This window comes from Colwellia sp. TT2012, assembly GCF_001440345.1.
Classification (GTDB): domain Bacteria; phylum Pseudomonadota; class Gammaproteobacteria; order Enterobacterales; family Alteromonadaceae; genus Colwellia.
Window position 1 is genome coordinate 576712 of record NZ_LJYX01000021.1, and the last position, 57671, is coordinate 634382.

The following is a 57671-nucleotide window of genomic DNA, read 5'->3' on the forward strand; positions in this document are numbered from 1 at the left end:
CTTTAGTTTGAACTTAGCTTTGAATTAAATGCTTTTAGATCAAGGCGCTAGGGATGTAGCATAGTTTTTCTATGTAAATCCCTTGCAACGATGAGCAAGAAGCATTTAAACAAAGCTAAAGTTAAACTCAGTAATAAATTAGATTTTTCCGACTAAGTCTAGTGAAGGCGCTAGAGTATCTGCACCTGGTTGCCATGCTGCTGGACATACTTCACCGTCATGCTCTGCTACATATTGCGCGGCTTTAATTTTTCGAAGTAATTCAACTGCGCTACGGCCTATACCTAGGTCATGTACTTCAGCAATTTTGATTTCACCTTCAGGGTTAATCACAAACGTACCACGAAGTGCTAAACCTTCGGCTTCAATCATGACACCGAAGTTACGAGTAATTGCGCCCGTTGGGTCACCAATCATAGGATATTGGATTTTTTTAATGGTATCTGAAACGTCATGCCATGCTTTATGAGTAAAGTGGGTATCCGTTGATACTGAGTAAACTTCAACACCCATTTTTTGCAATTCTGCGTAGTGGTCTGCCATGTCACCTAATTCGGTAGGACAAACAAAAGTAAAATCAGCCGGGTAGAAGAAAAATACTGACCATTTATCGGCAACATCTTTTTCGCTTAATTCAACAAACTCGCCATTGTGAAAAGCGGTAGCGTTAAAAGGTAGTAATTTAGTATTAATAATTGATTGGTTCATAATGAACTCCCGTTAAGTGTAGTAATTGTGTTGGAAACCTTTGCTCGATAAAGAGTTAAAGCGTTTCCTGAAGACGGGAGAATAATAGCGCCGAGGCTTAAATTAGTATAATCGATAGTATTTATCAGTTTGATAGGTAAAAGCTATCATTAGGTTTGGAGCTTTTTTTTCCTGCTTGGCATCGCGGTGGCGGACGACGTACCTTGGAACCCCTGCGACACCCTACTCAGCAGAACATTCAATCACCACCTAGCGTAAACCACGATTCCTGCCGATTTATCTTCCCTGAACAACGGCAGCCCTCGACGTCAGGATAATATGCTTATATGGACTCCTCATATTGTCCTGATGATGAATAAAGCGCTGTCGGCACATGGATGTGCCATCAGCGCTGGTACGTTGATAACACTTGAGTGAATTGAAGAGTACGTTTGTTAGCAGCGCCGGGGAATTCCAAAGGGCTTAACTTAGGTGCAGTGCGTTTAGCCCCTTTGGGTGCCGTCGCCACCGCGACAAATAATTCAAATTTTCTCTGCCCCCATTTATTCAATGTTCACTAATACCACAAAAGAGACATTAGCTTTTATTGCTAATTGGACAAGTTGGATTAGATTTTGTATCGATAACGCCTGCGTTCAGAGGGGAAAACTCAGAAGGTAGTGGAAATTTATAAGTTGTATTAGCTTATGTTAGCTTTTGATGTCAGTTTCATTGAAAAGTAATTATTCGCAATTTTTTTGAGGTATAACCTGAGTCTATGGCAAACTGTATTCTATACATACTCTCAACATGGTAAGTAATATTTTCTTATGTGTGAGCATTATAATTATGTTGCCTCAATTGTTACCACGCAATTCCGACCTTTCTCTTTAGCTAGATATACAGCATCATCCGCTCGTTTAAACAGTTCATTGAATCCCTCTCCTAGGTGAAGCTCCGCCACACCGATACTAGCTGAGGTTGAAATGTCATTTGGCTTTAAGTTTTCAATTTTCCGTCTCAAGTCTTCCGCTTTTTCTTTCGCTTCAGACAAACTGCAATGATAAAGAATAATAACAAATTCTTCACCTCCGAAGCGTACGGCAGTATCTTCGTTTCGTATTTGGTCGATTAATACCTTGCCCACGGACTTTAAAACACAATCACCAACAGCATGTCCATAATTGTCGTTAATTTTTTTGAAATGGTCTAAATCTATCATAAGCAGAGATACTGATTGATGACGTTTTGCTGCGATTTCAATTCTGTTGAAAGCCACATCTTCTAAATAATTTCTACTGTGTAAACCGGTTAGTGGATCATGGGTTGCGAGAAATTCAAATTCGTCTCTTTTCTTTCTTACTGATAATAATGTAATTAAAATGCCCATTATTATGATCAAAATAAGAATTGCTGTACCTGTAATCCAAACAAAGAATTTGTATTGTTCGTAGAAGCTTTTTGGCTTGTTGATGACTATTCTAGATGTTGGAAGATCTTTCTCAGAAAGTCCAAATTTTTTCATAGCATAGTAGTCAAAAACATTTGCAACAGGAGGCTTCATAATAATATCAAGTTTATTCGCAGGGATGCCAGAAAGGATCTTCAGAGCAAGGGCAGCAGCTTCACTGCCCTGTCCTTTGGCATTAACTACTGTGCCGCCTAACACCCCGTTCTTAATAAAATATTCCCAAGGAGCGTAAACTGGTGCTCTGCTACTTATCGCCAATTTTCGAGTAAACTCATCAACTGGTTCATAATCGATTATATTTTTATTCATAGGGTGCGCAAGAATAAATACCAAGTTATCAGCAGATACTTTTGAAACAGCTTGCATTATCTGTTTTGTGCTTTTATTTAATAGAAATTCTATGCCTACATTATCTTTATACTTAGGGATGATTTTATTCTTAAGTAGCCTATAATTTCTTGCTGGTGTTGTTCGTATATTATTAACTATGAATACCAATTTCCTGGAATTTGGGTGCATGCTCAGAGCCAGTTCAATTGTATTTAATATTTCGACTCTCTCATTAACACCTGTGATATTTTCTACATCTGCAATGTCTTCTAGACTAAAATCATTGTATCCACAAAACACAATCGGTACATCAGGGAATAGTCGATTTCGGTTTTTGATCGCAAAATCAATGGCATTGTTATCCGAGGTAATAACCAGATCGTACTTGAAATTTTGATATTTTATTGCGAGCGATTCAGCCAAAATATCCAAGTGCTCTAATCGGGGGTTGCGCTTTGTATCAAGATATTCAACAAAAATCTCGATGTTTTCCCCTGAGGCATTTAGTTTACGGCGGATTTCATCTTCAATCCTGTCGCTCCAAAGGTAACCTCGATGATAAGAATTCAATAATAGAATCTGTCGTTCCTTACTGTCCTCTTGTAGTTTAGTATCAGCATGTAAAACAAAAGCAAAAACAAAACATCCAGTCATTACCAATATAGATATAATTCTAATTAACATGAATTCACAAATATTTGTTTATTATATGATTATTGAAATGGTTACGTTCCTGAATAATCATTTCGGTTGATTACAACTTAAATTATTGAGTCAATCTACATTAATAGCAAGTATGTTATGAGTTTTATTGGATCGCATTTTGAATAATAGCGCAAAACTCGATAATTTAATGTTTCCCGTTCCTTGGACATAGAAACTAGTATCTAAACTTTTCTATGTAATTTCACGAGGCTGACTTTGCGCGTACTTACTCCATCAATCATGAAGTCGACCTACCGCAATCAGTTAGATTCATATTTCCAAACTTCGATTTCATAAGTTAACGTTATACCATGCATACGTCTAAGTGACATGACAGAAATGATTCATTAGAAAATATATGGCAAAACATTTATTGGTATTGTCGCCTCTGCGCACAAAGTGAACTTAACGGTAGCCTTTAAAAAACAACCGCTAGAAATGAGCCCCTCCGAAATTTGTTCCCAAAAATCCAGGAAGCGTTTAGCTTTAGTCAGTAAAAGGTGCATTTAGCTGATGACACCGCTAAGAGATTCCCTAACGCTGGCGACAATGGCTCTAACACATTGCATGCGCGAATAGTTTGGCCTAATGACCAAAGAGATACCACGTACCGGTACAGGTGCTTGAAATGCCCCATAATGAATAGTGTCACTGGCGACATTGCCTTGCGTAGCCAGCGCGGGTAATAAAGTAATGCCCATGCCACTGGCCACCATATGGCGTAATGTCTCTAAACTGGTCGCTTGAAAGCTATTATCCTCTTTAGCGCCAGCAGCGAAACAATAGCCCATGGCTTGATCTTTAAGACAATGACCATCAGCTAAGGTGAGTATTTTTTCACCTTGTAAGTCGGTCAGTGATAGCGATTTTTTAGTGGCCAGTCGATGATTTTTTGGAGTTGCCAACATCAGTGGCTCATCAAACAATTGGTATGATTCAAACTTTTCCATTTCCGCAAGATAAGGCAAAATTAGCACATCTAATTTACCCTCATCCAATTGCTGCAATAACACCTTGGTTTGATTTTCATGTAAGAAGAAATTGATATTAGGTAAGCTAGTGTTTAGGTCGGCCATAATATGTGGCAATAAATACGGTGCTAATGTCGGGATCAAACCTAGATGTAAATCCCCAGCAAAAGGGTCAAGTAAAGCTTTCGCACAAGACTCAAATTGTCCTGCGGCTTGTAGCACTTTCCGTGCTTCTTGCACTAACTTCTCCCCTGCTGGGGTTAACATAACATTGCGGCGATGACGCTCGACCAGTTGCAAACCTAATTGTTGCTCTAGCTTCATTAACTGACCACTTAAGGTCGGCTGACTAACAAAACAAGCTAGTGCCGCTTTACCAAAGTGTTTGTGTATATCTATGGCAGTTAAATATTCTAAATCGCGCAACTTAATCATAGCTACAACCTATCAATTAATAAGAAATAAAAGTAATAGGCTATGGTAATAGGTTCAGGTAATGAAAGCGAGTTCGCTGAGTAAAAGCTAGCTAAGAGCAAGCCAAAGGCCAACCGTTACCATTAAACTACCGGCAATACGATTCAGCCATTTAATGTTATCACCACGACTTAAGAATATGCGTAAGCTTTTACCACCCGTAGCGTAAGCCATCATGCTGGTAAACTCTGTGACCATGATAACACCTAGCAAGAGCATTAATTGTGGTGCTACATCGCGCTCAACACTAATGAAAGGCGGCAGCAGAGATATCATAAAAGCCCACCCCTTAGGATTGGCAATAGCGGTAACTAAACCTTGAGAAAATAAAGCATAGCGACTGACATCGTTTAGTTCACCGCCACCGACTGACATTTTAGCGGTTGAGCGCCACATATTAATGCCGATATAAGCCAAATAAGCACCACCAAGCCATTTCAACACCTCAAAGACACTAGGGTAGTTGAGCATAATACTGGCCACACCAAGCACGGCAGCAATCGCAACAATAGCGACACCTAGAAGCTCACCAATCATCATCCACATTGTGCGACGAACACCGATACTCATACCTAACGTCATAGCCAGTGTCATGCACATACCCGGCGTTATTGAGACAAAAAAGAATGTGGGAATAAATATCGCAAGCACAGCTAAATCAGGCATTTAATAACCCTTAAAATGGAAAGACAATAAAATTCACCGACACTTTAGCAAAAAAACGTGTCATGACCTTGAAATTAGCGATGAATGAAGCAATAAAAATCTGAAGGCAGGCTAGCGTTATAGAATAATCAGCAGAAGCCTAATAATCATTACTGTGAGGAGCTAATGCACCCCTCCAGTAAAGCTGATTATTGTTTAACGTAACATAGTAAACCAACCCATAAGCATAGGTAGTAAAGGCATGGCAACCATTGCCACAATAACCATTATTATATTGATGGCAGAGGTAGTATCTTTAAAATCTTCTTCGTGGTCTGACATGGTCTAGTATCCTGTACAGCAATTAATCAACTAAAAATAAGGCGCGAATTTTAGCCGATATTTATAATGATAGACAGTAAAACTTGATGCAGATCAAAGAAACAGCCTAGAATTATAATTGAAAGATCAGGGCGATAATAACAAAAATACTATCTAGCCAATAACTTACCGTAAATATGTCAGTACATTCCATGGCTAACGCTCATTTTGGCTAGGCTCACTAATGGTCGATCAATCCTCTTTAAAAATACCGACATAAGTCGCAGTGGTATTTGATTTAGAGGCGCGATACATACCTTTAGTATTAAATGGCAAGCTTATATTGCCTTGGGTATCTATGATGATCACCCCACCCGTACCGCCAATAGGAAAAAGCACGTCATGGATAACTTCTTTACCCGCTTGCTCAATACTCTTGCCTTGATATTGTACTCTGGCGCAAATATCAGCGGCAACGTTATAACGGATAAAGTATTCACCGTGACCCGTAGCTGAAACGGCACAAGAAGCATTATCAGCAAACGTACCCGCACCAATAATCGGTGAATCACCAATGCGGCCATAACGTTTATTGGTCATACCACCAGTAGAAGTACCAGCAGCAATATTGCCATACTTATCAAGCGCTACTGCACCAACGGTACCCACTTTATATTCGGTATCTAGGGCAAAGTGCGCTGCTTGGTAGTCTTTGTTTCCTTTTTGGCCGCGATTTGCCTCTTCAGCCTTTTTCATTTTTGCTTTCGCGCGCTGTAGAGATTTGTATCTGTGCTCAGTATCAAACAGTTTGTTAGCGACTAAGTTTACGCCTTGAGTTTTGGCAAACTCTTCGGCGCCATCACCGCTAAGCATGACATGCACAGATTTTTCCATCACCAAACGTGCTAGGTTGATCGGATTTTCAATATGTTTAACGCCCGCGACAGCACCTGCTTGACGATTTTTTCCATACATAATTGACGCATCCATTTCATGACTTTCATCATGGGTATAAACCGCGCCTTTGCCAGCATTGAAAAAAGGCGAGTTTTCTAGAATATTTATTGCGGCGGTTAACGCATCTAGGCTAGTTCCGCCTTTTTCAAGAATGGCATAACCTGCTTCAACGGATTCTTGCAGCTTTGCTCGATAGGCGGCTTCTTTTTCAGGGCTGAAACGGTCTTTTTCAATAGTGCCGGCACCACCGTGAATGGCAATGGCAAAAGGTGCCTCTTGCGCTAACGTGCTATTAGCAAAAGCAGACAAAAGTAAACAAGTAAATAGCGGTAACGTTTTTTTCATTATTATTCCTCAGTAAGCTCTGCCAGTTAATTTCTAACAGCTAGCTTTGACGGTTAATCATTGCTAAGTAATCTGCATTAAAGTACTCGACTTTACCACTCACTCTCGATAAGTAGCGTCATTTTTCTGTTTAAATGCAGTCAATGACTATGCATTGACTGCATTTAATCGCTAAAGGGTCATGGCCAAAATCTCAGCGGTATCGTTCAGCTAAATCATCATAATACTGGCAATAATATAAGCCACTAGCGTTAACGCGCCAGCAAAAAGCGCATAAGGCATTTGGGTTTTGACATGCTCAAGTAAATCACAGCCTGAAGCGATAGCCGACACACAGGTTGTATCAGAAATAGGCGAGCAGTGATCACCAAAAATACCACCACCTAAAATCGCAGCGATAACCAATGAAGGTGGTAAACCGAGCGCTTGAATTAAGGGTACACCAATAGGAATTAATATAGCAAAAGTGCCCCATGAGGTGCCGGTACTAAAGGAAATAACCGCACCGGCTAAAAACAACATTGGCACCACTAAAACTAAAGGTAAGTACTCACCAACGATACCGGCAATAAAGAACCCTGTGCCTAGTTCTTTTAAACTTGCACCAAGGGTTAAAGACATCAATACTATCGTCACTAAAGGCAATAATTCCCCTATGCCTTTAAAACCTATATCGATTAATTCTTGATGTTGAAAGCGTTTATAAAAACGCAATAAAGAGTAACTCACCGCCAAAGCAAAACAAGTAGCATAAAGCACGGATTTACTACCGCTGCCTTGGGTGATATCGCCATCACCACTCCAATACATAAAAAAGAACATCGCCAAGATCATGCTAAGCAGTGGGACTAACATAAAGCGTGCTTTAGTGGCTGGCACTATACTTTCTTGCAGCATCTCTTTGGAGAGACTTTGTTGTGGTAGCGCTGGTGCAACCGTCGAATAGTGAGCTTGCTCTTGCTTGGTCGACTCTAGCATTGCCGACTCTGCTACTAACTCGCTCGCGTCTGGCGATTTATTGCTTTGCTCATCCGCATTCAAGGCCAACTCTATCTCTTTCATCGGGCCATGTACTTTATCGGTCACAACCGTATAAAGCACCAAAAGCAAAGTAATAATGGCATAGAAATTAAAAGCCACTGAACCCCATAAAATAGAGACCGAAGACTGACCTAGATCATAGTTATTCAATAACGCCAGCACATAGGCGCCCCAACCGTTAAGTAGCACTAAGATACATACGGGTGCACTGGTACTGTCAATAATATAAGCTAAGCGCGCTCGGCTCATTTTAAATTTATCGAATAAATCACGCGATAAAATACCCGCAGTAAGCACACTAAGGTTAGATTCAATAAAAATCACCATGCCAGTAAACATGGTTAAAGCGCCTACTTGTCTTTTACTCTTGGCAATGCCTTTATTGACTAATTTTTCCACGGTGGCGCTAACGCCACCAGAGTCGCGAATATAAGCCAGTAAGGCGCCAATAAGTAGACTAAAAATCAAGATACGGGCATTACCGGCTGAGCTAACGACACTAATAATACGTTCAATAAAACCGATAAAAGCATAAAATATAATATTGCTATGCTGTTGTGATGCTAATAATAACTCAGCGGAAAATACGGCTGCCAGTAAAGCAAGAATGACTTCTTTTTTCCAAATAACAATAATAATAGCCACCAAGGGAGGCAATACTGATAACCATTCCATACCATAAACCTTATATATTTTGGGAAAGAGAAAAACAAGCATTTTGGCATGTATAGCGGCTCTCACACAAGCAGTTGTTCTCTAACCTACTTTATATACCCATGACACTTTAAGATGCGTGTTTCAAGATGCTTGGGGATATGCATAAAGCTGGTATGTTTTAATAATTTATTAGTTAAAGCTTCTTTTTGGTCAGTAATTCCTTCGCATCTGATTTTTCCGCAAAGGTTTGTGCACTGTTAACAGAGGCAAGTAAAAGATCATAAGCCTCACCATCACGACCTAAAGCATAAAGCGTTACCGCTAAATGATACTTAACTTCGGCATTCTCATAATCTTTAGCCAGTGCTTTTCGAAACAAAGCCAAGGCACGATCATAATTGCCTAAACGACTTTCTATCCAAGCTAAAGTATCGATTACTGCGACATTACTTTTAAGGTAACTATAAGCTTGTTCGGCATATTTTTTAGCTTGCTCTTTTTCACCTAACTTAAAAGAAACAATCGCAATATTATTTAATAATATGGGTAGTTGACCAAAATTTGTTAACATTTTTAGATACAGATCAAATGATTTTTGTAACTGTTGACTGTATCGATAACTATCTGCAAGTGAAATATTAACCAGTAAATCATTTGGATTTTTTGCCAACCAATGTGTTAAATAAGGTATTGCTTTTTCAGCTCTATTTGATTTTTTATAAGTATTATATAAACCAATAATTGCCTTTTTTTGCTCTACTAGCGAAATAGAGGCTAAATAGTGCGTTTCTGCCTGAGTAAATAAGCCAAGCTCAAAAAATAACGCGCCTTTTAACATCTCCGACTGACTTTTATTACCCGTTAATTTTTCAATATCATTAATTAATATGTTTGCATAAACTTTATCGTGTTTATTAATGATTAACTCAACGAGTGCAAAATAGGCGTCTAAATACTTATCGTCCGCAATTATCGCTTTTTTGTAATACTGGATTGCTGCACTATTGTTGTTCGCTTGCCGTTGAGCTTTAGCAAGCTTCATATAGACCGGTGCTTTAACATCTGATTTTTTTACTAAGTCAGTTAATACTGATACTACTTGGCCATATTCTCGATTTTTACTGTAAAGGCTAGCAAGTAAATCCAAAGCAATAAGCTCTTTTCGATTTCTTTCAACATGGCGTTTGGTTATTTCAATAGCTTCTTGCAAGTTATTGTTAGAGACCAATGCTGAAGCATATTTATTCACAATATAAAAATTATTCATTTCCATGGCATAGGCTTTTTTCATCCATAACAAGCGATTATCTTGATCTTCAGCAATGTAATAACTATCCGATATCTCAGCCATTATTAGTGTATTTTTCGGAAATTGTTTTAGTTTACTCTGCAAAAACTGTAAGGCATCGGCACTTTTTCCTGCAATGTTATCCATACGCGCTAAATGCACTATGGCGACAATATTACTCTCATCTAATGCTATTGCTTTAATAAAAGCAGATCTAGCCAGCGGTAAGTCGTTATTTAAACCGTATAGAGCACCAATACGTTGATGAAAAAAGCTGTCCTCCGGAAATGCGGCTAACAATTCTTTACTAACCTTTATCGCCTTTTTAATTTGTTTGCTCTGTTGGTATGAGTCAACAAGCAATAGTCTCACTCGTACAGGGTCTATATTTTTATCTTCAATCGATAACAGCACCTTAATTGCCGATTCATAGTTGCCTGACTGCATTTTGCTTCTAGCAATGTTTGTTAAACCTACCGCAGAATCAGGCTTTATTTTCAATACTTTTTCAAAGTAAAATTCAGCTTTATCCGTATTATGTAATTGTAAATAAGCTAAGCCCAGCAATGTCAAAATTCTGATATCATTTGGCCGAGAGAGGTTTGTTTTTACTAATAAATTTCGTGCTGTTCTGGGCTCACCTTGCTGTAAATCTATTGACGCAATCATCAGCACAGAATTTATTTCATGCTCTGAATACTTGAGAAATTTGATAAGATATTTTCGAGCATCGGTTAGGTTACCAAATTGATAATTTGACTGACCTGCTAAATAATAATAGTCAGGTGTATTGCGCATAATATCTTCTGGTACCGCAGATAAAGTAACGATAACTTCAGCGAGTTTGTTATTTCCCGATTGAGTTTCTGTTGAGTTATAACTAGCTAAAATGATCGCTTTTAAATATCCCGCTCTTGGCTCATTGGCTATAATATTGAGAATATAATCGACATGCTCTTCTGCTTCTTTATATGAGTGAGAACTCATCAGCAGCATAGCTTTGGTTAATCTAGCTGACATGTGGCTGTCGTCAATAGCTAAGGCTTTGTCAATAGCCACTAAAGCATCTTTAGTGAAACGCATCTGTTGTAAAACTTTAGCCTTAAATATCCAAGTATTAATGAAAGACTCATTACTTAAAATGGCCTGCTCTATATAATCTAGAGCTAATTTTGGCTTTGAATACCCTAGTGCTATTTGAGCTCGACCTAGCAGTGCTAACTGACTTTCTGGCTTAATTAGCAACGCTTCTTTGAAGGCATATTCTGCCGATCTATATTGTTTTAAACCGATATAAGCTTGCCCCCTAAAAACCTGAAGATCATGCTCAACCAACCCTTGATAAAACCCTGGCTCTGTTGCTTCAATCACCTTATCAAATTGCTTTTGTAATAAATACGCATGTGCATATAAGGTAATTATTTGCTTATTATCTACTTGTTCAGCATTGGTTTTTTCTAAAGCAAATTCAGCAGCAATACCATCACCAAGCTCTAAATAGGAACGAACTAATAATAATCGTGCTGGCATATGATTTTCATCCGCTTGTAGCACATTTCTCAAGTGAATTAAGCTAGTTTTAATATCCTTTTTTTGAAAAGAAATTAATGCTTTTTCATAATTATTATCAATATCTTCAGAGGCAAAAACTAACAGGGTATTGATAACAAGTGTAAGTCCTAAACAGGCTTTCAAAAAAAAATTCATCGTTTCATCCATTGATATACAATATATAGCCAAGTAACTTCAAGATGCTCGCTTCCTGCATCTTGAGGTCGTTTGGCTATAGACACAGTCAAGAATCGTGCATTCTACACGTTAAGATATCCACTGCAACACCCTATTTATTTCTTTACAAGTAAGTGAGTGAGTTTTGCATATTCGAGTAAAAACCATCTCAATTCCAAGTCATAAACCACCTAGTAATACCCTAATATATCAATTTAGTTTTGTAGAGCACTCCGGCCAAGGCTTTGCAAAGAAAGGACAACTAACAGTGAATAAGCTGTCAGTGTTTTTTACATATTTTTAACTTTTTAAATTGTATTACCTAAAATTAAATATTAACCCATTGATATATTGAAATAAATACAAATAGGCACGATAATTGTATATACAACCAAATGTTGTATAACGTATACCGCAATACAGTTACAACTTGGAAGTTAACGTATAGTGTTCACCCATAGTTTTTCTATGCTGCAATAACTATTGGTGCCTAATAATTGAATTATTTATAACCTTGGAAAAGCAATGTCTTTATTATCACAATTAATTAACCCCCTAAGCTTAATTGCCGCAATTACAGCATCCAGTGTTTTTGCTGGCGACATGCCCATTGATAACCACATCGTTTACGATCGTGGTGATACCGTTTATGGCGGTGCTAACTACGAAATAGATAGAATGTTAGTAAATTGGGATAACAATGACCAAATTACTGTGAATATTTATACTAATTTTGGCGCACACAACAATGATCTATCTGAAGCTAGAGGTGGTCGAAGCATTATTTTTGGTGACTTGTTATTGGGCACAACGGGTAGTCAATCAGACTTCAATTACGCTTTTTCATTAGGTGAGTTAACAAGCCAAGCAGAAGCAGATGTTGGTTGGGATAATTATTACGGTAATGTTAAAGTTGCAGACCATGAGCGTTATTTCCGTCACGGCGAAGATACCTCGAATACTTATTCAACAGGTGGCCTTTATGCCATTGATGGTACTCAATCTTCAACACCTGATTATCACCAAGGTGGTGGCGTTGAAGTAGGTCAGGTATTTGGTAATGTTGCTGATCGTAATAACAAAGCAGCAGCAGGCAGCTGGACGGTAAATAACTCATCAACTGAATTTGATATTTTCAGCTTTAGTTTCAATGTGGCCAACATTGATGCTTTCCAAAATGCTGACCAGTTAGCGCTGAGCTGGACTATGTCGTGTTTTAACGATGTGATTACTGCCTTAATAACAAAAACACCCGGTACAAATCCTATACCTGTGCCTACACCAGCGTCTAGCTTATTATTATTACTTGGTCTTGCTTTAATTAGCTTTCGCAAAAAAAGTACTGTCAATAAAGCTGGTTTTTCAGCTTAAAATATAGAATAAACACGGGAAACAAATACCATATACCCCAAGTTATTTCGATATAAAAAACCTGTCACTTAATCAGTGCCAGGTTTTTTATTTTTAGCTATTATTAACCATTAAAAACTATGATTAACTACTCAATAAGATAGCCGTAATTAAACGAGTAATTTCTGCTACTAATAATAACCATCTTCTCTATTGTGTGCTTGTGGATCTTCAATAATATCGCTGATATTGACTTCAAAATTATTATTATTATTACAATCAATCATATAAATGGTATGTGTTGAGCCATCAACCCAAGTAACCGTACCACTGCCTTTTTTACTGCCACATTTCATACCAATATGAATGTCTTTAAATTCCATAAGCCCTCCTCGATGCTAGCTTAGCAAGGTGTGCTGAGTTAGAGTTCACCACCACCAAATAGTTCATTTTTTGACCACTCAACACTTAAGTATAGTGGCGAAATGATGGACTGCTAGTAGATTACCGCCCTATTTTATCGGATAAATAAGTAAATCGAGGCAACTGACTCTATTGTATTAAAAATTTAAGTGAAAATTTAAGTGAAAAAACTAAGTAATAAAAAACTAGTGATTAAAGATTAGCAAATAACTTGCCGACAAGAGATCTCGGCAATGACGAGTAGGATATGGGTTAAGGTAAGAATTCGCTACCCAGAGTACAGCTTGCACTCGCGCCCGTTACCGCTGGCATATTACTGACTAAACCTTGGTCAAAAGCGTAAGCTAACCAAGCAAAAGCCATGGCTTCAAGAACATCGCCATCTAGGTGCAAGGCTTGCATAGTTTGGATGTCAAAATCATACTCTGTTGTATTCAAGCTGCCTTTAAGTGCATGAACAAGGGCGCTGTTATGCACGCCGCCGCCACACAAGTAGACTTTACCCTGCGTAGCCAGTGTCATAATTGCCGCACTAATACTTTGTGCGGTAAAAGCCAATAACGTTGCTTGAATATCCTCAGGACAAAGATGTGCTGTGGTTTTTTCTTTAAAGTCTGTTAATTGCTGTGCCAGCCAATCGAGGTTGAAGTATTCTCGTCCGGTACTTTTAGGGGCTACGGCTTTGATATAATCATCTGCCAACATCTGAGTCAATAGTATTTGATTCACTTGCCCCTTTGTCGCCCAAGCGCCATTTTTATCAAATTTATCATCACTGCTTGCATGATGTTTAAGAAACCAATCATCGAGCAAGGCATTGCCTGGACCCGTATCAAAACCTAATACTGATTTATTAGCGCCTTGCGCTGGCAAAAAAGTGATATTGGCAATGCCACCGATGTTGACGACAAAATTAGCCTCGATTGATTCAGTAAATAACTGTTGATGAAAAATAGGTACTAAGGGCGCGCCTTGACCACCTAAGGCCATATCTTTCCGGCGAAATTGGCCAACAACACGGATCCCCGTCAAGGTTGCCAACGTTTGGCAACAACCTATTTGCAAGGTAAAGGGATTATTACCTGTAGGGCGATGACGAATGGTTTGTCCATGGTTACCAATAGCAATAATATCGCTGCTACTGAGATTTTCTTGTTTAAGCAGTGCGGTAATTGCTTGAGCAAATAAATGTGCTAATTCCACATCAAGATGAAAAGCACGATCTACTTCATTGCTGCCAGGTTGATAAAGTGAGCTGATTTTTTCATTAATAACATTGCTATATTTTTGATAAAAACTGGCAACTAAACGAGCTTGTTGCTTAGGATCATTAAAGTCAACCAAGGCTAAGTCGATGCCATCAGCACTGGTGCCTGACATCAAACCAATATAGTATTTTCCTTGTGCGGTACTTTTTTTGTTAGTCATTTGGCGTTATATCGCTTGCTTGGGTCGAAAGTAATGCGTTTTTAGCTCCCGATAATGCCTCAAGTCTTTCGACCGCCAACAAAGTAAACTTAGCTTTGTATTTTTTGGCAATAGGTCTCGCATCAGGTAGTTTTACTGTACGTGGATTACGATGCACGCCATGAAGTAAAAATTCATAATGTAAATGTGGCCCTGCTGCTAGACCCGTTGCTCCAACATAACCAATCACTTGCCCTTGTTTTACCCGTTGGCCTTTTTTAACCGCTGCCCGTTTATAAAAGTGCAGGTATTTAGTGACTATGCCATTACCATGCTGAATAAAGACATAATAACCATTATACTTACTATAACCCGCGCGGGTTACCTTACCATTACCGGCGGCAACCACTGGTGTACCTTGTTTCGCCGCGTAATCTATACCATTATGTGCTTGCAAGCGCTTTGTTACTGGGTGACGTCGATTACGCTTAAAGCTAGAACTGATGTATTTAAAATTCACTGGCGCGCGTAAGAAAGCTTTACGCATGCTTCTGCCATCAGGGCTGTAATACTCATTATCCGTAAAACGAATCGCTTGAAAGACTTCACCTTGGTTGCTTATCTCTGCCGCTAAAATATTGCCCGTACCAATATATTCGCCTTCAACATACTTCTTTTCATAGGTAATATGAAAACTATCGCCTGCACGTATATCTAGGCCAAAATCTATATCCCAACCAAAAATATTGGCAAAATTAATAATTTGGCTATCACTCAGCCCTGCTGCTACGCCAGCATTCCAAAAACTGGAGTTGATGGTGCCGTAACTAAAGCTTTCCCTTATCTCTACTTTTTTAGTTTCTCGATGTGATTGATAGCTATCGCCCACTAGATTAATAAATAGCGTCTCTATTCTTGAAAGTGGATACTCTAGTGCGGCTAATTGCTGACTTTCATTGCTGGCAATACGTAATTTATCACCAACATTAAGCCTTTTTAATAATTGACTATCTTTACCTTTGGCGGTACTCACCGCATAAGTTGTTTGTGCACTAAAGCCTAGGCGCTTTAATATCAAGGCTAAGGAGTCACCACTACGCACTTGCACCGTTTGCCAGCTTAAAGTGGCAAGCTCTGCTAAAGAGTCTTGTATTTTAACTTTACCTGGTAATTTACTAATCGCTAAGCGGCCATCTTGCTGGGTGCTGTGGGATTTAGCTAAAGACGGCAGTTGCTCTGTTGCGCTATTGTTAGTAGCTTTATTAGTACTGCGCTGTGGTAAAGCGCTTTGTTTAGGTGCTAACCCTGATGGCACTATGTCTTCTGGCAAGGCGAGCTGAATACGTTGTCCCACTGGAATATCTTTGCTATTGCCACTATCATCACTGGACGGGAAAATCAGTAAAAACAGTAAAAAAAGGCTACAACCGATAATAATCCAGCGATGTTGTTTGGGTAGATTTTGGAAGATTTCTAATAATTTTTTTAACAAAGTACGACTCGAAACTTTTATAGAGGAAATTATATAGCCAAGCCACTGCAAACTGCATGATTCAGTTGCAAGTATTTTGGCTATAACTAAATAACAAATTCAGACAATCCAGTGACTATATCAAAACTACAGAAAAAATACCGCTATAACTCACCACAATACATTTTGATTTTTACCACACCACTATCGAACCACCTATCCTAGTTTAACGGTTAATATATTGCGATTTTACTGACAAAATCAGTTATTTTTTGCTAAAAAAGCCATTATAAGGTTTTATCCCATCAGCAAAGTGCAGTAGAATTCGACCATTAAATAAACCTTACCTAGTCAATATAACTACTCACTTACCGAAACAGTGCCGCCTTGTTTTCTGCGCACAGCTCAGTAGTTATCATTTATTAATAAACTAAGTACCTAAAGCCAGTCAGTGGAGACCTAGATGACCGATGTTAATCAAGCATTTGCCGAGATAAAACGCGGCGCAGCAGAAATATTAGTAGAAGAAGAGTTATTAGCAAAACTTAAAACCGGTAAGCCACTTAAAATTAAAGCTGGCTTTGATCCAACCGCACCAGATTTACATCTAGGCCATACGGTGCTCATTAATAAACTGAGAACCTTTCAAGAACTTGGTCATGAAGTTATTTTCTTAATTGGTGACTTCACCGGCATGATTGGCGATCCAACCGGTAAAAATGTTACTCGTAAAGCGCTAACCAAAGAAGATGTTTTAGCCAATGCTGAAACGTATAAAAAGCAAGTATTTAAGATTCTTGACCCAGCAAAAACCACCGTAGTCTTTAACTCTACTTGGATGGATAAATTAGGCGCGGCCGGCATGTTAAAACTTGCCTCTCGTCAAACTGTTGCTCGTATGATGGAACGTGACGACTTTAAAAAGCGCTTTGCTAATGGTCAAGCTATTGCTATTCATGAGTTTATGTACCCGTTAGTACAAGGTTGGGATTCAGTTGCCTTAGAGGCAGACGTTGAACTGGGCGGAACGGATCAAAAGTTTAATTTATTAATGGGTCGTGAATTACAAAAATCTGAAGGCCAGCGGCCACAAACTGTCATCATGATGCCATTGCTTGAAGGGTTAGATGGCGTACAGAAAATGTCTAAATCATTAGGTAACTACATAGGTATTACGGATAGCCCAACCGATATGTTTGGTAAAATCATGTCTATTTCTGATGTGTTAATGTGGCGTTATTACGAGTTACTTAGCTTTAAGCCGTTAGCTGAAATTGAAGGTTATAAAACCGATATCGAAAACGGTAAAAACCCGCGAGATGTAAAAATTGATTTAGCCAAAGAGCTAATTGCGCGTTTTCACGATGAAGATGCGGCACAAGCTGCTCATGATGAATTTATCAATCGTTTTCAAAAAGGCGCTTTGCCTGATGATATGCCTGAACTAACGATCACAGCTAAAAATGGTGAAATCGGCATTGCTAACTTGCTTAAAGAAGCTGGCTTAGTAACCAGTACTTCTGATGCCTTTAGAATGATCAAACAAGGTGCGGCTAAAATTGATAGCGAAAAAGTTACCGAAAGAAGCTTGGTCATTAAAGCGGGCACTACCGCGGTTTATCAAGTGGGTAAACGTAAATTTGCCCGTATAACGGTAAGTTAAGCATTCAATTAAGCGAGTTCCTCGGCCATTGAGCCAGTCCAGAATCTATCAAGCCAGTAACAGGGTTACTGGCTTGATAGATTATAAATAGTGCCAGAACTGCTTTTTGTTATACCGCCGTACTAATCAGCATGAAAATACCTAGCAGAATGCCTGTCTAGGCATAGTTGAAAATTAAGCTTAAACACTAACGTCATCCGTTTGCTATTAGTCATTCCGGTTGTTTTATCGATAATTATAACTTCTCTACGTGATAGCCTTTAGCTTTTAATAACGCTAAGACACTTTTATCGCCCGCTAGATGTGCGACACCTACTAAGACGAATTCTGTCTCGCTGCGGTTAGCATTGCCAGAAAACATGCGTTCAAGTTGTGGCAGCCAGTTTTTATTTCTATCGGTAAGTAAGGTTTTAAGGGTTTTAGCATCAGCTAACATAGGCTCAATCGCTAACTGGTTAAGTTGCTCTTCATCCCCCACTCGCCACGCTTTAAGTAAAGCTAAAAACATCGCTTTGAAGTCTTTCATCTGCTCAAGGTTTGATTTAATGAAACGATCCTCATCACCCACACCCATATTAGCAATCATATTAAGTTGAAAGTCGGCACTTTCCAAATAGGCTATGGATTTTTTATCCGCTATCGCTTTTTTACTGTAGAAGATATCAACACCTTCCCCTGATAACTGTGCCTGTTGTGCTTCTAATAGCGCCAGCATGGTTACCAAAAACCCAGGTTTAAAGTGTTCAAACATAGCTAAATCAACACCCAAAGCTGAAATGTGCTGACTGAGCTTTTGTTGAGTTTTTGCTGAGATAAAGTCACCAATGGTTTTGCCATTGCCATAAGCCATTTTTTGCATCATTTTTAGCTGAAATTCGCTATCGTTCGCATCTGGCAACTTAGTTTCTAAGACTATGCTATCGCTTTGTTTATAGGCTTGAGAAAATTCTGCCGGCAGTGGAAATTCTGACGGTGGTAAAATATGCACTGTTCCACCGATAAAAATATGGTCATTACCTTTGCTAACTTTCCACACGGATGACTCTGCTAAAGCGGTCAACGAGACCAGACTCATTGCGGTAAATAATGTGGCAATGAACAAATGTTTACTTAGGGTTTTAATCATGTGTATATCCTTATTTTTTTACAGAAGAAAATTCTTGCTCGATGTTATAACGGATTGTGATTCAGTCTACCAACATCCTAGGGTGTTTACCCCCATATTAAAGGCAATTTCAGTTGAATACTGTGCCCGTTAACCGCTAAGTAATTTATCGCGAATTAAAGGTTTATCTGTTCAAACCTTAGGCCAATTGTTAGTCTAAGGCTTTTACTACTTACTGTGTTATGACTCTGTGTTTAAAAAATTTATTACCGCTATAGTTTCACCGATAAAGCTAATATTCACCTGTCTATTAGTTGTCAGTCTCTATGGCTGTAACTCTGTGAAAAACTCGGTAATTTATTATAATAACTTCGATTTTTCACAGGTTAAAACTTACAGTTTTTACCGCAGTGGTTCGGTCTTTTTTGATAGTCAAAATTTACCACATGCACAACGTAGTAGCATTGAGCTTGCTATTGAAAAAAGCCTAGACGCACAAGGTTTTCACTATAGCGAACTCGACAGTGCTGACATCATTGTTACCTATCACCTAGTTAAAAAACAGCCAAAAGAATACTTAAACTATAACAAAGCAGTACTGTTTTGTGCCCCTTGTCTTAGGGCCAATGCTTGGCAAAAAAACAATATTGATTGGCGTGTCTATCAAGGCGGTTTAATTATTGATCTAGTGGATCCTAAAAGAAAACGCTCCGTGTGGCGTAGTATTTATCCATTACAATTCAAAGTAAAAGATAATAGTCAAGAGCTCAATGAAAAAGTGATGGCCGCTGTTGATAACATGCTAACGCAATATCCAAGAAAATAAAAAATCAGTCGATACACTATTTTTTTACGGTGAGCTCTATTCAAGGCGAGTTTCCCGCTTTATAATACTCGCCCCTAATAGCATAACTATATTATTTTAATATGAACTTTCCAGATGATGAAACAGGCCAAGTATTAGCCGAAATGCAGCAAGCGGGTATCGACTTGAGCCAATCACATGACGTGGTCTTCTTTCATTTGTTCGAACAAGAAAGCCAAGCACAAGCCATGGCAGATCATATAAAAGAACACCTACCGACCGTAAAGTGCCACTTACACCCGGATGAAAGCCCTAATGTTTGGGATTTAGATTGCACCGTGGTTATGACACCATCACATCAAGCTATTGTTGTACAAGAACAAATTCTTGAAAAAATTGCCACCAATTTATCAGGTTATAACGATGGCTGGGGGATTGAAGCCTAGTTTAGCGCTTCTGCATTCTATTCATGTTTAGCTTCTATTTAAAAAAATACACCATGTATGTCACCATAGCGGCCCAGTCTGTTGCCTTGTCTTTGTGTAAGCGCCATGGCCTAATATTCAACCGATTACGTCGACTTTTTACCACGCTCATTGTACGCAGTGTTGGTGCCCGTGTTAGCCTCATCGGCACTATAGATGCGGATACTGATATTTTAATTGTTAATCATCAAAGCATGTTAGACATCTTCGCCCTGGAAGCAGTCGTGGGCAATGATACACGCTTTATTGGCCGCACCGGTATTATGGACAAATGGCCAGTGTCGCGCATTGTCGATCGGGTTGGCCACATCACCGTTGATCAAAAAGACCGCCGTGCCATTATCAAACTGTTAAAAGACGTAAAAATTTGCCAAGGTAAAAAAGTAATCATCTTTCCCGAAGGGACTCGCTCACAATCAGGTAAAATTGAGCCCTTTGAAGCGGGAGCAAAATTACTGGTTGAAAAGCTTAAGCTTAAAGCGCAGCCCGTTGTTATTAAAAATATTTTAGATGTCTATAACGAGTCCAATAAAACGGCGACTTCAGGCACCATTAAAATAGAAGCTTTACCAGTAATTACCATTACTGGAAATTGGTACGAGCACACTCACCAAGCAATGAATAAAGCTTTTAGCCAGTTAACATAATGGCTTAATTAACTACTCATTATTTTGTTTTTCTCCTATGTCTAGTTGCTAGTAACACTAAAAAATTGTTACTTTTTTTCTTTATCATGGGCTTTTTTCGGTTTTTCAATAATATGAAAAGCCGGTAAAGAAACATGCCAATAAATAGCCGCTAAACGAAGGATAAGTGCCGCGGTTATAGCAGTAATAATAGCATTGCTATCAGACCAATTAAGCCAATGTAAAAAGACAAATAAGCCACCGCCTAAAATCGCCGCTAACGCATAAATTTCTTCTCGTAAAATCATCGGAATGACGTTACATAAAACATCGCGAATCATACCACCAGCGACGCCAGTTATAGTTCCTAAGACGATAGCAACAGGAATCGGCGCACCCAAAAATAGCGCCTTTTGTGTACCAAGCACGGCAAATAAGGCTAAACCCAAGGCATCGGCAATTAATAAAAAACGCTTAGGAATTCGTTTCGGTTGTCTGATAAATACTATGGTCAGTATGGCTGTCGCTAAAATCACATAGAGATAGAAAGGCTTAACTACCCAAAATACCGGTGTTTGCAAAATAACATCTCGAATAGTACCTCCACCTACCGCAGTGACTGAAGCCAGCACTACCACACCAAAAGGGTCGAGTTGGTATCGTCCAGCCATAAGTGCACCGGAAAGGGCAAAAACAATGATGCCAAAAATATCTAAATAATATAAAAGTTCATTCATGAAAATACCAAATTAACTGAAGACTTCGGCTGCCTCTGACTGCTTGCAGCTGATTGTAAATATAACGAGTAACAATAAGCGACTATAAATATCTAAATAATATAAAAGTTCACTCATGAAAATACCAATTTAATTGAAGAGTTAGCTATGCTTGATTACTGGCCATTAATTGCCAGCCTAGCGCTAACAAAACCAGTAAAAATAAGCTGCTATAGTAAGCAAAATTAACTTTTCTGCTCGCTTTAATAAGGTCTTGTGGCTCGGGCTGCTTGGCAAGATCATTAAAAGTAATTTTTCTTGATTTTTCTTCTTGATACATGGCCACGCCACCCAACTTTACCGCCAGTGAATAAGCATGTACGGCAATGATAAAATTATTATTAAGTTGAAAAAAATGGCCACGTGTTAATCGCCAAGATAATAAAGTACCTTGCCCTAAGGAACTCAGTAATATCAATAACGCCATCAAGCGACTAGGTAGCCATTGGATTAGCTGGATAAATAGCTGATGATAAAAACCAAAGTGCTTAAATTGCGCTAACTTAGTATTCCAACAGTAATGCATTTCTAGCATTAACCGATAGCTAAAGGCTGCTAACGGGCCACAAGTAATAAATACCAAGCTAACCACATAAACTTGTTGCAGACTACGTAGCAGCTGCATTTCAATGGCGGCTTTACTCAAACCCACTGGTGAAAGCGGCGCTGTGGTTCTTAATAACCAAGGCTGAAGTATTTGCTTAGCTAAGTAGTTCTGTCTAGCAACCAAAGCTTGGGCTATGGTTTTGTTTATTGGCCCTAGGTTAAGACTGCCTAAAGCGAAATAAAACAGTAAGCCTTGCCACAGATAATCTACCGCGACAAAGTCAGCGAATAGCCATAAAATAAGCGCTATTGGCACCAAGGTGAGCAATAACGCTAACAAACCAGCGATAGTTTGCTGCTGAGTACTATGGTGACTGTTATTGACTTTATTACCTAGCTGTAAGCAATAAAATTGAAATATGCGTAATGGTTCATGGGCAACAAAATGACTTACCGTAAATTTTATCACCAGCACCACCATAAGGATTAACACATGATAGCTAAACGGCATTAACTCGCTAAATACTGTCATTGATTGTCCTTTTTAATCACTCAGTCATGATTCGGTAGTTATTCGCTAATACCATTTTCATTAAGTTTGTGATCTTGTTGTGCTCAGGAGAAATAGTTCAGGACAAGGCGCTCGATTGACCAATAGCGGGCTATTGGGATTGAGAGCAACGTAGTCTTGGGCTATTTAACCCCCCACAAGTGGGCAAGAACTTAGTGAAATTGGTATAATACCCGCTAAGGGCTTAAGCAGGGCCTAGTGTTTTACCTTTAAGCTGCTCCAGCATATTCAACACTAACTGCGAGGAATTTACTGCCGCGGTTGCTAAATATTCGTCAAAGGTATGAGGAGATTCTTTACCGGCAATATCAGAAAGTGAACGGATAATAACAAAAGGAGTTTTAAGCTGTAAACACGCTTGCGCGATAGCAGCACCTTCCATTTCAACCGCAGCCATAGTGGGGAAATTAGCCCGAGCTTTAGCGACATCTTCGTCTTTGGTCATAAAGGTATCACCTGTGGTGATCAAACCGGTAACCGCCTTAATATGCTGTCCCGCTATTTGGTTTAATTGCTCAATACCTTGTTGGGCTGCTGCCACCAAGTCACTATGGGGCATAAATGCCGCTGGATTGCCCGGTAATTGCCCAATTTCATAGCCAAATGCGGTTATGTCCACATCGTGATAACGAACTTCTGAACTGACGACAATATCGCCCACTTTTAAACTCGCATCAAAGCCACCAGCAGAGCCGGTATTCACCACGTAATCCACTTGAAAACGGTCAATCAATATTAGCGTGGCTAACGCTGCCGCAACCTTGCCGATACCAGATTGCACAATAACAACATCACTACCCGCTAACTGACCTTGATAAAAAGTATAACCTGCATGCTCCGTAGTTTTAGCATCGGTTAATTTTGCTTTTAAAATAGCAACTTCTGGCTCCATTGCGCCAATGATTCCTGCTTTCATGGTAATTCCTAATTCTGTTTAATAAAATAAATGATCATTGCTTACTCTAACCCGGCATAAATAATTCATAAACGATTTTTACTGCGCTTATGCGAGCAACATACTGTTCTATGATTAGCTGTACTCTTGTAGACCGTAGAAGATAAGGTTATCGATAAATTGGATGTTGTGTACCGCAATAATCTGTTCACTGCTCTGTGCTAACAATAGCTGCGTTAAAGCCAGACCATCACCACCGGTTAAGATAATGCGATCAATATCAGCTAATTGTTGAGCTTGTGCAATCGCTTGGGTAATCATACCCAAGGTTGCTGCCCAACAAGCATTATTAACATTATCACTAGTATTGCTGCCAAAGGCTAAGCTTGGTAGTGTTTTATTTTCGGCATGAACCAAGGTGCTATGAGTTAAAATACTGTTAAATAATGCTTTGATTCCCGCTAATATCCAACCACCTTGGTGTTGACCATTACTTGCCAGTAAATCGACGGTAGTGGCCGTACCCGCATCTATGATTAGCACATTTTCTTTAGGATAAAGGTGTATCGTGCCCAACAGCGCCAGCCAACGATCAATACCCAGCGTTGCTGGCTGTTGATAAGCCGACAGCAAAGCATTTTTTTGTTGTTCACTATGCACTTGTTTAAAGCTAATTTTTTGTTCGGTACACCAACTAGCAAGCTCAGTGGTTAATGCAGACTTAGCAACATTAGCAACGATGATTTGGCTAGCATGGCTAAAGTGCTTAACAAAGTAAGCGACCGTAAAGTCTTGATTATTAAGCTGCGCGCTAGCGGATAATTTCCCTACGCTAAGTTGAGCATATTTTGTTCGGCTATTGCCGATATCAATTAATATTATCATTCATCAATCCTAAGGCTCACTTCACCGCCGTATACCGGTTTCACTTGGCCATTAACTTCCAATAATAAAGCACCTTGATTATTCACACCTCGACATATACCCTGGGTGATCCGTGCTCCGGTAATCAATTTGACCCGCTTATTTAGAAAAGCATCAAGCGCATGCCATTCATCTAACATCGGCGCTAGACCTGTTTGCTGATAGTGGTACAAGCGCTGTCGTAAACAACTAATGAGTTGCGCACTGAGGGCGTTTCGATCAATTTTCACTTTACTGTGTGTTTGTAAATCTGTCCATTTTTGGGTAATTAATTTTCCCGCTGATGAAGGCATATGAAGATTTAAACCAATACCTATAACACTATGGCTAGGCTCTAACGCTTGCCCTTCAAGATCAATTAAAATGCCCGCGAGTTTTACCCCATCAAGGTAAATATCATTGGGCCACTTCAGCTGAACTTGCACATTGCTATGGGCTTTTATCGCATCACTTACCGCTAATGCCGTCACTAAACTTAGTCCCATAGCCGCTGATAAACCTTGCTCTAAGTACCAGTACATAGACAAGTATATTTGCGAGCCAAAGGGTGAAATCCACTGTCTACCTCGGCGGCCTCGGCCAGCACTTTGATATTCAGCTAAGCAAACCTGTCCTGGGGATAATTGATTCGGTAAGCGTCGCATTAAGTAGTCATTGGTAGAATCAATTAAGCTATGCACTTCAACCAGTGGCAAGTCGATTACTTTGTCAGCCTGCTTGCTCGCCTCATTGGCCAATAAACTGATTATTTTTTCTTTATCTAGCAAATAAAGCGGCTGCGCCAGTTTATAACCTTTACCCGTGACACTGTATATATCTAGGCCTATATCGATTAACACTTTAATATGTTTAGCGATAGCGGTACGGCTAATGCCGAGCTGATCACCCAATAACTGCCCGGAAACAAATTGTCCCGCAGCCAATGATTTTATTAAATGCTCTTTTACCGTTTTAGTCATTGCTACTTCCGTTAGTAGTATTGCCGTTAGTAATATTTCCAGTTGTGCTATTAGCGTTGACGCTATTACCGTTAGTGTTATCCCCTATAGGGTTAATATCACTCAGCGATGAAAATGACCTTTCGCCTTGCTCGGTGATCATGCGTACTTCGGGGATTAGCGTTACCGAGAACTGCTGCGATACTTTTCGTTGGATATATTTCGCTAAGCTAACAATATCACCGCCAACGTCACTGCCATAATTAACGAGCACAAGGGCTTGCTGCTGATGAACACCAACATGGTGATGGCGAAAACCTTTTAATCCCGCTTGCTCAATTAACCAAGCCGCGGCCAGCTTTATCTGGGCATTTGGCTGTGGATAATGTGGCATACTTGGATATTGCTGTTGCAGCTGAGCAAAGTCTGCAGCATTGACAATGGGGTTTTTAAAAAAACTGCCCGCATTAGCTAATTCTTTTGGATCGGGTAACTTACTACTGCGCAAAGCGATAACTTGTGCCATTACCTGTTTAGCAGTGCACTCTTTTGCTAAACCATCTAAACCCGCATAGCTAAGGTTTGCTTGCCACGCTTTCGGAAGTTTAAACGTTACCTGAGTAATTAAGCCTTGGTTATAGCGCTCTTGCTTAAAAATACTATCGCGATAGGCAAAACGACATTCTTGCTTAGTAAGTGCATGCATGGTTTTACTGGCAAACTCATACCATTGTACTTCTTGACAATAATCTGCCAATTCTACCCCATAAGCGCCAATATTTTGCACTGGTGCCGCACCCACACTACCAGGGATCAAGGCTAAATTTTCAAAACCATAAATACCTTGTTCAAGGCAGAAACAAACTAAATGATGCCAGTTTTCTGCTGCGCCGACCCTAACGACAAAATGATCATCTTGTTCAAGGATATCAATACCGGTGAATTTCGGCTGAATAATAATTGGCGCTTGTGGCTCAACAAACAAGGTATTACTACCTTCGCCAAGAATATAGCAGTGCTTTGCCGTTAACTCAGGCAATTGCTGTAATTCAGCAAAGCTACTGGGAAAATAAATTTGTGGACAACTCGCCTTAATATTAAAGCTGTTACTGCTTTGTAGGGCGTAATTTAACTTTGAGTGCATAGCCAGGTGAATGAAAAATGAAAGAATCATTATTGTACTGAAAAATCAGCTGAATACCAGTTTCATTACGTTGGTGGTCTTATTGTGCTTAATAAAAATAAATCAAAGTAAGGCGCTCGATTGAGCAATAGCAGGTGTGTGTGATTGAGTGCAATACCGCCTTGGAGTATTTTACCCCGCACATGTGGGCAATAATTTAATGAAATTGGTAGCAGAGCATTTTTTAGCTGAGATTAACAATGATCTAGCAGCAAGCATCCATTTGCTGCCTTATTCATTTTATCGAAGATCACAATTCAATGAAAATTTACCTTTAATAGCCATTAAATACGCACTAATATCTCACTAAGGGCTAAACGAGATTTGGGTAATTTAGCATTAAAATCATCCTCAGGGTGATGATAACCAATGGCTAAGGCGACATCACACTGATAGCCATCGAGCTCTTCGCTAAACTCTTTATTAACCAACTCAATATCAATGCCCTCCATTGGCGTAGAATCAATTTTTAACCGCGCCAGCACATGCAAGGTATTCCCTAAGGCAAGGTAAGTTTGTGCTTTAGTCCAAGTACTAGTATCGCCATTTTCAGCGGTATTAAGCTCGGCAAACAGATATACACCAAATGCTGCTGCTCGATTTTCTAACGAGGTACGTTTATCTTCAATACCTTTATCCACTACCTTGGCATAATCGTCACGGGTATATTTAGGATTATGAGCAAAAAGAATCACCTGTGAGCTATCAAAAACATGTTTCTTATTATACTCATGCATAGTGACAAAGGTTTTACTCATGCGTGTTTTTGCTGCATCACTTTCTAAGACAATAAACTTCCACGGTTGTGAATTAATAGATGATGCCGAAAGGCGCATAGCTTCAAATAAAATATCCAGGTCTGCTGCCGGGACTTTTCTGCTAGCATCGTACTTTTTTACCGTATGGCGGCTAGAGAGATCTTCGATAATAGGGTGAGTCATAGTGATTCCATGTAAATAAGTAATATCTAGCCATGTTACCTCAAAATGCTGGATTCAGCTGGAATTAAAACCTCTTGATAAATATCATGGCTATAAACATCAGCTAATAGCTCAACCACCACTGCAGCAAGGAAATCCATGCCTGGTACTAAATCACAAGCAGCAACTGCGCCGCCATATTGAAGACTGGCAAAACGTTAGCCAGTGTATGACAGCCGATATGCTTTTAACCGACACCAAAGCCATTGAATAGCACCTTGTCGCCTACCTTAAAGTCATTACTTTCACTGTGTTCAACAACATCACTAAAATCTAAGCAGAAATTTGACCTTGTCAGCTCTCCAGCGCAGTTTATTGCTCAAGGTGGCCAACAAAACACCAGCTAGTCAAATAAACCAATTTAATAGTCAATTTGGCTAAAATGTTAAAATACTTTTAGTTTTGTCATTTCAGCTAAGACCACTAAATATATATTTATTATAAATATCAGTCGATTAAAATATTTTTAATCGTTGGCACAGCCCTTGTAATACTAAGTTCAAGTAAGACGATGTTTAACCACATCAAAAACTAGAAGCACTTTATAACCAACAGATACTAAGACAAGAAGGAATTTATTATGAGCACATTTAACATGACTAAAAATACTAGCAGCAAAATTAAAGATGTAAGCCTTGCGTTAGTTTTTATCGGAGCTTTAATTGGTGCCACGCTAAGCACTAGTGTTAATGCAGCACCAGCCAGCAGTATTGAAAATGCCGTAAGCGACTTTATTGTTGCTCAAGGAGAGAAAATGATGGCTGAGCTGGATATACAATTACAGCAATCCATTGATAAAGAGATTAAAACATTTTCTGCCAATTTCTTACTTAATAACGCGACCTTTTGGTTAGCAGCAGAGCAAGAAGTAAAGCAAGCCACACTAACAGTAACGACAGAGTACCTCGTAAAATTATGACGCTAGCTGTTAATAAAGCCAATAACAATTAATACCAACTAAATATCAAAATAAGTAGGAGAAAAATATGGGACTATTCAGCCGTTTTACCGACATTATCAATGCAAATTTAAATAGCATGTTAGACAAAGCCGAACATCCAGAAAAAATGATTCGTTTAATCATTGGCGAGATGGAAGAAACATTAGTTGAAGTACGCTCAACTGCAGCCAAAAACATTGCGGAACAAAAAACTTTAGCAAGAAAAGTCACATCGGCGCAAGAAGGTGTAGCGCACTGGCATAACAAAGCAGAGATAGCCTTAAGTAAAGGGCGCGATGACTTAGCCAAATCCGCACTGGCTCAAAAACATAAGTGCCAAGCTGAATTGACGCAACTAGATAGTGAAAATACGCCATTAACTGACTTATTAACCGCCATTCAAGCAGACGCTCAGCGCCTGCAAGATAAGCTCAATGAAGCTAAACGTCGTCAACAAGCGTTATTGCTGCGCCAAGAGTCAGCCGAAGTAAGATTAAAGGTACGTGAAAAAGCCGTTATTCACAATATTAATGAAGCAATGGCTAAATTTGAACGTTACCAACAAAAAATTGACCGTCTTGAAGCACAAGTTGAATCGTATGATTTAACCGAAAATAAAGACCTATCTACGCAAATAGCTGAATTAGAGCAAGACGACAGTATTGCTGCTGAACTAGCCGAAATGAAAAAAAAGGTCGTTAACGGTTAACGTATTAGCGAGAGCCTAAGCCTGAAACATTAATCTAAAATCCCTCGTTTAGTCGAGGGCACCCTATTGTATAAGTAATATCGTCAACTGAGGAGTTCCCATGAGATACGAAAGAGAATATTCGAGTATAAAAAGTGTTCGTCAAACATTATGTAAAGACATATTAAATAAAAAGTTGACTGGTGTCTGTGCCGGTATTGCCAAACATTATGACTACCCACGTTTAGTGGTGCGAATTGCTGTGATTGCCGCGCTAATTATGTTGCCCGTAATCACTGGTGTCGCCTATGTAGTGGCAAGTATATTGTTACCTAACAGCAAATATTATTAACGGCTGTTGATCTTTCCTCTTTATAAAGTGAGCAAACCATGAGCTTTTTTAAATCCTTAATTTTAGCCATTGTGGCAACTATTTTCTTAACCTATGTTTTTGGTGTTGGCATGTTAGAGATGATGAACGTGCATGTGATGATGGATGGTGAAGTCATTGAGCCATTAAAAGCCATAGGGGTTTCAGCGTTAGTGGTTGTGCTCATAGTTGTCATTGCGCTAGCGATTGTCTTGAGTGTGTTTGGTAGCCTAATTTTTATTTGCTTAGTGTTATGCGGTAGCATTGCTATGGTGACAATCGGGGTGTTTTGGCCAATATTGTTAATGGCTGTCGTTATCTGGTTATTCAGTGGCAATAAAGACACTAAGCGATATGCTTAGTGTCTCTGGCATATTAGCGCAGCTTATTTAAAAAACTGAGCTAGGATGTTTTTACATTCATCGGTATTCACTAAACGAACAAACGCTTGGCTTTCATCGCTGATGACTTGGCGTAACGCTAATTGATTACCTTGACGAATTAAGCGTCGACTGGTCATTACCGACTCCACCGGCAACTTGGCAATCGCTTGGGCAATTTCTGCCGTAAGAGCAATAAGTTCACTGGGCTGACAAATTTGGTTAGCAATACCATAACTCAAGGCTTGCTCGGCGTTAAAGCTTTGACCCAGTACCATTAATTCAAAGGCTTTATTTTGACCGACTTTTTGCGTTAATAACAAACTAGAGCCAGCTTCTGGACATAAACCGAGTTGGGTAAAGGGTAGTTTAAATTTACTGTTATTGGCAACAATGACCATGTCACAATGTAATAACAGCGTTGTACCAATACCCACGGCAACGCCAGCGACACCAGCAATGAGCGGTTTGGTAAATTCTGACAGTACTTTAACAAATTTAAGCGCAGCTAAGTCATCATCAGCTGAACACTGTAAAAAGTCATGCAAGTCATTACCAGCACAAAAGCAGTTGTCATTGCCTTGGATGACTAAGCAATGGATACTTGATGTTTGCTCAGCATAAGCAAAGTGCTGGCACAATTGCTGATACATTTTATTGGTTAAGGCATTTTTTTTATCGGTACGGTTCAAGGTGATGGTAAAAACACCTTGTTTTTCTGTCGTTAAAATCAAGTTACTCATTTATCACCAGTTTCGTTACGTGGGCTTACCAATACGATTGGTATAAGTTATAGTCAAACCATAATATTTGTTATCAGGGATGTATAGTTATCATGAAAAATAATTATTGGCTAAAGCTCATTATCTTATTGGTTTTTTCATTCGGTATTACCAGTCAGGTAAGTGCATCCAACTCAATTACAGTCACCCAAGGCTATATCAAAGCCAGTATACCAGGCAGTGACGTTACCGCGGCCTATATGACGATAAACAATCACGGTAAGAAAGCGATAACATTACAAAAGATCACTAGCGAACTTTCTGCTCGCATCGAAATTCACCAGCACAGCATGGCTAACGGCATGATGACGATGCGACAAGTTGATCAAGTTATCATTAAGGCCAAAAGTAAAGTAGTGCTGCAACCGTCCGATTTACACCTGATGATTTTTTCATTAAAGCAGAAAATTACCGAAAAAGATGTTATTTCATTAACATTACACTTCACTAATGCAACTAAAATTAAGATTCAATTACCTGTTTCTAAATATAAATAGTACAATGCTAACAATTTCATCCTTGGAGTGGCTATGAAAACAATGTTCTCTATAAAAATTATGGTCGGGGCTTGCACCGGCATTTTTTTTCTTCTATACGGCGTTGGTGTTTATTGGAGTAGTGAACCCGCTTCCATTAATATTCACGCCGAAGTAACACAAGCGGCAAAAGCTGAAAATGTAGCTCCAGTAGTAGGTTACACCACGACAACGGCGTTAATAAAAGTCAGTGAAACACTACTACATAAACCTGGTGGTTATTTATCAAATGACATCCTGCCGCCATCGCTGTTTTTAGATAATATGCCTGCTTGGGAGTTTGGTGTCTTGGAAATGGTGCGTGATATGGCCTTAGTCATGCGTAAAGATTTCAGCCGTTCACAATCACAATCCCTAGTGAATCAATATTTAAAAGAGGCGCAACCACGCTTTAATATTGATCACAGAAATTGGGCAATGCCCAGCGCTGAATCTGAATATGGCAAAGCAATCGAACTGCTTTATGCCTACCGTACGGCATTGGTCAGTAGTAATGGCAGCAATAGAGCGCAATTTTATGCTCGGGCGGATAACTTACGTGCTTATCTTGACGAAGTTCAGAAGCGTTTAGGCAGCTACTCACACCGTTTAAGTTTGAGTGTCGGTCGTGAGCAAGTTAACACCGATTTAGCCGGTGATAGTCGTGCTGAACAATCGAGCCAAGGTGATTCTTATATACAGCTAAAAACAAATTGGTGGCAAATAGATGATGTTTTCTATGAAGCCAGAGGCGCTACTTGGGCATTGCTACAGCTACTTAGAGCCATTGAAATAGATTTTAATAGCGTGTTAGAAAATAAAAATGCAAAAATCAGCTTACAACAAATTATTCGTGAGTTAGAAGCAAGCCAAGAATCTTTATGGAGCCCAATGATTTTAAACGGTAGTGGCTTTGGTCTGCTGGCCAACCACTCATTAGTTATGGCTAACTATATTTCTCGCGCGAATGCGGCACTAATAGATTTGAATGAACTTTTAACCAAAGGATAACAACATGAAAAAAGCTTTATTGGCTGCCAGCGTAGCAGTATTAATGTGTGGTACTGCCCAAGCCGATACCTTATTAGGTTTGTATATCGGTGGTCACATGTGGGCTAACGAAACCAGCGGTAGCTTTGGTGAAGGTTCTAATAATCAAACCGTTTTTGATTTCGATGATAAAAATCAAAGTAGCTTCTACGTTGCTTTTGAGCACCCAATTCCATTAATTCCTAATATTAAAATAGCCTCAACAACGCTAGATACTGTTGGTGGTACGCAATTAACAAGTAGTTTTACTTTCGAGCAAGTAACCTATGCTGCTGGCGCTACGCTAGATACTAGCCTTGATACCAGCTTTGTTGACTACACCCTTTATTATGAAGTATTTGATAATGATTTATTATCCTTTGATTTCGGTATAACCGCACGTGATCTTGATGCCAGCATTCAAGTTGCAGATCAGGTAACTCAACTGCAAAGTAATTTAGATGTTTCCGGTATTATTCCAATGTTTTATCTATCAACTATCATTGGTTTACCATTTACTGGTTTAAACATATTTGCTGAAGCCAACTTTTTAAGCTTCGACGACCAAACCGTTTATGATGCGCAAGTTGGCGTTAGTTACTCGATTTTAGATAACATCGCGGTAGATTTTGACGTAACTTTAGGCTACCGAACTATGAAAATGGAATTAAATGATTTAGATGGTTTTTACAGTGATTTAACTTATGATGGTTTCTTTGCTGGTGCCATTGTTCATTTCTAAGGTATCGCTCATTGCTGAGACATAAGCAGTACAAGTAAAACCTAATTAAGGCTGTAGCTATGATAAATAGCCACGGCTTTTTATTGCCCATGTTAAATGGTAACCATACTGAGTGAGATCATAACTAGCGTTAACGATTAACGATTAACGTGGGAAAACCGTCCATACCTTTGATGTAAAATACCAACCCGCTCGACATATACTTGTGTTTCTTTATAAGGTGGGATACCACCATGCTTTTTAACAGCACCCTCGCCGGCATTATAGGCAGCCGCGGCTAAATTATTATCACCGTTATATTTTCTAAGTAAACGAGCTAAATGCTTAACACCGCCGTTAATATTTTGCTGAGCACTTAAGGAATTCTGTACCCCTAATGCTCTAGCTGTAGCTGGCATCAACTGCATTAAACCTTGCGCACCCTGCTTAGAAATAGCCTGTGGGTTAAAATGAGACTCTGCATGAATAACCGCTCTGACAAAAGCGGCATCAATACCATACTTTAATGCTGCTTGATTAATGTCCTCTTTATAAGGCTGCAAATATAGCTTAGCTTGGCGCCAATCAATTAATGAATCAACTTGACAAGCATAACAATCGACGCGATAGCGATTAAAATCGACACCTATGGGTTCAATATCAGAGAATGACGTTACCCCAGCAGAGGATTTATAGGTGTAAATATTTGCTGATTTATTCTCTGCGGCAAAAATATCGCCAGTAATCACTAGCAACAGCAAACAGACACTGTCAGTGAATATTCTTTGCCAGCGGGTATTTAAGAGTACTTTCATTCTGCTTCTATTGTCCTGTATTTAATAACAGCCAAAAACGTGCCAAAACCCATATTCCATTTTGGAATAAAAAATCGCTATCTATTCCTTTTGTTCTGACTTAAATTTCTCTATTCTTCCCTCATCAATTGTCATGGGTAAAATAGTTATGTTGCCAGAGCAACGCTTATTAAAGCAAAACACATCAAATTCAGCAAATAAAAGTAGTGCCTTAGATGCTAATCAACTGGCTTCACTACAACAAAGCGTTGCTGATTACTCATCACTACAACTTGCGTGGGCAAGCGGTTATTTAGCAGCGAAAAGCGAGCAAGGTCAATATGCTCAATTGGCACCTGCACCTCTTGCTGCAACCGTTGCGGCAAAAACCTTAACCATTTTGTATGCCTCACAAACAGGTAATGCTAAAGGTGTTGCTGGTCAACTAGAAAAAAATGCTAAAGCGGCCGGTATTCATGTCGTCCTGAAAAATATAGCCGACTATAAAGCTAAAGCAATAAAAAATGAAACACATCTATTGATTGTCGCCAGTACTAATGGTGAAGGCGAGCCACCTGATGATGCCATTGAATTTCATGAATTTTTATTAGGTAAGAAAGCGCCTAAGTTACCAAACCTAAGTTACAGTGTTTTAGCCTTGGGTGACAGCAGCTATGAATTTTTCTGTAAAACAGGTCAAGATTTTGATGAGCGCTTACAAGCACTCGGTGCCAAACAGGTTAGCCCACGTGTAGATTGTGATGTTGATTACGATAGTGACAGTGAAAGCTGGACCTTAAACATTGTTGAAACCTTAAAAGAAGAGCTTACCCAAACAGATGCCCCTTTAGCAACCGTCAGTAATATTGGTGATTTACCAACGGCAGGTGCAGCTAGCGTGTATACCAAACAAAAACCATTGGCCGCTGAATTTTCCTTAAGTCAAAAAATTACTGGTCGTGACTCAGCTAAAGATGTCCGCCACATTGAAATTGATTTAGGTGAGTCAGGTTTAACTTACCAAGTAGGTGACGCTTTAGGTGTTTGGTTTGAAAATGATGAACTGTTGGTTGCCAAGTTACTTACCGAGCTTAACTTTTCGGGTGAAGAAAAAATCAGCCTAAAGGTTGCCGGTGAAGTAGAGGCGTTTACTTTAAAAGCAGCGCTGATCAGCCAATTAGAAATTACTCAAACAGCACCATCATTTATTGAGTTTTGGGCTAACGCTTCCAAAAACACTGAATTAGTTGCCGTTGCTAGTGATAAAAATACCGCCCGTGAATTTGCCGGTGTTCATCAAATCATTGATGTTATTAGCTTGGCAAAGGCAGATATCGACGCACAAACATTTGTTGATGCCTTACGTAAAATCACTCCACGTTTATATTCAATCGCTTCAGCACAAGCAGAAGTTGAAGAAGAAGTGCATTTAACCGTTGGTATCGTCAGTTATGAAGCCAATGGCGATACTCGCACCGGTGGTGCTTCAGGCTTCCTAGCAGAGCGTTTAGCCGAAGGTCAAAAAGTACGCGTTTTTGTCGAACATAACGATAACTTTCGCTTACCTCAAGCAGACGATACCCCCGTTATTATGATTGGCCCAGGCACAGGTGTTGCGCCATTTAGAGCCTTTATGCAAGAACGTGAAGCGCGTGATGCTAGTGGCGATAACTGGATGTTCTTTGGTGATCAAACCTTCACGCAAGACTTCTTATATCAAACGGAATGGCAGAATTATTTAAAATCAGGTTTATTAACCCGTATGGACCTAGCATTTTCTCGTGATCAAGCCGAGAAGATCTATGTACAAGACCGATTAAAAGAACAAGCCGCTGACGTGTTTTCCTGGTTAGAGCGTGGCGCACACCTATATATTTGTGGTGATGGCAACCGCATGGCTAAAGATGTGCACCAAACCTTGGTAGAAATCATTGCCGAGCACGGCAAGTTAAGTACAGAGCAAGCAGAAGATTATTTAAAATCACTTAGATCTAATAAGCGTTACCAGAAGGATGTTTACTAATGAGCAGCAATTTCACCAAAGTAGAAAACCCTGTATTAATTGTTGAAGGTAAACAAGCCGATAACGAACGCATGAAAGCAGAAAGTGACTACCTTCGTGGTACCATTAAAGAAGATCTAGCCGATAGAATGACCGGTGGCTTCACTGGCGATAACTCGCAGTTAATTCGTACTCACGGCATGTATCAACAAGATGATCGTGATATTCGTGCTGAACGTCAAAAGCAGAAGTTAGAGCCATTACACAATGTTATGCTTAGAGCGCGTTTACCCGGCGGTATTATCAGTCCAACACAATGGTTGGCTATTGATAAATTTGCCGATGACTATACCTCGTACGGTAGTATTCGTTTAACCACTCGGCAAACCTTTCAGTTTCATGGGGTTTTAAAGCCAAACATTAAATTAATGCACCAAACACTACACAGTGTAGGTCTTGATTCTATTGCTACCGCAGGTGATGTTAACCGCAACGTACTTTGTACTTCCAACCCTGTTGAGTCTGAATTGCATCAAGAAGCGTATGAATGGGCCACTAAACTCAGTGAACATTTATTACCAAAAACGCGTGCTTACGCAGAAATTTGGTTGGATGAAGTACGTGTTGAAACCACGGAGGGTGAAGTCGTAGAGCCAATTTTAGGCAGTAACTATTTACCACGTAAGTTTAAAACTACCGTGGTTATTCCACCGAATAACGATATCGACGTTCATGCCAATGACTTAAACTTTGTTGCCATCAGTAAAGACGGTAAATTAATCGGCTTTAACGTACTGGTTGGCGGTGGTTTAGCCATGACTCATGGTGATAATTCAACTTACCCTCGTTGTGCCGATGACTTTGGTTTTATCCCGAAAGAGCACACCTTAGCGATTGCTGAAGCGGTTGTTACTACGCAACGTGATTGGGGTAATCGTGTTAACCGTAAAAATGCTAAAACTAAATACACCTTAGACCGAGTGGGTGTTGATACCTTCAAAGCCGAAGTAGAGCGTCGTGCCGGTATTAACTTTAGCGATTCTCGTCCATACAAGTTCACCACCCGTGGTGATAGTTTTGGTTGGGTTGCCGGTATTGATGGTAAATATCATTTAACTTTATTCATTGAAAATGGCCGTATTCTTGATTCCCTAAGAGCAGATTTAGACGGTAAAACATTAAAAACCGGTATGCGTGAAATAGCCAAAATTCATCAAGGTGACTTCCGCTTAACCGCAAACCAAAACTTAATCGTTGCCGGTGTCGCTGAAGCTGATAAAGCCGCTATTGAACAACTGGCTCGTCAGCATGGTTTAATGAATGACGGTCTTTCTAATCAACGTAAGAACTCAATGGCTTGTGTTTCTTTCCCAACTTGCCCATTAGCCATGGCTGAAGCCGAGCGTTACTTACCCGGTTTAGTCGATGATGTTGAAGCCATCCTGACTAAAAATGGCTTAAAAGACGAAAGTATTATACTGCGTGTTACTGGCTGCCCTAATGGCTGTGGCCGCGCCATGCTGGCTGAAATTGGCTTAATTGGTAAAGGTCCGGGTAAATACAATATGTATTTAGGCAGTGATGTAGCCGGCTCTCGTGTACCAAAATTATATAAAGAGAATCTTGATGAAGCCGATGTACTTAGCGAAATAGATGCATTAACTGCACGTTGGTCAGCCGAGCGTAATGAAAGTGAAGCCTTTGGTGACTTTGTTATCCGCGCAGGTATTGTTGAACAAGTGATTGTCAGCTTTAGGGACTTCCATCATGCCTAATAATGCAAGCGCAAGTGTTGCAGAAGGGGCTATTAATACCCCCTTTACGGCACCGTTCCCCAACCCTTCAATTGCAGATTGGAATCAATCTCTTGAAAAAGAATCGCCCATTGCCCGAGTAGAATGGGCAATGGACAACTTACCGGGTGAATTTGTCTTATCGTCTAGCTTTGGTATTCAATCAGCAGTGATGCTGCACTTGCTTACCCAAGTAGATAGTAATATTCCGGTATTAATAACCGATACCGGTCACTTGTTTCCTGAGACCTACCGCTTTATCGAACAGTTGACCGAGCGCTTAAAGTTGAATTTACACGTTTATCAAGCGAAAGAAAGCACCGCTTGGCAACAAGCAAAGTATGGTGAAGAATGGGCCATAAGTGATGATACGCTGAAAACCTATAACCGCCGTAATAAAGTTGAACCCCTTGAGCGTGGCTTAACCGATCTTAAAGCAAACACTTGGTTTTCCGGCATACGACGTCAGCAATCAGCTCACCGTGAAGGTTTGTCAGTAGTAAGTACCCTTCGCGGCCGTTATAAAGTACATCCCATTATTGATTGGACTAATAAAGACGTGCATGAGTATCTAACTAAGCATAATTTACCTTACCACCCACTTTGGGATGAAGGTTATGTCTCGGTTGGTGATGTGCATAGTACTAAACCGTTAACGCTAGGTATGAGTGAAGAAGATACTCGTTTTGGCGCTGGCCAACGTGAATGTGGTTTGCATACCGACGGTGATGGTATTTAATTTTTGCTCAAATATAGTAAATAACTAGATCGTCATAAAAAGCTAAATGAGTCACTCTTTTAGCTTTTTTTGTGTCCTGTATTTCTCCTTATTAACAGCTTGGCGCTTTGTTTTCTGCTTGGCGTCGCGGTGGCGACCACACCCAAGGGGCGACGTACCGCCTCGCCTCCCCTTGGAACCCCTGCGACGCCCTACTCAACAGAACATTCAACCACCAACTAGCGTAAACCACGATTCCTGCCGATTTATCGTCCCTGAACAACGGCAGCCCTCGACGACAGGACAATATGCTCCTTTATTTGAAAGAGCCTTGATAACACTTGAGTGAATTGAAGAATACGTTTGTTAGCAGCGCCGGGGAATTCCAAAGGGCTTAACTTAGGTGCAGTGCGTTTAGCCCCCTTCTATGCTGGGTGCTGTCGCCACCGCGACAAGACATTTAAATTTTCTCTGACCCGGAGGTATCCCTCATTTATTCAATGTTCACTAATACCACAAAGCGGTCTATTTGTTGTTCAAAACCACACTATCTAACGACTACTTTGATACGTTAGAAGACATTAGAATAGTTGACTTAAGGCAGAGAGTTGAGATGATTTTTGTTGTAGAGTTGATATAAACCACATACGTCGATTAACGCAGCTCTATGAGCAAAAAAAGCATCTACCAAATTGGAAGATGCTTCTTGATAATTATCGACAACATTGGGTTACATCGGTTTATTCAAGCATACCGTCGTCGATACTTGATTTAGATAACGATTCGAAGCGTTTAAACGCGATTTTTACGGCGTAAACCTAAGCCCATTAAGCCTAATGCAAAAATAGCTATTGTGGATGGCTCAGGAACAGAAGTCGAAAAATCACCATCTGTGATTGAAGCTTCTCTCAAGCCGAATGCCACAGCATCACCTGTAACATTATAAGTTTCAAACACAGTAAATTTCTGTGTATCGACATCCGTGTAGTAACTATGAGTAATATGCGCATCAACGACTGGCTCTGTTAACCCGATAAGGTTTCCTGCGGTTGTGGCACTGAAAGCACCGTTTGTAGAAATAGTATTATTGCTGGTGGAACCGAATGATGGAATAAAATCATACCAACTTTGACCATAATTTTCGTCGGTGTTTACGTATATACCGCCATCATTGTTAAAATAGGTAGTAAAATTAGCCTTATTATTTACCAACTGAGTTCTTAAGTTCGAAGCATTACCTGCGCCAACCATTATCATGTCAAAAAGGTTGTTACCTAATGTATCTAGACCAAAGACTAAAGATTCCCAACCCGAAGACGAAACGTTAAAAAAGGAGGAATCCCACCCACTGCTGTCCAAAAGCGATTCGACATTATTATAATTATTCCCATAATTTATATACGCCACAGTATACTGACTTCGAGCGTTAGTACTTAGAGAAGATTGTCCGAAAGCCAAGTAATCCAAACCTGCAGACATGTAAAGAGAATTCCCGTGTTCATCTGAGTCATGACCGGTAATGAATATAGCGCCGGCGTTAGCTGAAGAAGCAATCATAGCAAGGCTAAGAGCTCCCACGTGTAATAATCTAGTCCATTTCATTGTTTGAAACCTTAATAATATATTTTTGAAGGTCGCAAGGAAGGTATTACAGATCCATTGCGGCTAAGTTGCATTAAAAGCAACATTTGAAGAAAGCATTAATCGTGCCAATAAAAATACTGTATATTTATCAGTAGTATAGGATTTAGTATATCTCAAAGTATATTACGTTGTAAAATATTCTGACACTTTAATAGCAATATGATTAATACTAGGCTGTTTATCAATAATAACTTGAAGATGCAGTACATTATCAAAGATTTAAGAAATGAGTTTATACAGCTTATCACGATAATTTGTACACATTAGTCTAGCTTGATTACATAATACAATGATCTAATGTTACTTTTTAGCTCAACTTTAGTAATAAATCTGTATTCTATCATTACAGGAAGCTACCCGATCCCCTCATTTATCTTCATGATTAGCGCAGGGACAACAAAGGTAAGCGTATGATACCAAGATCTACGAACTTATTCGGTCCTAGCGTACAAAATTGGCTTTATCAATTAAATACAAAACGACTATTATATGGCAACTATCATCCTTTGTAATGTAGTCTAGTAGGTCTTCTTTTAGCGATTTGTTGTCGTAAAGTACCACCATAAGCTAAGGTCTGCTTTTGGCTATTAGTTGACCTAATGAAAAACCAATCCCTAACTTCTGCTTAGCGCACCAAGCTGTCTTACAAAACGCTAGAGTATCCACAACAAGACCGTATCTTAGTTTTGTATTATTAACCCCTAGGCTCGCTCTATTGAAAAACTCTGCACTTCACTTATTTCTTGGATATCAAGCGCCAACATCACTAAACGGTCGATGCCTAAAGCGACACCAGAACATTGTGGTAGACCATGTTTTAATGCGGCGATAAAGTTTTTATCTATCGGTCTGCTACTCAAGCCTTGCGCGGCTCTTTTAGCATTATCTTGTTCAAATCTTATTTGTTGCTCATTAGCATCAGTTAGCTCATTAAAGCCATTTACCAACTCAATGCCTTTGAAGTAACATTCAAATCGTTGTGCTACCCGTGAATCCTCTGATGAGACCCTTGCCAGTGATGCCTGAGCAATTGGAAAGTCGTAGATAAATTGTGGTTGGTTGATACCAATTGTTGGCTCGATAATTTCGGTGAAAATAAATTGCAGCAGTAAGTCTGCGTCTTGCATTTCAATTAGCCAGTCGGCACTTTTATCATATTTGTTTAATACCTCAACCAGCTCAGCAAAACTGGCGGTTAAGGGATCAACGGCGACTGTTTGCATAAATATATCTTGGTAGCTAGAAAATAGTACCTTATTACCGCCTAAAACGACTTGTAATAGCTCTGCCACCTCATGCATCAAATCAAACTGATCAAAGCCAATACGGTACCATTCAAGCATCGTAAACTCAGGGTTATGGTTGCGGCCTGACTCTTCATGGCGAAATGATTTTGCAATTTGGAAAATACAGCCATATCCGCAAGCAAGTAGACGCTTCATGTGAAACTCTGGCGATGTTTGTAAATATAAGCTAGTTGAATGACCAGCAGCACTGTCTGCTAAAAAGTTATATTTACAGGTGAAAGCATCCAAATATACATCGGTGACTGTGCCCTGAGATAGCGCTGGTGTTTCCACCTCGACCACTTGGCGTTCAGCAAAAAACTGTCTTATTTGTTGGAGTATCTGCGCTCTTTTTTGCGCATTTTTCCAAGTAAGTGTTGCTTGCCAGTTCATTGTATTTCCTCGTTAATCTGCGCGAACAAGTTCCCGCCTACATAAATTCGATCACTGTAGGCTGGATTTCAATCCCGCCATTATTTAGCGCGAACAAGTTCCCGCCTACACGGGTTAAATTGCAGTATAACAAGATCAAAAAAGGCCGCGTTAGCGACCTTTTTTTAATAATACTGTTTCTTATAATATTGATAGATTAATTTGCTGCTAGATGCAGTGTTAGCAAAGTAGAAGTACGCAGTTGACGTGAGTCAATGAGTACTGTCAATGCCGCTAACACCAACTCTAGCGCAAATTAATTATCAATTAAGATATAATTTTAGAAACAACACCAGCACCAACAGTACGACCACCTTCACGGATAGCGAAGCGTAAACCTTCATCCATCGCTACTGGGTTGATTAGCTCAACAACAAACTTCAAGTTGTCACCAGGCATTACCATTTCAACACCTTCAGGAAGCTCTACAGCACCAGTGATATCCGTTGTACGGAAGTAAAACTGTGGACGGTAGCCTTTGAAGAATGGAGTATGACGGCCACCTTCATCTTTGCTTAAGATGTAAACTTCTGATTCGAATTTAGTATGAGGTAAGATTGAACCTGGAGCACAAAGTACTTGGCCACGTTCAACATCTTCACGCTTAAGACCACGAAGAAGAATACCACAGTTCTCGCCAGCACGACCTTCGTCAAGAAGCTTACGGAACATTTCAACACCAGTACAAGTAGATTTTTGTGTATCACGGATACCAACAACTTCTACTTCGTCACCAACTTTAACGATACCACACTCAACACGACCCGTTACTACAGTACCACGGCCTGAGATTGAGAAAACGTCTTCAATTGGCATAATGAATGCCGCATCAATTGCACGTTCTGGCTCTGGAATGTAAGTATCTAAGTGATGAGCTAGCTCAAGTACTTTCTCTACCCATTTTTCTTCGCCGTTCAATGCACCTAAGGCTGAACCTTGAATTACTGGTAAATCATCACCTGGGAAGTCATATTCGCTAAGAAGTTCACGAACTTCCATTTCTACTAGCTCTAATAACTCTTCGTCATCAACCATGTCACATTTGTTCATGAATACGATGATGTAAGGAACACCAACTTGACGAGATAATAAGATGTGCTCACGTGTTTGTGGCATAGGACCATCAGTAGCCGCAACTACTAAGATAGCGCCATCCATTTGTGCAGCACCGGTGATCATGTTTTTGATGTAATCAGCATGGCCTGGACAATCTACGTGGGCATAGTGACGAACTTCTGTATCATATTCGATGTGAGAAGTATTAATAGTAATACCACGTTCACGCTCTTCAGGAGCATTATCGATTTGAGCAAAATCTTTGACATCGCCGCCATATTTTTCCGCTAACACTTTAGAAATTGCCGCTGTTAATGTTGTTTTACCGTGATCTACGTGACCGATAGTACCAACGTTAACGTGCAGTTTGGTACGTTCAAATTTTTCTTTAGCCATTTTTCAATTACCTTAAAGTTTAGTAAACTATATAAATTAAAAGGCGCAGTCAAAATGACCTTGCCAGATGTAAATATCTAATATTCTAGTAATGGATGCCCTAATGAGTATCCATAATTTTTTGTGCTACCATTTTCGGCGCTTCATTATACTGCTGAAACTCCATAGAGTAAGATGCACGGCCTTGAGTAGCACTACGCAAGTCGGTAGCATAGCCAAACATTTCAGCTAAGGGTACCAATGCATTTACAATTTTCAAACCGGCAGAACCTTCGTCCATACCTTCTATCAAACCGCGACGACGATTTAAGTCACCAACAACATCACCCATATTGACTTCAGGTGTAGTCACTTCAACCTTCATCATTGGCTCTAGAATAACAGGGTTTGCTGCCAATGCGCCTTTTCTAAAGCCCATAGAGGCAGCAACTTTAAACGCTATCTCGTTAGAGTCAACGTCATGAAAAGAACCATCAACGAGCGTGACTTTAATGTCTAATAATGGAAAGCCAGCTAAAACGCCGCTGTCCATTTGCTCTCTACAGCCCTTTTCTATTGCAGGAATATATTCTTTTGGTACTGAGCCGCCAACGATTTCGTTAACAAACTCAAAACCACCACCTTCTTCTAAAGGCTCCATCTTCAGCACGACATGACCGTATTGACCTTTACCACCTGATTGACGAATAAATTTACCTTCAACCTCTACGCTACTGCGGATAGTTTCGCGATAAGATACTTGTGGATTACCGACATTACACTCTACGCCAAATTCACGTTTCATGCGTTCAACTAAAATCTCTAAGTGTAGTTCACCCATACCAGAAATGATGGTTTGACCGGTCTCATCATCAGTATGTACCCTAAATGATGGATCTTCGGCGGCTAATTTCCCTAAGGCTATAGCCATTTTATCTTGCGCGGCCAATGTTCTTGGCTCTACTGCAACTGAAATTACCGGCTCGGGAAACTCCATGCGCTCTAAGGTAATGACATGGTTGATATCACATAAAGTATCACCCGTGGTGACATCTTTCAAACCAATTGCCGCAGCAATATCACCAGCGCGAACTTCTTTAATTTCTTTTCTATCATTAGCATGCATTTGTACGATACGGCCAAAACGCTCTTTCTTACCCTTTACTGGGTTATAGACACTATCCCCGGTTTGTACAACGCCTGAATAAACTCGGAAAAATGTTAAAGTACCAACAAAGGGGTCTGTTGCTATTTTAAAGGCTAAGGCAGAAAAAGGTGCATCATCACTTGCTTCACGAAAACCTTGGCTTTCTTCTTTATCATCATTAATACCGGTAATCGCCGCAACTTCTGTCGGTGAGGGTAAATAATCGACCACAGCATCAAGTACCGCTTGTACACCTTTGTTTTTAAAGGCCGAGCCACAACTACATAAAATAATGTCATTAGCTAAGGTACGCGCACGTAAACCCGCTTTAATTTCGTCTTCCGTTAATACACCATCATCAAGGTACTTATCCATCAACTCTTCATTGGCTTCAGCAGCTTCAGCAACTAAGTTCTCACGCCATTCTTCAGCCAATTCAAGCATATCAGCAGGAATTTCTTCGTAAGTAAAAGTCATACCATGATCTTCTTCAGACCAGTTAATCGCTTTCATTTTAACTAAATCAATAACGCCAGAAAAATCGTCTTCAGCGCCAATCGGTAGGTGGATAGGGACAGCATTTGCACCTAAACGATCTTTTAATTGTTCAACAACGGCTAAAAAATCTGCACCTGTTCTATCCATTTTGTTAACGAATACTATGCGTGGTACCGCATATTTTTCCATTTGACGCCAAACTGTTTCGGTTTGCGGTTGCACGCCAGAAGAGCCACATAACACTAATACCGCACCATCAAGTACCCGTAACGAGCGCTCTACTTCAATGGTAAAGTCGACGTGACCTGGGGTGTCGATAATATTAATACGGTGGCTTTCAAATTGACCTTCCATACCTTTCCAGAAGCAGGTTGTTGCTGCAGACGTGATAGTTATACCACGCTCTTGCTCTTGCTCCATCCAGTCCATAGTGGCCGCGCCGTCGTGCACTTCACCAATTTTATGAGAAAGACCGGTATAAAATAATATGCGCTCTGTGGTGGTCGTTTTACCTGCATCTACATGGGCACAAATACCAATATTTCGGTAGCGCTCTATTGGGGTGATACGGGCCAAAATGAAATCCTCTTACCATTACAGGTCAATTTATTAAGGTAAATGAGCCAGTAATTTATGTTTAGTGTTATTAACTAAATATTCGTTAGCGAGCCAAGCTCAAAGTGCAAATATTTAGTTAATAAAACTCTGTTTTTATTTTTCGAATTATCGCGAAAAGCGCTAGCCGGTAAAATGAGTATGGCTAGCAAGAATACTCTTACTAGCCATGTACCTGCCTTTTAGCAAAAGCCAAAGACAGGTAATACAATCAGTCAATACTGCTAGCTTACCAGCGGTAGTGAGCGAATGCTTTGTTAGCGTCAGCCATACGGTGAACGTCTTCACGTTTCTTAACCGCTGAACCTTTGCTGTCAGACGCATCTAACATTTCGTTAGCTAGGCGCTGAGCCATTGATTTTTCACCACGTTTACGAGCTGCTTCAACTAACCAACGCATGGCTAGCGCATTACGACGCACTGGACGTACTTCAACTGGTACCTGATAAGTAGAACCACCAACACGACGAGATTTAACTTCGACAGATGGACGGATGTTCTCAAGAGCTGTTTCGAACAACTCAATTTGGCTTTTTTCAGATTCTTTAGTTGATAAAATGTCTAATGCACCGTATACAATTTTTTCGGCAGTAGATTTCTTACCATCAACCATAAGGATGTTGATGAATTTTGCTAAAAGTTCGTTATGGAACTTAGGATCTGGCAATATTTTTCGTTGCCCTACGACGCGTCTTCTTGGCATCTCAATTCTCCGTGTTATTCAGGTTTAACCCAAAATACATAAATTTAAAATTTTTAATTTGGCCTTACTTAACGTTTTTTATCTCTTACCTATTAACTAGGACAAGAAAGGAAAACTTAAGATTTAGGTCGTTTAGCACCGTACTTAGAACGGCCTTGTCTTCTGTCGCTTACACCAGAACAATCTAGTGCGCCACGAACGGTGTGATAACGCACACCAGGTAAATCTTTAACACGACCACCACGGATTAAAATCACGCTATGCTCTTGTAAGTTATGCCCTTCACCACCGATGTATGAGGTAACTTCGAAGCCGTTAGTTAAACGAACACGAGCTACTTTACGTAGTGCAGAGTTAGGTTTTTTAGGTGTAACAGTATACACACGAGTACAAACGCCGCGACGTTGTGGACAAGCTTGTAACGCTGGAACGTTACTTTTAGTGACTTGTCTAACACGTGGTTTACGTACTAGTTGGTTAATAGTTGCCATTATAGCTCCTGATTAGTTGTTACTAAGGAAAGTAGCCTTAGTAAATTATTGCGCGAACCTTAAAATCAATGGAAAAGATTCACACGCTCGTAATTTATTTTAACCTTATCAAAGTATAAAATTACCATACTTTTTACATTAAGCACACGAGGTACAGAATATAAGGTCGCGGAATTCTATAGGTCAATGATTGAGCTGTCAAGGTTTAACTGCCCTTGGCTGAATTATGTCTCACTTAAAACAAAAAACCGCACCTTAACTGATAAAAGCCAAGGTACGGTTTTTTAAATAACGCTTTTTAGGGAAGCCCCTGATAAAAGGTTATTTATTATCGCCTGATAGTAAATCCGCATTCAAAGCATCGGTTAATGCTTTTTCTGCATCATCTGCTGAAACTTTTGTGTCAGCAACAGGGTTTAATGCTGCAGCTTTACGTCGAGCACGTTCCTGATGGTACGAATAACCTGTACCTGCTGGGATAAGTCGACCAACGATAACATTCTCTTTCAAGCCACGTAGACCATCTTTCTTACCTGCAACAGCAGCTTCAGTAAGTACACGTGTTGTTTCTTGGAAAGAGGCCGCTGAAATGAACGACTCAGTTGCCAGTGATGCTTTAGTGATACCCATCATCTGAATTTCGTATTCAGCTGGTTGCTTACCGGCAAGTTCAAGTTCACGGTTTGAGATATTGACTCGCGCCACTTCAACTTGTTCACCTTTAAGGAACCTAGAATCACCAGATTCAGTAATTTCACACTTACGGATCATCTGACGGACGATAACTTCAATATGTTTATCGTTAATCTTAACACCCTGCAAACGGTAAACTTCTTGTACTTCGTTAACAATGTAGTTAGCAACCGCTGGAACACCACGTAAACGTAAAATATCATGTGGCGATTCAGGACCATCGGCGATTAATTCACCTTTAATCACTGGCTCACCTTCATAGATATTTAATTGACGTGTTTTAGGGATCATCTCTTCGTAAACGTCACCGTTAGGCTGAGTAATCAATAAACGTACTTTGCCCTTAGTTTCTTTACCGAAAGCAACCACACCAGTCTTCTCGGCCAGAATGGCGGGAAGTTTAGGTTTACGCGCTTCAAATAAATCAGCAACACGTGGTAGACCACCGGTAATATCACGAGTTTTTGAACTTGCTTGTGGTATACGAGCTAGTGCATCACCAACTCCTACTTCCACACCATCTTCTAGGTTAACGATTGCATTACCTGGCAAGTAGTAAAGTGCTGGAATTTCAGTACCAGCGATCATTACATCATTACCTTTACCATCAACAAGTTTCAGTGCCGGACGCATTTCTTTGCCGGTAACATTACGTTGTGCTGCATCGGTAATAACAATGCTGGATAAACCCGTTAACTCATCAGTTTGACGAACCATGGTTACGCCATCAACTAAGTCAACAAATTGCACCTTACCTTTTACTTCCGTGATAATAGGGTGAGTATGTGGGTCCCAGGTAGCGACTATATCGCCAATGGTAACTGATTGACCATCATTTTTAGTCAGCACAGAGCCATAAGGCACTTTATAACGTTCTTTCTCACGACCCATTTCATCAATAATGGTTAATTCTGATGAACGCGAGGTTATAACCAGATTTTTATCTGAATTGATTACAAACTTAGCATTTTGTAATTTCAAATGACCAGTATTTTTAACTTGTACGTTGGTATCTGCAGTAGCACGTGATGCCGCACCACCGATATGGAAGGTACGCATGGTAAGCTGTGTACCTGGTTCACCAATTGATTGCGCCGCAACAACACCAATAGCTTCACCTTGGTTGATCATATGACCACGGGCCAAATCACGACCATAACAGAAGGCACAAATACCAAAGTCAGTTTTACAAGTAATGATTGAACGTACTTTGATTTGATCAACTGAATTGGCTTCAATAAGATCACAAAGTGTTTCATCAATTAAGGTATTACGAGGAAGTAATACTTCTGTCGTACCTGGAATTAATACGTCATCACAAACCACACGACCTAGCACACGTTCTCTAAGCGGCTCAACAACATCACCACCTTCGATTAATGGTGTCATTAATAAACCATCTGTGGTGCCACAGTCATGATTAGTAACCACTAAATCTTGGGCAACATCCACTAGACGACGAGTTAAGTAACCCGAGTTAGCTGTTTTAAGTGCAGTATCGGCAAGACCTTTACGCGCACCATGAGTCGAGATGAAGTATTGTAATACGCTAAGACCTTCACGGAAGTTAGCCGTGATTGGTGTTTCGATGATTGAACCATCCGGTTTAGCCATCAAGCCACGCATACCTGCCAGCTGACGAATCTGTGCGGCACTACCACGAGCACCCGAGTCAGCCATCATAAAGATAGAGTTGAAAGAATCTTGCTCTTCCATTTCACCATCTTTGTTCATAACCATTTCTTTCGATAAGTTATCCATCATCGCTTTCGACACTTTTTCGTTCGCAGACGACCAGATATCGATTACTTTGTTGTACTTCTCACCTTCAGTGACTAGACCTTGCTCAAACTGTGCTTGAATTTCAGCAACTTCAGCTTCTGAATCTTCAATGATGGTGTACTTGGCAGCTGGAATAACCATATCTTCGATACCAACCGAGGCACCCGCTATCATTGCATAATGAAAACCGGTATACATGATTTGGTCAGCGAAAATTACGGTCTCTTTTAAACCGAGGTTACGATAAGCATGATTGATTAATTTCGAAATTGGTTTTTTACCCAATGGTAAATCAATTAAATCAAACGGTAGTCCTTTTGGACATATCTGCCACATAATGGCACGACCGACAGTCGTGTTACGTAAAGTTGTTGTCGGTACGGTAAACTTACCTTCCGCATCTTTAGAGTACTCAGTGATACGAACTTTGACACGAGCATGTAATTCAGCTACTTCAGTACGGTATGCTTTTTCAGCTTCTTTAACGTCGGCAAAGATCATGCCTTCACCTTTACCATTAACACGGTCACGTGTTAGGTAATAAAGACCTAAAACAACATCTTGTGATGGTACTATGATTGGCTCACCGTTAGCGGGTGCTAATACGTTGTTGGTTGACATCATCAACGTACGTGCTTCCATTTGTGCTTCGATAGTAAGAGGTACATGTACCGCCATTTGGTCACCATCGAAATCGGCATTGTATGCCGCACAAACTAGTGGATGAAGATGAATTGCTTTACCTTCAATCAGCACTGGCTCAAATGCTTGGATACCTAATCTATGTAGTGTTGGTGCCCGGTTAAGCATTACTGGATGTTCGCGGATGACTTCATCAAGTACATCCCAAACTTCAGCGCCTTCACGCTCAACTAATTTCTTAGCTGCTTTGATTGTCGTTGCTAAGCCACGACGCTCTAATAGACCGTAGATAAATGGTTTGAATAATTCCAAGGCCATTTTCTTCGGTAAACCACATTGATGTAGTTTAAGTGTTGGACCAACGGTAATGACCGAACGACCTGAGTAATCTACACGTTTACCCAATAAATTCTGACGGAAACGACCTTGCTTACCTTTGATCATATCGGCAAGAGATTTAAGAGGGCGTTTGTTAGAACCGGTAATAGCACGACCACGACGACCGTTATCTAATAATGCATCAACAGATTCTTGTAACATACGTTTTTCGTTACGGACAATAATATCTGGTGCAACTAGGTCGAGCAGACGTTTTAAACGGTTGTTACGGTTAATAACACGACGGTATAAATCGTTTAAATCAGAGGTAGCAAAACGGCCGCCATCCAATGGTACTAGCGGACGTAGATCCGGTGGTAAGATGGGTAAAACATTCATAATCATCCACTCAGGCTTGTTACCTGAAGCAGCGAATGCTTCCATTAATTTTAAACGTTTAGTGATTTTTTTACGTTTAGTTTCACTACCGATCTCAGGAAGCTCTTCACGCATTTGCGCTACTTCAGCTTCTAAATCAATTTGTTGTAGTAAAGCTAAGATAGCTTCTGCGCCCATTAAGGCATCAAATTCATCACCATGCTCTTCTAACGCATCAAGATACTCTTCTTCCGTTAGAATTTGGCTTTTTTCTAATGTTGTCATACCTGGCTCGGTCACAACATAGGATTCAAAATAAAGCACACGTTCTATATCACGCAAGGTCATATCAAGTAATAAACCAATACGTGATGGTAATGATTTTAAGAACCAGATATGGGCAACTGGACTGGCTAATTCGATATGACCCATACGGTCACGACGAACTTTAGTCAAGGTAACTTCAACACCACATTTTTCACAGATTACGCCGCGATGCTTTAAACGTTTATATTTGCCACAAAGACATTCGTAGTCTTTTACTGGGCCAAAAATACGTGCACAGAATAAACCATCACGCTCTGGTTTAAAGGTACGGTAGTTAATGGTTTCTGGCTTTTTAACTTCACCAAAAGACCATGAACGCATCAAATCAGGTGATGCTAAGCCGATGCGAATACCATCGAAATCTTCGGTTTGATTCTGTTGCTTAAGAAACTTAAGTAAATCTTTCACACTCTTCTCCTGTCGGAGTTAAATCTTAGAAGAAGGCAAAAATTTGCCTTCTTCCCTTACTGACTTTTCATTTAAGAAAAATTCAGCCACTTTTTGCTTAGAAACTAATCTTTGTCTAATTCGATGTTGATACCTAAAGAACGAATTTCTTTAAGTAATACATTGAACGACTCAGGAATACCTGGGTCCATACTGTGATCACCGTCTACTAAGCTCTTATACATCTTAGTACGACCAGCAACATCATCAGATTTCACCGTAAGCATTTCTTGCAAGGTATAAGCAGCGCCATAAGCTTCTAAGGCCCACACTTCCATCTCACCAAAACGCTGACCACCGAATTGCGCTTTACCGCCAAGTGGTTGCTGAGTAACTAAGCTGTATGAGCCAGTAGAACGAGTATGCATTTTGTCGTCAACTAAATGGTTTAGTTTTAACATATACATGTAACCTACGGTTACTTGACGCTCAAACCTACGACCTGTACGACCATCCGTTAACCAGAACTGACCGCTTTCAGGCATATCCGCAAGTTTGAATAGCTCTTTGATGTCTTTTTCAGCAGCGCCATCAAATGCAGGCGTAGCTATGGTTAGCCCAGCGCGCATATTATCAGCTAAACGCATGACTTCATCATCAGAGAAAGTTGCAAGATCAACGGTTTGGCGAGACTCACCCACATCGTAAACTTCTTGAATGAAGTTACGTAGTTTATGAATTTCTTGCTGTGCTTCTAACATACGGTTGACCTTTTCACCGATGCCGCGACACGCCATACCTAAGTGAGTTTCTAAGATCTGACCAATGTTCATCCGTGATGGAACACCTAACGGGTTCAACACGATATCAACAGGTACACCAAATTCATCATATGGCATATCTTCAACGGGTACGACTCTTGAAATAACACCCTTGTTACCGTGACGACCCGCCATTTTATCACCTGGCTGAATGTAACGTTTAACGGCTAGGTAAACCTTAACTATTTTTAACACGCCTGGTTGCAAGTCATCACCTTGAGTGATTTTGCGACGTTTCACTTCAAACTTCTTATCGAAGTCTTCTTTGATGTTGCCCCATTGCTCAGCGATTTGCTCTAATTCGCCTTGCTGACCTTCATCAGCTAAGTTTTGCGTTAACCAATTGTCACGAGACATAGACGTTAAGTCAGACTCATTTAAACCGGCTGATAACAATAACTTTTTAGTACGTGCAAAAATACCATCTTCAAAGATGCTTAATTCATCGCCAAGATCTTTCTTAACTTCTTTAAGTTGCATTTGTTCAATTTCAACCGCACGAGCATCTTTTTCTACGCCGTCACGAGTGAATATTTGCACATCGATGATGGTACCTTTCACTGAATTAGGTACACGTAAAGAACTGTCTTTAACGTCGGCAGCTTTCTCGCCGAAAATAGCACGTAACAGTTTTTCTTCTGGGGTAAGTTGTGTTTCACCTTTAGGGGTTACTTTACCCACCAGGATGTCACCACCATTTACCTCAGCGCCAATGTAAACCACACCCGCTTCATCTAATTTAGATAATGCTGATTCACCTACGTTGGGAATATCTGCGGTAATTTCTTCACTACCAAGTTTAGTATCACGAGCGATACAGGTTAGTTCTTGAATGTGAATAGTAGTAAATCTGTCTTCAATAGCAACACGCTCAGATAACAACATTGAATCTTCAAAGTTGTAACCATTCCAAGGCATGAAGGCGATACGCATGTTTTGGCCTAGTGCCAATTCACCCATATCTGTTGACGGACCATCGGCTAAGACATCACCACGTACTACTGGCTCACCCATACGACACACTGGACGTTGGTTGATACAGGTATTTTGGTTAGAACGGGTGTATTTGGTTAAGTTATAAATATCAATACCCGCTTCACCAGCAAGCATTTCATCTTCATTAACTTTAACTACGATACGTGAAGCATCAACATAGCTCACCACACCGCCACGTTTGGCAACGGCAGTAACACCAGAATCAACTGCAACAACTTTTTCCATACCCGTACCGACAAGAGGTTTATCCACTTTTAGGGTAGGTACCGCTTGACGTTGCATGTTTGAGCCCATCAAGGCTCTGTTAGCATCATCATGTTCAAGGAAAGGAATAAGTGACGCCGCAACAGAAATAATTTGTTGTGGAGAAACATCCATATATTGAACGTCAGCAGAAGGTTTTAAGGTAAATTCGTTTTTATGACGACAGTTCACTAACTCTTCCGTTAACATTTTTTTATCATCAAATTTAGCATTTGCTTGAGCGATAACAAAATTACCCTCTTCAATTGCTGATAAATAATCAATGTCATCAGTCACTAAACCGTCAATTACTTTACGGTAGGGTGTTTCTAAGAAACCGTAATCATTAGTACGTGCATAACACGACAGCGAGTTGATCAAACCAATGTTTGGACCCTCTGGCGTTTCGATTGGACAAACACGACCATAATGCGTTGGATGGACATCACGTACTTCAAAACCAGCACGTTCACGGGTTAGACCACCCGGCCCTAAGGCAGAAATACGACGCTTATGCGTTACTTCTGATAACGGGTTGTTCTGATCCATAAACTGTGACAATTGTGATGAGCCAAAGAACTCTTTCACTGCCGCAGAAATTGGCTTAGCATTGATTAAATCTTGTGGCATGATTGCATCTAGATCACCAAGACTCAAACGCTCACGTACGGCACGTTCAACACGAACAAGACCAACACGGAATTGGTTTTCTGCCATTTCACCAACGCTGCGGATACGACGGTTACCTAAGTGATCGATATCATCAACTTCGCCTTTACCGTCACGAATGTTGATCAAGGTTCTCATGACCGAGATAATATCGTCTTTTGATAAAATACCTGAACCCACATCATCGGCATTGCCAACACGACGGTTGAACTTCATACGACCTACTTTTGATAAGTCATAACGTTCCGATGAGAAGAACAAGTTAGTAAACAAACCTTCAGCTGCATCTTTTGTAGGCGGCTCGCCTGGACGCATCATACGGTATATTTCAACTAAAGCTTCTAGCTTGTTAGTTGTACCATCGACACGAAGGGTATTAGACATGTATGAACCAACATCGAATTCGTTCATATATAAAGTAGAAAGTACTTTATGGCCCGCTTGGCTAAGCTCGGCTAATAATTCTAAGGTAATTTCAGCATTTGCTTCAGCAATCACTTCACCCGTAGATTTGTCGATGTAAGCTTTTGATAAAACACGACCAACAATATATTCCGCAGGTACTTCTAGTTTCTCAATTTTAGCTTTTGATAAAGCGCGAATATGGCGGGCAGTAATACGACGGCCAGACTCAACTAATACTTCACCTTTCTTGATACAAATATCAAAAATTGCTGTTTCACCACGAAGACGTTCAGGGATAAGATCCATGATCAACTTATCACCTTTAATGGTGTAATTAGTTGTGTCATAGAACATCGCTAGAATTTCTTCAGTGGAAAATTCTAATGCTCGTAAGATGATTGACGCAGGTAATTTACGACGTCTATCGATACGGACAAATAAGTTATCTTTTGGATCGAATTCAAAATCTAACCATGAACCGCGGTAAGGAATAACGCGTGCGTTATATAATACTTTACCCGATGAATGCGTTTTACCTTTATCGTGATCAAAGAATACACCAGGAGAACGATGTAATTGTGAAACGATAACACGCTCAGTACCATTAATTACGAAGGTACCGTTATCTGTCATCAACGGGATTTCGCCCATGTACACTTCTTGTTCTTTGATATCTTTAACAGTACCTGGTGCTGCTTCTTTATCATATACCACTAAGCGTAATTTCACGCGTAATGGTGCAGAATAAGTTACACCACGTATTTGACATTCTTTAACGTCAAATAATGGTTCACCTAAATGATAGCTTACATATTGTAATTCTGAGCTACCTGAATAAGCTTTAATTGGAAAAATAGAGTGGAAAGCAGCCTGAAGACCGGTTTCACCTGTTGTATCAAGATCAATAAACTTGCGGAAAGAATCGAGTTGAATGGACAATAAAAATGGATATTCCATTACTTGTACACTTTTACCAAAGTCCTTTCTAATTCGCTTTTTCTCAAAGTATGAGTAAGCCATGGGGTTCCTCAGCTTGCGGGTTATGGCCAAATCTGCCTACTGAGCAAAGCTCAGTTAGACAGGTTATGCTGTAACATTTACGTCTAAACATTACTAGATAATTCTCTAATAATAAGAAAATCACCTACACGCTAAATAATGCACTGTTTTAGTTTAAAAAAGCATCATTTTTTTTAGCGCAAAAAGGCCGGTGACGTTTAAATCACCAGCCATGCCTTTTCAGGCAAATAATCTGTTTAAAAACAGATTATTTGATCTCAACAGAAGCACCAGCTTCTTCAAGAAGTTTAAGAAGCGTTTCTGCTTCAGCTTTATCTACGCCTTCTTTAACAACGCCAAGCGCTTCAACTAAAGTTTTAGCTTCTTTAAGGCCTAGACCTGTAGCGCTACGAACTGCTTTGATTACTGCAACTTTCTTCTCACCGAAGCTAGACATTACCACGTCAAATTCAGTTTGTTCTGCAGTATCAGCACCAGCATCACCGCCAGCAACAACAGTAGCAGCAGCAGCAGATACGCCAAACTTCTCTTCCATTGCTTCGATTAGTGCAACTACGTCCATTACTGACATGTCAGCAACTGCGTTTAAGATATCGTCTTTAGAAATAGACATTTTAAATTTCCTGTTTTTTAATAAACAGCTTTATATAATAATATAATGTGCTGTTTTGAATAACTATAAATACAAAAAGTGCTTTTATTTTGTTTACCTCAGTAAACAAAATAAATTATGCAGCTTCTTGTTCTTTCTGATCGCGAAGTGCAGCAATCGTGCGGACTAACTTGCCTGCAGATGCTTCTTTCATAACGCTCATTAATTGTGCAATTGCTTCGTCGTAAGTTGGTAGCTTAGCTAACATGTTTACGTCTACAGTGTTGCCTTCAAATGCAGCTGCTTTTAATTCAAATTTTTCGTTAGTTTTAGCGAAATCTGTGAATAAACGTGCAGCAGCACCTGGGTGCTCACTAGAGAAAGCGATTAATGAAGGACCTTTGAATACGTCTTTAACACATTCAAATTCAGTACCTTCTACTGCACGACGTGCTAATGTGTTACGGACAACTTTCATCCATACACCATTCTCACGTGCTTGCTTGCGCAATACAGTAATTGCTTCAACAGGCACACCACGGGCATCCGCGATTACAACTGATTGAGCGCCATTAGCAGCTTCTTGAACTTCAGCAACAATTGCTTTTTTATCATCAAGATTGATAGCCATGGGCTTTAACTCCTGGTTCACCGGGCATATATAATATATAGGCACCGATATTTACAATCCCTAGAACGCTAATTGCATTCTAGGCCATTACGGCGAGGACCAGAAAATTTAAGAAAATATCTGGGTAATCACCATCTACGTAGGAAATTAAGTAGCATATATCTACACCTACGGTCTTGGACGGGGGTCGTCTGTTTTGTTCAACAATTACGTCAAAAAACTGACAACTCCTACCAAAATTTAAGGGGCGAAATTATAGATTATAATTTTTCCCTTGTAAAGATTCAATACACGAAAATTTACTCAAGTATTTATAGGTAATAATTTACCGATAAATATTAGTCTTGAGAAAGAGTCGATTGGTTGACGACAACGCCGGCACCCATAGTTGTAGAAAGAGAAACTTTCTTCAAGTATTGACCTTTAGCATTGGCAGGTTTTGCTTTTTTAAGCGCTTCAAGCAATGCTTCTAAGTTTTCTTGCAAATGTGCAGCATCGAAATCAGCCTTACCAATAGTGGTATGGATGATGCCGTTTTTGTCGTTGCGGTAACGGATCTGACCAGACTTGGCTTTTTTAACAGCGCCAGCTACATCAGGAGTTACTGTGCCAACTTTAGGGTTAGGCATTAAACCACGAGGGCCTAAGATTTGACCTAGTTGACCAACAACACGCATTGCGTCAGGAGAAGCAATAACAACGTCGAAGTTCATTTCGCCAGCTTTTACTAGCGCAGCTAAATCTTCCATACCAACAATGTCAGCACCAGCTGCTTTAGCTTTCTCTGCGTTTTCGCCTTGGGTAAATACAGCAACACGTACATCACGGCCAGTACCATTTGGTAATACTGTCGCACCACGAACGTTTTGATCTGATTTACGAGCATCGATACCAAGATTTACCGCAACATCTACGCTTTCACGGAAGTTAGCAGTAGCAAATTCCTTTAATAAAGCAACAGCTTCTTTGATATCATATTCTTTTAATACGTCTACTTTTTCACGGATAAGACGAGCGCGT

47 protein-coding genes (1 of these 47 running past the window's edge) are annotated in these 57671 nt (G+C 40.0%); 15 read left to right on the plus strand and 32 right to left on the minus strand.

Annotated elements, in window-relative coordinates; all coding sequences use genetic code 11:
* Positions 1–138: 138 nt before the first annotated feature.
* From ahpC to prsT, 8 genes are all read right to left on the minus strand, one after another.
* Positions 139–708: an alkyl hydroperoxide reductase subunit C gene (gene ahpC, locus ASU03_RS16495; protein ID WP_057832855.1), complete on the minus strand. Its 570-nt coding sequence runs from the start codon at positions 706–708 to the stop codon at positions 139–141.
* A gap of 826 nt (positions 709–1534) precedes the next feature.
* Entirely contained in the window at positions 1535–3172 is a 1638-nt protein-coding gene (locus ASU03_RS16500; RefSeq protein WP_057832856.1) for an ABC transporter substrate binding protein, read from the minus strand.
* Positions 3173–3699: 527 nt separating this feature from the next.
* Complete coding sequence (gene oxyR, locus ASU03_RS16505) at positions 3700–4599, minus strand: DNA-binding transcriptional regulator OxyR (protein ID WP_082627315.1); 900 nt, start codon at positions 4597–4599, stop codon at positions 3700–3702.
* An 87-nt stretch (positions 4600–4686) separates the two neighbouring features.
* Positions 4687–5304 carry a LysE family translocator gene (locus ASU03_RS16510; RefSeq protein ID WP_057182906.1) on the minus strand — a complete coding sequence of 206 codons (618 nt, stop codon included), beginning with the start codon at positions 5302–5304 and terminating at the stop codon, positions 4687–4689.
* A gap of 195 nt (positions 5305–5499) precedes the next feature.
* Positions 5500–5625 carry a hypothetical protein gene (locus ASU03_RS21845; RefSeq protein ID WP_269433034.1) on the minus strand — a complete coding sequence of 42 codons (126 nt, stop codon included), beginning with the start codon at positions 5623–5625 and terminating at the stop codon, positions 5500–5502.
* A gap of 231 nt (positions 5626–5856) precedes the next feature.
* A complete protein-coding gene (locus ASU03_RS16515; protein ID WP_057832857.1) occupies positions 5857–6906 on the minus strand; it encodes an isoaspartyl peptidase/L-asparaginase family protein in 1050 nt (349 codons plus the stop codon).
* A 210-nt stretch (positions 6907–7116) separates the two neighbouring features.
* A complete protein-coding gene (locus ASU03_RS16520) occupies positions 7117–8622 on the minus strand; it encodes a Na+/H+ antiporter NhaC family protein (protein WP_057832858.1) in 1506 nt (501 codons plus the stop codon).
* Positions 8623–8797: 175 nt separating this feature from the next.
* Positions 8798–11599 carry an XrtA/PEP-CTERM system TPR-repeat protein PrsT gene (prsT, locus tag ASU03_RS16525; RefSeq protein ID WP_057832859.1) on the minus strand — a complete coding sequence of 934 codons (2802 nt, stop codon included), beginning with the start codon at positions 11597–11599 and terminating at the stop codon, positions 8798–8800.
* A gap of 546 nt (positions 11600–12145) precedes the next feature.
* On the opposite strand from prsT, the gene ASU03_RS16530 reads away from it, so the two are divergent.
* On the plus strand, positions 12146–12991 hold the full coding sequence (locus tag ASU03_RS16530) for a hypothetical protein (protein ID WP_057832860.1): 846 nt from the start codon (positions 12146–12148) through the stop codon (positions 12989–12991).
* A gap of 170 nt (positions 12992–13161) precedes the next feature.
* Here ASU03_RS16530 and ASU03_RS16535 read toward each other — a convergent pair whose 3' ends face one another.
* From ASU03_RS16535 to ASU03_RS16545, 3 genes are all read right to left on the minus strand, one after another.
* Positions 13162–13353 (minus strand): hypothetical protein, encoded by a 192-nt coding sequence (locus ASU03_RS16535; RefSeq protein ID WP_057832861.1) that lies wholly within the window; start codon positions 13351–13353, stop codon positions 13162–13164.
* Between the two features lie 292 nt (positions 13354–13645).
* Positions 13646–14821: an anhydro-N-acetylmuramic acid kinase gene (locus ASU03_RS16540; protein ID WP_057832862.1), complete on the minus strand. Its 1176-nt coding sequence runs from the start codon at positions 14819–14821 to the stop codon at positions 13646–13648.
* Positions 14814–16292: a peptidoglycan DD-metalloendopeptidase family protein gene (locus tag ASU03_RS16545; protein ID WP_231731616.1), complete on the minus strand. Its 1479-nt coding sequence runs from the start codon at positions 16290–16292 to the stop codon at positions 14814–14816. The genes ASU03_RS16540 and ASU03_RS16545 overlap by 8 nt, the downstream gene beginning before the upstream one ends.
* A 442-nt stretch (positions 16293–16734) precedes the next feature.
* Between ASU03_RS16545 and tyrS the strand changes: the two genes are divergently transcribed.
* Positions 16735–17934 carry a tyrosine--tRNA ligase gene (gene tyrS, locus ASU03_RS16550; protein ID WP_057832863.1) on the plus strand — a complete coding sequence of 400 codons (1200 nt, stop codon included), beginning with the start codon at positions 16735–16737 and terminating at the stop codon, positions 17932–17934.
* A 235-nt stretch (positions 17935–18169) separates the two neighbouring features.
* Here tyrS and ASU03_RS16555 read toward each other — a convergent pair whose 3' ends face one another.
* Positions 18170–19060, minus strand: coding sequence for a TraB/GumN family protein (locus ASU03_RS16555; RefSeq protein ID WP_057832864.1), 891 nt, complete (start codon positions 19058–19060; stop codon positions 18170–18172).
* A gap of 319 nt (positions 19061–19379) precedes the next feature.
* Here ASU03_RS16555 and ASU03_RS16560 point away from each other — a divergent pair, with 319 nt between their 5' ends.
* The 3 genes from ASU03_RS16560 (at position 19380) to ASU03_RS16570 (ending at position 20976) form a co-directional block, all read left to right on the plus strand.
* Entirely contained in the window at positions 19380–19865 is a 486-nt protein-coding gene (locus tag ASU03_RS16560; RefSeq protein ID WP_231731617.1) for a DUF4136 domain-containing protein, read from the plus strand.
* 101 nt (positions 19866–19966) lie between these two features.
* Positions 19967–20290 (plus strand): ribonuclease E inhibitor RraB, encoded by a 324-nt coding sequence (locus tag ASU03_RS16565; RefSeq protein WP_057832866.1) that lies wholly within the window; start codon positions 19967–19969, stop codon positions 20288–20290.
* Positions 20291–20313: 23 nt separating this feature from the next.
* Entirely contained in the window at positions 20314–20976 is a 663-nt protein-coding gene (locus tag ASU03_RS16570; RefSeq protein ID WP_057832867.1) for a lysophospholipid acyltransferase family protein, read from the plus strand.
* Between the two features lie 68 nt (positions 20977–21044).
* Here the strand turns inward: ASU03_RS16570 and ASU03_RS16575 are convergent, their stop codons facing one another.
* From ASU03_RS16575 to ASU03_RS16605, 7 genes are all read right to left on the minus strand, one after another.
* On the minus strand, positions 21045–21692 hold the full coding sequence (locus ASU03_RS16575) for a trimeric intracellular cation channel family protein (protein ID WP_057832868.1): 648 nt from the start codon (positions 21690–21692) through the stop codon (positions 21045–21047).
* A 145-nt stretch (positions 21693–21837) separates the two neighbouring features.
* The gene (locus ASU03_RS16580; protein WP_057832869.1) at positions 21838–22809 is read right to left on the minus strand and encodes a cobalamin biosynthesis protein CobD/CbiB; all 972 of its coding nucleotides are present in this window, start codon (positions 22807–22809) and stop codon (positions 21838–21840) included.
* A gap of 223 nt (positions 22810–23032) precedes the next feature.
* Complete coding sequence (gene mtnN, locus ASU03_RS16585; RefSeq protein ID WP_057832870.1) at positions 23033–23764, minus strand: 5'-methylthioadenosine/S-adenosylhomocysteine nucleosidase; 732 nt, start codon at positions 23762–23764, stop codon at positions 23033–23035.
* 114 nt (positions 23765–23878) lie between these two features.
* Positions 23879–24628, minus strand: a complete 750-nt coding sequence (locus ASU03_RS16590) for a pantothenate kinase (RefSeq protein ID WP_057832871.1) — start codon at positions 24626–24628, stop codon at positions 23879–23881.
* Positions 24625–25626: a bifunctional biotin--[acetyl-CoA-carboxylase] ligase/biotin operon repressor BirA gene (birA, locus tag ASU03_RS16595; protein WP_057832872.1), complete on the minus strand. Its 1002-nt coding sequence runs from the start codon at positions 25624–25626 to the stop codon at positions 24625–24627. The genes ASU03_RS16590 and birA overlap by 4 nt, the downstream gene beginning before the upstream one ends.
* Positions 25619–26779 (minus strand): UDP-N-acetylmuramate dehydrogenase, encoded by a 1161-nt coding sequence (gene murB, locus ASU03_RS16600; protein ID WP_057832873.1) that lies wholly within the window; start codon positions 26777–26779, stop codon positions 25619–25621. Before murB ends, birA begins: the two co-directional genes overlap by 8 nt.
* 293 nt (positions 26780–27072) lie before the next feature.
* The gene (locus tag ASU03_RS16605) at positions 27073–27729 is read right to left on the minus strand and encodes a nitroreductase family protein (protein WP_057832874.1); all 657 of its coding nucleotides are present in this window, start codon (positions 27727–27729) and stop codon (positions 27073–27075) included.
* A gap of 619 nt (positions 27730–28348) precedes the next feature.
* Between ASU03_RS16605 and ASU03_RS16610 the strand changes: the two genes are divergently transcribed.
* From ASU03_RS16610 to ASU03_RS16625, 4 genes are all read left to right on the plus strand, one after another.
* A complete protein-coding gene (locus ASU03_RS16610) occupies positions 28349–28687 on the plus strand; it encodes a hypothetical protein (RefSeq protein WP_057832875.1) in 339 nt (112 codons plus the stop codon).
* Positions 28688–28754: 67 nt separating this feature from the next.
* A complete protein-coding gene (pspA, locus tag ASU03_RS16615) occupies positions 28755–29417 on the plus strand; it encodes a phage shock protein PspA (RefSeq protein ID WP_057832876.1) in 663 nt (220 codons plus the stop codon).
* A 100-nt stretch (positions 29418–29517) separates the two neighbouring features.
* The gene (locus ASU03_RS16620; RefSeq protein WP_057832877.1) at positions 29518–29748 is read left to right on the plus strand and encodes a PspC domain-containing protein; all 231 of its coding nucleotides are present in this window, start codon (positions 29518–29520) and stop codon (positions 29746–29748) included.
* Between the two features lie 38 nt (positions 29749–29786).
* The gene (locus tag ASU03_RS16625; RefSeq protein ID WP_057832878.1) at positions 29787–30128 is read left to right on the plus strand and encodes a hypothetical protein; all 342 of its coding nucleotides are present in this window, start codon (positions 29787–29789) and stop codon (positions 30126–30128) included.
* 23 nt (positions 30129–30151) lie between these two features.
* Here the strand turns inward: ASU03_RS16625 and ASU03_RS16630 are convergent, their stop codons facing one another.
* Positions 30152–30889, minus strand: a complete 738-nt coding sequence (locus ASU03_RS16630; RefSeq protein WP_057832879.1) for an enoyl-CoA hydratase-related protein — start codon at positions 30887–30889, stop codon at positions 30152–30154.
* Positions 30890–30981: 92 nt separating this feature from the next.
* Between ASU03_RS16630 and ASU03_RS16635 the strand changes: the two genes are divergently transcribed.
* From ASU03_RS16635 to ASU03_RS16645, 3 genes are read left to right on the plus strand one after another with little or no spacing between them, the layout of a single operon-like run.
* Entirely contained in the window at positions 30982–31425 is a 444-nt protein-coding gene (locus tag ASU03_RS16635; protein WP_057832880.1) for a copper chaperone PCu(A)C, read from the plus strand.
* Between the two features lie 33 nt (positions 31426–31458).
* Positions 31459–32454, plus strand: coding sequence for a DUF2333 family protein (locus ASU03_RS16640; RefSeq protein ID WP_057832881.1), 996 nt, complete (start codon positions 31459–31461; stop codon positions 32452–32454).
* A gap of 4 nt (positions 32455–32458) precedes the next feature.
* Positions 32459–33214: a TIGR04219 family outer membrane beta-barrel protein gene (locus ASU03_RS16645; RefSeq protein ID WP_057832882.1), complete on the plus strand. Its 756-nt coding sequence runs from the start codon at positions 32459–32461 to the stop codon at positions 33212–33214.
* A gap of 137 nt (positions 33215–33351) precedes the next feature.
* Here the strand turns inward: ASU03_RS16645 and ASU03_RS16650 are convergent, their stop codons facing one another.
* Positions 33352–34008 carry a lytic transglycosylase domain-containing protein gene (locus ASU03_RS16650; protein WP_057832883.1) on the minus strand — a complete coding sequence of 219 codons (657 nt, stop codon included), beginning with the start codon at positions 34006–34008 and terminating at the stop codon, positions 33352–33354.
* 148 nt (positions 34009–34156) lie between these two features.
* Between ASU03_RS16650 and ASU03_RS16655 the strand changes: the two genes are divergently transcribed.
* The 3 genes from ASU03_RS16655 to ASU03_RS16665 are packed head-to-tail and all read left to right on the plus strand — an operon-like array spanning position 34157 to position 38521.
* The gene (locus ASU03_RS16655; RefSeq protein ID WP_057832884.1) at positions 34157–36010 is read left to right on the plus strand and encodes an assimilatory sulfite reductase (NADPH) flavoprotein subunit; all 1854 of its coding nucleotides are present in this window, start codon (positions 34157–34159) and stop codon (positions 36008–36010) included.
* The gene (cysI, locus tag ASU03_RS16660; RefSeq protein WP_057832885.1) at positions 36010–37764 is read left to right on the plus strand and encodes an assimilatory sulfite reductase (NADPH) hemoprotein subunit; all 1755 of its coding nucleotides are present in this window, start codon (positions 36010–36012) and stop codon (positions 37762–37764) included. The genes ASU03_RS16655 and cysI overlap by 1 nt, the downstream gene beginning before the upstream one ends.
* Positions 37757–38521 carry a phosphoadenylyl-sulfate reductase gene (locus ASU03_RS16665; protein WP_057832886.1) on the plus strand — a complete coding sequence of 255 codons (765 nt, stop codon included), beginning with the start codon at positions 37757–37759 and terminating at the stop codon, positions 38519–38521. Before cysI ends, ASU03_RS16665 begins: the two co-directional genes overlap by 8 nt.
* Before the next feature lie 771 nt (positions 38522–39292).
* On the opposite strand, the gene ASU03_RS16670 is transcribed toward ASU03_RS16665, so the two are convergent.
* The 11 genes from ASU03_RS16670 to rplA all read right to left on the minus strand — a co-directional run.
* A complete protein-coding gene (locus ASU03_RS16670) occupies positions 39293–40102 on the minus strand; it encodes a PEP-CTERM sorting domain-containing protein (protein WP_057832887.1) in 810 nt (269 codons plus the stop codon).
* 743 nt (positions 40103–40845) lie between these two features.
* On the minus strand, positions 40846–41823 hold the full coding sequence (gene epmA, locus ASU03_RS16675) for an elongation factor P--(R)-beta-lysine ligase (RefSeq protein WP_057832888.1): 978 nt from the start codon (positions 41821–41823) through the stop codon (positions 40846–40848).
* Between the two features lie 306 nt (positions 41824–42129).
* Positions 42130–43314, minus strand: coding sequence for an elongation factor Tu (gene tuf, locus ASU03_RS16680; protein ID WP_057832889.1), 1185 nt, complete (start codon positions 43312–43314; stop codon positions 42130–42132).
* Positions 43315–43414: 100 nt separating this feature from the next.
* Entirely contained in the window at positions 43415–45514 is a 2100-nt protein-coding gene (gene fusA / locus ASU03_RS16685; protein WP_057832890.1) for an elongation factor G, read from the minus strand.
* Between the two features lie 268 nt (positions 45515–45782).
* Complete coding sequence (gene rpsG / locus ASU03_RS16690) at positions 45783–46256, minus strand: 30S ribosomal protein S7 (protein WP_019030130.1); 474 nt, start codon at positions 46254–46256, stop codon at positions 45783–45785.
* Positions 46257–46372: 116 nt separating this feature from the next.
* Positions 46373–46747, minus strand: a complete 375-nt coding sequence (gene rpsL, locus ASU03_RS16695) for a 30S ribosomal protein S12 (protein WP_057182976.1) — start codon at positions 46745–46747, stop codon at positions 46373–46375.
* 321 nt (positions 46748–47068) lie between these two features.
* Complete coding sequence (gene rpoC / locus ASU03_RS16700) at positions 47069–51295, minus strand: DNA-directed RNA polymerase subunit beta' (RefSeq protein WP_057832891.1); 4227 nt, start codon at positions 51293–51295, stop codon at positions 47069–47071.
* Positions 51296–51399: 104 nt separating this feature from the next.
* On the minus strand, positions 51400–55428 hold the full coding sequence (rpoB, locus tag ASU03_RS16705; RefSeq protein WP_057832892.1) for a DNA-directed RNA polymerase subunit beta: 4029 nt from the start codon (positions 55426–55428) through the stop codon (positions 51400–51402).
* A gap of 247 nt (positions 55429–55675) precedes the next feature.
* On the minus strand, positions 55676–56041 hold the full coding sequence (gene rplL / locus ASU03_RS16710; protein ID WP_057832893.1) for a 50S ribosomal protein L7/L12: 366 nt from the start codon (positions 56039–56041) through the stop codon (positions 55676–55678).
* Positions 56042–56156: 115 nt separating this feature from the next.
* Positions 56157–56651, minus strand: coding sequence for a 50S ribosomal protein L10 (rplJ, locus tag ASU03_RS16715; protein ID WP_057832894.1), 495 nt, complete (start codon positions 56649–56651; stop codon positions 56157–56159).
* 338 nt (positions 56652–56989) lie between these two features.
* Positions 56990–57671: the 3' portion of a 50S ribosomal protein L1 gene (rplA, locus tag ASU03_RS16720; protein WP_057832895.1), read on the minus strand. Its footprint extends 17 nt past the window's final position; only the last 682 of its 699 coding nucleotides appear in the window; its start codon lies beyond the right edge, outside the window — the gene reads right to left on this strand; the stop codon is at positions 56990–56992.

What these genes read in the sequence shown, in the direction of transcription:
- ASU03_RS16530 (WP_057832860.1), top strand. Translation starts at nt 12,146, where the DNA reads ATGTCTTTATTATCACAATTAATTAACCCCCTAAGCTTAATTGCCGCA.
- rpsL (WP_057182976.1), bottom strand. Translation starts at nt 46,747, where the DNA reads ATGGCAACTATTAACCAACTAGTACGTAAACCACGTGTTAGACAAGTC.
- epmA (WP_057832888.1), bottom strand. Translation starts at nt 41,823, where the DNA reads ATGAACTGGCAAGCAACACTTACTTGGAAAAATGCGCAAAAAAGAGCG.
- ASU03_RS16605 (WP_057832874.1), bottom strand. Translation starts at nt 27,729, where the DNA reads ATGACTCACCCTATTATCGAAGATCTCTCTAGCCGCCATACGGTAAAA.
- ASU03_RS16655 (WP_057832884.1), top strand. Translation starts at nt 34,157, where the DNA reads ATGTTGCCAGAGCAACGCTTATTAAAGCAAAACACATCAAATTCAGCA.
- ASU03_RS16565 (WP_057832866.1), top strand. Translation starts at nt 19,967, where the DNA reads ATGAACTTTCCAGATGATGAAACAGGCCAAGTATTAGCCGAAATGCAG.
- prsT (WP_057832859.1), bottom strand. Translation starts at nt 11,599, where the DNA reads ATGAATTTTTTTTTGAAAGCCTGTTTAGGACTTACACTTGTTATCAAT.
- tyrS (WP_057832863.1), top strand. Translation starts at nt 16,735, where the DNA reads ATGACCGATGTTAATCAAGCATTTGCCGAGATAAAACGCGGCGCAGCA.
- ahpC (WP_057832855.1), bottom strand. Translation starts at nt 708, where the DNA reads ATGAACCAATCAATTATTAATACTAAATTACTACCTTTTAACGCTACC.
- ASU03_RS16620 (WP_057832877.1), top strand. Translation starts at nt 29,518, where the DNA reads ATGAGATACGAAAGAGAATATTCGAGTATAAAAAGTGTTCGTCAAACA.
- ASU03_RS16635 (WP_057832880.1), top strand. Translation starts at nt 30,982, where the DNA reads ATGAAAAATAATTATTGGCTAAAGCTCATTATCTTATTGGTTTTTTCA.
- ASU03_RS16555 (WP_057832864.1), bottom strand. Translation starts at nt 19,060, where the DNA reads ATGATTAAAACCCTAAGTAAACATTTGTTCATTGCCACATTATTTACC.
- ASU03_RS16650 (WP_057832883.1), bottom strand. Translation starts at nt 34,008, where the DNA reads ATGAAAGTACTCTTAAATACCCGCTGGCAAAGAATATTCACTGACAGT.
- pspA (WP_057832876.1), top strand. Translation starts at nt 28,755, where the DNA reads ATGGGACTATTCAGCCGTTTTACCGACATTATCAATGCAAATTTAAAT.
- mtnN (WP_057832870.1), bottom strand. Translation starts at nt 23,764, where the DNA reads ATGAAAGCAGGAATCATTGGCGCAATGGAGCCAGAAGTTGCTATTTTA.
- ASU03_RS16670 (WP_057832887.1), bottom strand. Translation starts at nt 40,102, where the DNA reads ATGAAATGGACTAGATTATTACACGTGGGAGCTCTTAGCCTTGCTATG.
- cysI (WP_057832885.1), top strand. Translation starts at nt 36,010, where the DNA reads ATGAGCAGCAATTTCACCAAAGTAGAAAACCCTGTATTAATTGTTGAA.
- ASU03_RS16590 (WP_057832871.1), bottom strand. Translation starts at nt 24,628, where the DNA reads ATGATAATATTAATTGATATCGGCAATAGCCGAACAAAATATGCTCAA.
- ASU03_RS16535 (WP_057832861.1), bottom strand. Translation starts at nt 13,353, where the DNA reads ATGGAATTTAAAGACATTCATATTGGTATGAAATGTGGCAGTAAAAAA.
- ASU03_RS21845 (WP_269433034.1), bottom strand. Translation starts at nt 5,625, where the DNA reads ATGTCAGACCACGAAGAAGATTTTAAAGATACTACCTCTGCCATCAAT.
- ASU03_RS16500 (WP_057832856.1), bottom strand. Translation starts at nt 3,172, where the DNA reads ATGTTAATTAGAATTATATCTATATTGGTAATGACTGGATGTTTTGTT.
- ASU03_RS16610 (WP_057832875.1), top strand. Translation starts at nt 28,349, where the DNA reads ATGAGCACATTTAACATGACTAAAAATACTAGCAGCAAAATTAAAGAT.
- ASU03_RS16520 (WP_057832858.1), bottom strand. Translation starts at nt 8,622, where the DNA reads ATGGAATGGTTATCAGTATTGCCTCCCTTGGTGGCTATTATTATTGTT.
- ASU03_RS16575 (WP_057832868.1), bottom strand. Translation starts at nt 21,692, where the DNA reads ATGAATGAACTTTTATATTATTTAGATATTTTTGGCATCATTGTTTTT.
- ASU03_RS16580 (WP_057832869.1), bottom strand. Translation starts at nt 22,809, where the DNA reads ATGACAGTATTTAGCGAGTTAATGCCGTTTAGCTATCATGTGTTAATC.
- rplL (WP_057832893.1), bottom strand. Translation starts at nt 56,041, where the DNA reads ATGTCTATTTCTAAAGACGATATCTTAAACGCAGTTGCTGACATGTCA.
- ASU03_RS16510 (WP_057182906.1), bottom strand. Translation starts at nt 5,304, where the DNA reads ATGCCTGATTTAGCTGTGCTTGCGATATTTATTCCCACATTCTTTTTT.
- ASU03_RS16665 (WP_057832886.1), top strand. Translation starts at nt 37,757, where the DNA reads ATGCCTAATAATGCAAGCGCAAGTGTTGCAGAAGGGGCTATTAATACC.
- oxyR (WP_082627315.1), bottom strand. Translation starts at nt 4,599, where the DNA reads ATGATTAAGTTGCGCGATTTAGAATATTTAACTGCCATAGATATACAC.
- birA (WP_057832872.1), bottom strand. Translation starts at nt 25,626, where the DNA reads ATGACTAAAACGGTAAAAGAGCATTTAATAAAATCATTGGCTGCGGGA.
- ASU03_RS16570 (WP_057832867.1), top strand. Translation starts at nt 20,314, where the DNA reads ATGTTTAGCTTCTATTTAAAAAAATACACCATGTATGTCACCATAGCG.
- tuf (WP_057832889.1), bottom strand. Translation starts at nt 43,314, where the DNA reads ATGGCTAAAGAAAAATTTGAACGTACCAAACTGCACGTTAACGTTGGT.
- rpoB (WP_057832892.1), bottom strand. Translation starts at nt 55,428, where the DNA reads ATGGCTTACTCATACTTTGAGAAAAAGCGAATTAGAAAGGACTTTGGT.
- ASU03_RS16540 (WP_057832862.1), bottom strand. Translation starts at nt 14,821, where the DNA reads ATGACTAACAAAAAAAGTACCGCACAAGGAAAATACTATATTGGTTTG.
- rplJ (WP_057832894.1), bottom strand. Translation starts at nt 56,651, where the DNA reads ATGGCTATCAATCTTGATGATAAAAAAGCAATTGTTGCTGAAGTTCAA.
- ASU03_RS16630 (WP_057832879.1), bottom strand. Translation starts at nt 30,889, where the DNA reads ATGAGTAACTTGATTTTAACGACAGAAAAACAAGGTGTTTTTACCATC.
- rpsG (WP_019030130.1), bottom strand. Translation starts at nt 46,256, where the DNA reads ATGCCAAGAAGACGCGTCGTAGGGCAACGAAAAATATTGCCAGATCCT.
- ASU03_RS16640 (WP_057832881.1), top strand. Translation starts at nt 31,459, where the DNA reads ATGAAAACAATGTTCTCTATAAAAATTATGGTCGGGGCTTGCACCGGC.
- ASU03_RS16625 (WP_057832878.1), top strand. Translation starts at nt 29,787, where the DNA reads ATGAGCTTTTTTAAATCCTTAATTTTAGCCATTGTGGCAACTATTTTC.
- ASU03_RS16645 (WP_057832882.1), top strand. Translation starts at nt 32,459, where the DNA reads ATGAAAAAAGCTTTATTGGCTGCCAGCGTAGCAGTATTAATGTGTGGT.
- murB (WP_057832873.1), bottom strand. Translation starts at nt 26,779, where the DNA reads ATGATTCTTTCATTTTTCATTCACCTGGCTATGCACTCAAAGTTAAAT.
- ASU03_RS16515 (WP_057832857.1), bottom strand. Translation starts at nt 6,906, where the DNA reads ATGAAAAAAACGTTACCGCTATTTACTTGTTTACTTTTGTCTGCTTTT.